This window comes from Flavobacterium difficile (assembly GCF_011392115.1).
GTDB lineage: Bacteria > Bacteroidota > Bacteroidia > Flavobacteriales > Flavobacteriaceae > Flavobacterium > Flavobacterium difficile.
Genome location: NZ_JAAJBT010000002.1, coordinates 346,029 through 403,699, shown reverse-complemented (window position 1 = coordinate 403,699; position 57,671 = coordinate 346,029). Strand labels below are relative to the sequence as shown.

At 31.9% G+C, this 57,671-nt stretch carries 49 protein-coding genes (1 of these 49 only partly in view); 25 read left to right on the top strand and 24 right to left on the bottom strand.

Annotated elements, in window-relative coordinates; all coding sequences use genetic code 11:
* Window positions 1-168 precede the first annotated feature (168 nt).
* The 3 genes from G4D72_RS04790 (at window position 169) to can (ending at window position 2,636) form a co-directional block, all read left to right on the top strand.
* A complete protein-coding gene (locus G4D72_RS04790; protein ID WP_166076480.1) occupies window positions 169-381 on the top strand; it encodes a hypothetical protein in 213 nt (70 codons plus the stop codon).
* Between the two features lie 166 nt (window positions 382-547).
* Complete coding sequence (locus tag G4D72_RS04785) at window positions 548-1,933, top strand: SulP family inorganic anion transporter (protein ID WP_166076479.1); 1,386 nt, start codon at window positions 548-550, stop codon at window positions 1,931-1,933.
* A 58-nt stretch (window positions 1,934-1,991) separates the two neighbouring features.
* The gene (can, locus tag G4D72_RS04780; protein WP_166076478.1) at window positions 1,992-2,636 is read left to right on the top strand and encodes a carbonate dehydratase; all 645 of its coding nucleotides are present in this window, start codon (window positions 1,992-1,994) and stop codon (window positions 2,634-2,636) included.
* 7 nt (window positions 2,637-2,643) lie between these two features.
* On the opposite strand, the gene G4D72_RS04775 is transcribed toward can, so the two are convergent.
* From G4D72_RS04775 to G4D72_RS04760, 4 genes are read right to left on the bottom strand one after another with little or no spacing between them, the layout of a single operon-like run.
* Window positions 2,644-3,606, bottom strand: coding sequence for a sodium-dependent bicarbonate transport family permease (locus tag G4D72_RS04775; RefSeq protein WP_166076477.1), 963 nt, complete (start codon window positions 3,604-3,606; stop codon window positions 2,644-2,646).
* Window positions 3,607-3,610: 4 nt separating this feature from the next.
* Window positions 3,611-4,588 carry an L-threonylcarbamoyladenylate synthase gene (locus G4D72_RS04770; protein WP_166076476.1) on the bottom strand — a complete coding sequence of 326 codons (978 nt, stop codon included), beginning with the start codon at window positions 4,586-4,588 and terminating at the stop codon, window positions 3,611-3,613.
* 3 nt (window positions 4,589-4,591) lie between these two features.
* A complete protein-coding gene (locus G4D72_RS04765) occupies window positions 4,592-5,428 on the bottom strand; it encodes a DUF6671 family protein (protein ID WP_166076475.1) in 837 nt (278 codons plus the stop codon).
* A 1-nt stretch (window position 5,429) separates the two neighbouring features.
* A complete protein-coding gene (locus G4D72_RS04760) occupies window positions 5,430-5,708 on the bottom strand; it encodes a hypothetical protein (RefSeq protein ID WP_166076474.1) in 279 nt (92 codons plus the stop codon).
* A 97-nt stretch (window positions 5,709-5,805) separates the two neighbouring features.
* On the opposite strand from G4D72_RS04760, the gene G4D72_RS04755 reads away from it, so the two are divergent.
* Window positions 5,806-6,729: a LysR family transcriptional regulator gene (locus tag G4D72_RS04755; protein ID WP_166076472.1), complete on the top strand. Its 924-nt coding sequence runs from the start codon at window positions 5,806-5,808 to the stop codon at window positions 6,727-6,729.
* Here G4D72_RS04755 and G4D72_RS04750 read toward each other — a convergent pair.
* Together G4D72_RS04750 and G4D72_RS04745 are read right to left on the bottom strand one after the other, a co-directional pair.
* On the bottom strand, window positions 6,726-7,916 hold the full coding sequence (locus G4D72_RS04750) for an LETM1-related biofilm-associated protein (RefSeq protein WP_166076471.1): 1,191 nt from the start codon (window positions 7,914-7,916) through the stop codon (window positions 6,726-6,728). The two genes, G4D72_RS04755 and G4D72_RS04750, sit on opposite strands and share 4 nt — an antisense overlap.
* Entirely contained in the window at window positions 7,906-8,973 is a 1,068-nt protein-coding gene (locus tag G4D72_RS04745) for a DUF3810 domain-containing protein (RefSeq protein ID WP_166076470.1), read from the bottom strand. Before G4D72_RS04745 ends, G4D72_RS04750 begins: the two co-directional genes overlap by 11 nt.
* Window positions 8,974-9,045: 72 nt before the next feature.
* Here G4D72_RS04745 and G4D72_RS04740 point away from each other — a divergent pair, with 72 nt between their 5' ends.
* The 5 genes from G4D72_RS04740 to G4D72_RS04720 all read left to right on the top strand — a co-directional run bounded on the left by G4D72_RS04740 (window position 9,046) and on the right by G4D72_RS04720 (window position 12,368).
* Window positions 9,046-9,255 carry a hypothetical protein gene (locus G4D72_RS04740; protein ID WP_166076469.1) on the top strand — a complete coding sequence of 70 codons (210 nt, stop codon included), beginning with the start codon at window positions 9,046-9,048 and terminating at the stop codon, window positions 9,253-9,255.
* A complete protein-coding gene (locus G4D72_RS04735; RefSeq protein ID WP_166076468.1) occupies window positions 9,255-9,551 on the top strand; it encodes a type II toxin-antitoxin system RelE/ParE family toxin in 297 nt (98 codons plus the stop codon). The genes G4D72_RS04740 and G4D72_RS04735 overlap by 1 nt, the downstream gene beginning before the upstream one ends.
* A gap of 92 nt (window positions 9,552-9,643) precedes the next feature.
* Window positions 9,644-11,110: an aminoacyl-histidine dipeptidase gene (locus G4D72_RS04730; protein ID WP_166076467.1), complete on the top strand. Its 1,467-nt coding sequence runs from the start codon at window positions 9,644-9,646 to the stop codon at window positions 11,108-11,110.
* 189 nt (window positions 11,111-11,299) lie between these two features.
* Window positions 11,300-11,557, top strand: coding sequence for a hypothetical protein (locus G4D72_RS04725; RefSeq protein WP_166076466.1), 258 nt, complete (start codon window positions 11,300-11,302; stop codon window positions 11,555-11,557).
* Between the two features lie 13 nt (window positions 11,558-11,570).
* Window positions 11,571-12,368, top strand: coding sequence for a DUF3667 domain-containing protein (locus G4D72_RS04720; protein WP_166076465.1), 798 nt, complete (start codon window positions 11,571-11,573; stop codon window positions 12,366-12,368).
* A gap of 70 nt (window positions 12,369-12,438) precedes the next feature.
* Here G4D72_RS04720 and G4D72_RS04715 read toward each other — a convergent pair whose 3' ends face one another.
* From G4D72_RS04715 to G4D72_RS04700, 4 genes are all read right to left on the bottom strand, one after another.
* Complete coding sequence (locus tag G4D72_RS04715) at window positions 12,439-12,984, bottom strand: PepSY-associated TM helix domain-containing protein (RefSeq protein ID WP_166076464.1); 546 nt, start codon at window positions 12,982-12,984, stop codon at window positions 12,439-12,441.
* 19 nt (window positions 12,985-13,003) lie between these two features.
* Window positions 13,004-15,232 (bottom strand): TonB-dependent siderophore receptor, encoded by a 2,229-nt coding sequence (locus G4D72_RS04710; RefSeq protein ID WP_166076463.1) that lies wholly within the window; start codon window positions 15,230-15,232, stop codon window positions 13,004-13,006.
* 156 nt (window positions 15,233-15,388) lie between these two features.
* The gene (locus G4D72_RS04705) at window positions 15,389-16,504 is read right to left on the bottom strand and encodes a PepSY-associated TM helix domain-containing protein (protein ID WP_166076462.1); all 1,116 of its coding nucleotides are present in this window, start codon (window positions 16,502-16,504) and stop codon (window positions 15,389-15,391) included.
* Between the two features lie 75 nt (window positions 16,505-16,579).
* A complete protein-coding gene (locus G4D72_RS04700; protein WP_166076461.1) occupies window positions 16,580-18,730 on the bottom strand; it encodes a TonB-dependent siderophore receptor in 2,151 nt (716 codons plus the stop codon).
* Between the two features lie 193 nt (window positions 18,731-18,923).
* Between G4D72_RS04700 and prfA the strand changes: the two genes are divergently transcribed.
* Both prfA and G4D72_RS04690 read left to right on the top strand, forming a co-directional pair.
* Window positions 18,924-19,997, top strand: coding sequence for a peptide chain release factor 1 (gene prfA / locus G4D72_RS04695; protein ID WP_166076460.1), 1,074 nt, complete (start codon window positions 18,924-18,926; stop codon window positions 19,995-19,997).
* 123 nt (window positions 19,998-20,120) lie between these two features.
* Window positions 20,121-21,053, top strand: a complete 933-nt coding sequence (locus G4D72_RS04690) for a LysR substrate-binding domain-containing protein (RefSeq protein WP_166076459.1) — start codon at window positions 20,121-20,123, stop codon at window positions 21,051-21,053.
* 183 nt (window positions 21,054-21,236) lie between these two features.
* Here G4D72_RS04690 and G4D72_RS04685 read toward each other — a convergent pair whose 3' ends face one another.
* The 4 genes from G4D72_RS04685 to G4D72_RS04670 form a co-directional block, all read right to left on the bottom strand.
* Entirely contained in the window at window positions 21,237-21,857 is a 621-nt protein-coding gene (locus G4D72_RS04685; RefSeq protein WP_166076458.1) for an L-threonylcarbamoyladenylate synthase, read from the bottom strand.
* Window positions 21,858-21,889: 32 nt separating this feature from the next.
* A complete protein-coding gene (locus G4D72_RS04680) occupies window positions 21,890-22,264 on the bottom strand; it encodes a hypothetical protein (protein ID WP_207784858.1) in 375 nt (124 codons plus the stop codon).
* 438 nt (window positions 22,265-22,702) lie between these two features.
* Window positions 22,703-25,039 carry an ATP-dependent helicase gene (locus tag G4D72_RS04675; protein ID WP_166076456.1) on the bottom strand — a complete coding sequence of 779 codons (2,337 nt, stop codon included), beginning with the start codon at window positions 25,037-25,039 and terminating at the stop codon, window positions 22,703-22,705.
* A 58-nt stretch (window positions 25,040-25,097) separates the two neighbouring features.
* Window positions 25,098-26,276: a hypothetical protein gene (locus tag G4D72_RS04670; protein WP_166076455.1), complete on the bottom strand. Its 1,179-nt coding sequence runs from the start codon at window positions 26,274-26,276 to the stop codon at window positions 25,098-25,100.
* Window positions 26,277-26,367: 91 nt separating this feature from the next.
* On the opposite strand from G4D72_RS04670, the gene G4D72_RS04665 reads away from it, so the two are divergent.
* Window positions 26,368-26,892 carry a DUF7935 family protein gene (locus tag G4D72_RS04665; RefSeq protein WP_166076454.1) on the top strand — a complete coding sequence of 175 codons (525 nt, stop codon included), beginning with the start codon at window positions 26,368-26,370 and terminating at the stop codon, window positions 26,890-26,892.
* 90 nt (window positions 26,893-26,982) lie between these two features.
* Here G4D72_RS04665 and G4D72_RS04660 read toward each other — a convergent pair whose 3' ends face one another.
* Window positions 26,983-29,052, bottom strand: a complete 2,070-nt coding sequence (locus G4D72_RS04660; protein ID WP_166076453.1) for a M1 family metallopeptidase — start codon at window positions 29,050-29,052, stop codon at window positions 26,983-26,985.
* A 254-nt stretch (window positions 29,053-29,306) separates the two neighbouring features.
* Here G4D72_RS04660 and G4D72_RS04655 point away from each other — a divergent pair, with 254 nt between their 5' ends.
* From G4D72_RS04655 to G4D72_RS04620, 8 genes are all read left to right on the top strand, one after another.
* Window positions 29,307-30,041: a Dph6-related ATP pyrophosphatase gene (locus G4D72_RS04655; protein ID WP_166076452.1), complete on the top strand. Its 735-nt coding sequence runs from the start codon at window positions 29,307-29,309 to the stop codon at window positions 30,039-30,041.
* A 186-nt stretch (window positions 30,042-30,227) separates the two neighbouring features.
* Window positions 30,228-32,762 (top strand): DUF559 domain-containing protein, encoded by a 2,535-nt coding sequence (locus G4D72_RS04650; protein ID WP_166076451.1) that lies wholly within the window; start codon window positions 30,228-30,230, stop codon window positions 32,760-32,762.
* A 401-nt stretch (window positions 32,763-33,163) separates the two neighbouring features.
* Window positions 33,164-34,237, top strand: coding sequence for an efflux RND transporter periplasmic adaptor subunit (locus G4D72_RS04645; RefSeq protein ID WP_166076450.1), 1,074 nt, complete (start codon window positions 33,164-33,166; stop codon window positions 34,235-34,237).
* A gap of 179 nt (window positions 34,238-34,416) precedes the next feature.
* Window positions 34,417-37,503 (top strand): efflux RND transporter permease subunit, encoded by a 3,087-nt coding sequence (locus G4D72_RS04640; RefSeq protein ID WP_166076449.1) that lies wholly within the window; start codon window positions 34,417-34,419, stop codon window positions 37,501-37,503.
* 83 nt (window positions 37,504-37,586) lie between these two features.
* Window positions 37,587-38,891: a TolC family protein gene (locus G4D72_RS04635; RefSeq protein ID WP_166076448.1), complete on the top strand. Its 1,305-nt coding sequence runs from the start codon at window positions 37,587-37,589 to the stop codon at window positions 38,889-38,891.
* A 127-nt stretch (window positions 38,892-39,018) separates the two neighbouring features.
* A complete protein-coding gene (locus G4D72_RS04630; protein ID WP_166076447.1) occupies window positions 39,019-39,882 on the top strand; it encodes a bestrophin family protein in 864 nt (287 codons plus the stop codon).
* Between the two features lie 25 nt (window positions 39,883-39,907).
* Window positions 39,908-40,816, top strand: a complete 909-nt coding sequence (locus G4D72_RS04625; protein WP_166076446.1) for a hypothetical protein — start codon at window positions 39,908-39,910, stop codon at window positions 40,814-40,816.
* 82 nt (window positions 40,817-40,898) lie between these two features.
* The gene (locus G4D72_RS04620) at window positions 40,899-41,822 is read left to right on the top strand and encodes an AraC family transcriptional regulator (RefSeq protein WP_166076445.1); all 924 of its coding nucleotides are present in this window, start codon (window positions 40,899-40,901) and stop codon (window positions 41,820-41,822) included.
* Window positions 41,823-41,824: 2 nt separating this feature from the next.
* On the opposite strand, the gene G4D72_RS04615 is transcribed toward G4D72_RS04620, so the two are convergent.
* From G4D72_RS04615 to G4D72_RS04595, 5 genes are all read right to left on the bottom strand, one after another.
* A complete protein-coding gene (locus tag G4D72_RS04615; RefSeq protein WP_166076444.1) occupies window positions 41,825-42,205 on the bottom strand; it encodes a DUF779 domain-containing protein in 381 nt (126 codons plus the stop codon).
* A 79-nt stretch (window positions 42,206-42,284) separates the two neighbouring features.
* A complete protein-coding gene (locus G4D72_RS04610) occupies window positions 42,285-43,790 on the bottom strand; it encodes an aldehyde dehydrogenase family protein (protein WP_166076443.1) in 1,506 nt (501 codons plus the stop codon).
* Between the two features lie 154 nt (window positions 43,791-43,944).
* A complete protein-coding gene (locus tag G4D72_RS04605; protein WP_166076442.1) occupies window positions 43,945-44,898 on the bottom strand; it encodes a transketolase family protein in 954 nt (317 codons plus the stop codon).
* 72 nt (window positions 44,899-44,970) lie between these two features.
* The gene (locus tag G4D72_RS04600; protein ID WP_166076441.1) at window positions 44,971-45,819 is read right to left on the bottom strand and encodes a transketolase; all 849 of its coding nucleotides are present in this window, start codon (window positions 45,817-45,819) and stop codon (window positions 44,971-44,973) included.
* 55 nt (window positions 45,820-45,874) lie between these two features.
* Complete coding sequence (locus G4D72_RS04595; protein ID WP_166076440.1) at window positions 45,875-46,738, bottom strand: alpha/beta fold hydrolase; 864 nt, start codon at window positions 46,736-46,738, stop codon at window positions 45,875-45,877.
* Window positions 46,739-46,836: 98 nt separating this feature from the next.
* Here G4D72_RS04595 and G4D72_RS04590 point away from each other — a divergent pair, with 98 nt between their 5' ends.
* The 5 genes from G4D72_RS04590 (at window position 46,837) to G4D72_RS04570 (ending at window position 53,533) form a co-directional block, all read left to right on the top strand.
* Entirely contained in the window at window positions 46,837-47,652 is an 816-nt protein-coding gene (locus G4D72_RS04590; protein WP_166076439.1) for a M48 family metallopeptidase, read from the top strand.
* Between the two features lie 65 nt (window positions 47,653-47,717).
* Window positions 47,718-49,013, top strand: coding sequence for an MFS transporter (locus G4D72_RS04585; RefSeq protein ID WP_166076438.1), 1,296 nt, complete (start codon window positions 47,718-47,720; stop codon window positions 49,011-49,013).
* A gap of 32 nt (window positions 49,014-49,045) precedes the next feature.
* Entirely contained in the window at window positions 49,046-49,648 is a 603-nt protein-coding gene (locus G4D72_RS04580; RefSeq protein WP_166076437.1) for a hypothetical protein, read from the top strand.
* A 192-nt stretch (window positions 49,649-49,840) separates the two neighbouring features.
* Window positions 49,841-52,303, top strand: coding sequence for an endopeptidase La (lon, locus tag G4D72_RS04575; protein WP_166076436.1), 2,463 nt, complete (start codon window positions 49,841-49,843; stop codon window positions 52,301-52,303).
* A gap of 84 nt (window positions 52,304-52,387) precedes the next feature.
* Complete coding sequence (locus G4D72_RS04570; RefSeq protein WP_166076435.1) at window positions 52,388-53,533, top strand: glycosyltransferase; 1,146 nt, start codon at window positions 52,388-52,390, stop codon at window positions 53,531-53,533.
* Here the strand turns inward: G4D72_RS04570 and G4D72_RS04565 are convergent.
* The 4 genes in view from G4D72_RS04565 to G4D72_RS04550 are tightly spaced (each overlapping or abutting the next) and all read right to left on the bottom strand, a layout consistent with a single transcriptional unit that may run on beyond the window.
* Window positions 53,499-54,815 (bottom strand): hypothetical protein, encoded by a 1,317-nt coding sequence (locus G4D72_RS04565; protein WP_166076434.1) that lies wholly within the window; start codon window positions 54,813-54,815, stop codon window positions 53,499-53,501. The two genes, G4D72_RS04570 and G4D72_RS04565, sit on opposite strands and share 35 nt — an antisense overlap.
* Window positions 54,793-56,073, bottom strand: coding sequence for a hypothetical protein (locus G4D72_RS04560; protein WP_166076432.1), 1,281 nt, complete (start codon window positions 56,071-56,073; stop codon window positions 54,793-54,795). Before G4D72_RS04560 ends, G4D72_RS04565 begins: the two co-directional genes overlap by 23 nt.
* Window positions 56,066-56,779: a glycosyltransferase gene (locus G4D72_RS04555; RefSeq protein ID WP_166076429.1), complete on the bottom strand. Its 714-nt coding sequence runs from the start codon at window positions 56,777-56,779 to the stop codon at window positions 56,066-56,068. Before G4D72_RS04555 ends, G4D72_RS04560 begins: the two co-directional genes overlap by 8 nt.
* Window positions 56,776-57,671 carry the 3' portion of an O-antigen translocase gene (locus tag G4D72_RS04550; protein ID WP_166076428.1) on the bottom strand. The gene runs 370 nt beyond the window's last position, so only the last 896 of its 1,266 coding nucleotides appear in the window; the start codon falls outside the window, past its right edge; its stop codon occupies window positions 56,776-56,778. Before G4D72_RS04550 ends, G4D72_RS04555 begins: the two co-directional genes overlap by 4 nt.

The window sequence follows — 57,671 nt, the reverse complement described above, 5'->3', positions numbered from 1 at the left end:
TTTTAACATTTTCTTTGTTAGCTAACTTAATCCGTTTACATTTGTTTCAATAAATTATATTTTTTGAAAAAACTTTTAATCGCTATTGTATTTTTATTTCTGACCTCATTAATTCATGAGCACTTGGAAATTTTTGTTTACACTAAAAGTAAGTGTAAGCATACAATTATGGATAAAAGTGATGTAGATGTAGATGTTTCAGAAGATGCTGACACAGACGGCTTAGAGGAAAATGACGATGTAAAATACCCAGATATCTTAGGGCCAAACTATTTGTTCTTTTACAAAGAAAGTACCAAAAAAATAATAATATATTCAATATCCGCAGCACAAATTACGCCATTTAAAGCTATAATTTCTCCACCTCCAGAAGTAATTTAATTTCTATATCATTGTAATAATCTGATTACAAATGATATATTTTTTATTTCCTAGTATTAAATTACTAAACAAACTGATTGGCTTTTATCGAATAGCATTCTATTTACTTAGAAAATAAAATATTCAATAATAACTATCAAATTATCAAACAATTTAAAAAAAACAAATGATAAAAACTAAATTTCCAACAAATCCTATCGATCGTTTAAAATTATTTTTCACTTTTTTTGATTCAAGATGGGAAGATTTGACAAAAGAAAACTGGATAAAAACTGTTTATCAAGATTTCAGTGCTGGGTTAATTGTCGCGATGACCGCTATACCAATGGCAATGGGTTTTGCTATGGCAATGGGCATGCGCCCTGAACATGGAATTATAGCCGGTGCCTTAGCTTGTGTAATTGGAAGAACATTTGGAGGATCTAAATATCAAGTATATGGTCCCACAGCTGCATTTATTCCAGTTATTGCTGCTTTAATTTCTAAATATAGTAACCCTGAAATCGGAGGAAACTTTGAACAAGCACATGGTTTTTTGGTCTTTGTTTCAATCCTTTCAGGTTTAATATTAATCATAATGGGTATTTTTGGTGTTGGAAAGTATGCCAAATTGGTTCCTAATTCAATTATTGTAGGTTTCACTGTAGGAATTGCTATCTCCATAGCTTTAACTAATTTTGAAGATATTCTTGGTATAGAAAATTTTAAGGAGTTTATAGGGCAAGATGAGGATATCAACGGTGGACTTGTTCATAACATCAAAATGGCTATATCAAACATAGACCATATTAATATTTATTCAATTATCATTGGTATTGTAACTTTTGTTTTAGCTAAATATCTATTAAAAATTTCAATTTATATTCCCGGACCTGTAATAGCAATGGCAACTGCAACCATTTTAGCTGCAACTTTATTTGCTGACAAAAATTTAATTTTAGTTAGAGATTTATATGGTTCAATACCAAATAGTTTTTTTAAAATACAACTGCCTTATTTACCTGAAATGAACTCTTCAGTGTATTTAGACATTGTTTACTTTGTGGTTAGTATTGTTTTTGTATCTGGCATTGAAAGTGTTTTATGCTCTTCAATGGCCGATAGATTAGCTAATAACGAAAAAACACCCTTTAATGCAGACAAAGAATTTTTTGGTCAAGGATTGGTGCAAATTTTCACACCTTTAGTCCAAGGTTTTCCTTGTACTGGTGCCCTTGCCAGAACTGCAACGAGCATAAAAGCTGGAGCAAAAACTCCATTGGCAGGTTACTTTAAAGCCATTCTAAAACTTTCAATGGCATTTTATTTAGCCCAATATCTTGAACTTATACCTATGGCCTGCATTGGTGGAATTTTAGTTTGGGTGGCAAGCAACATGATTAAACCTTCAGAAATAAAAGAAATAAAAAAATTAGGCAAATTTGAATTTGCTACAATGGTATACACTGCTGTTATGGTTCCTTTAACAGACTTTTTAACTGGCGTGTTAACAGCATTAATTATTTATTTTTTTGTAAAATATTTTTTCAAAAAAAAACAAATTTTAAACTGAATAATTAAATAAGTTTAATTAAATAAATTTCATAAAAAACAATTAAAATTTAATATTTATGAGCAGCGATTTTTATAAAAAAATTTTAGACAACAACAAAAAATGGGTAGAAAGTCAATTAGCTATTGACAACGAGTACTTTAAAGATTTAGCAAAAGGACAACAACCCCCATTATTATGGATTGGATGCTCGGATAGTAGAGTACCTGCTAACGAAATTATTGGAGCAAAACCTGGTGAAGTTTTCGTACACAGAAACATTGCCAACATGGTTATTCATAGCGATATGAACATGTTAAGTGTTTTAGATTATGCCGTAAATGTTTTAAAAGTAAAACATGTAATTGTTTGCGGACATTATGGTTGTGGTGGTGTGAAAGCTGCTATGGGCAATCAATCGATTGGATTAATTGATAACTGGATTCGACACATTAAAGATGTATATCGTTTACATGAAAACTATTTAAACTCAATTGAAGATGAAGAAGAACGTTTTAACAAATTTGTGGAAGTCAATGCACAAGAACAAGTATTTGATTTAGCGAAAACTTCAATTGTACAAAATGCTTGGAGAAATGGCCAAGATTTAACACTTCATGGTTGGACTTATGGTTTAAACTCTGGGTATGTGACAGATTTAGGTGTAAATATGAGTTCAAACGAAGAGCTAGATGAAGTGTACCAATTGAAGTTCTCTAACTAAAACAAAATTAAAAGCATTGAATAAGCATTAAGTAAATAGGCATTCCAATCGTAATATTTAATGGAAAGGTTACCGCCAATGCCATGGGTAAAAACAATCCAGGGTTTGCTTTTGGAACGGCTATTTTCATGGCAGCAGGCACCGCAATGTAAGAGGCGCTTGCTGCTAATACTGCTAAAATAAATCGGTTACCTATATCGGTGGTAACGATTTGACTACAAAACGCTACTAAACATCCATTAACCAATGGAATGACTAAAGCGAAAAGTACGGCAAACCAGCCACTTTTTACAAAATCACCTAATTTTTTACCACTAACAATTCCCATATCTAGTAGAAAAATTGCCAAAAAGCCTTTAAATAAATCGTTGGTAAAAGGTTTAATTCCCATAGCTTGTTCTTCACTTGCTAATAAACCTATCACTAAACTACCTAAAATTAGTAACACACTTCCATTGGTAAACGAATGTTTGACTAAAGAAACTATGGAAGTATTGGTTTCTTTTTTCTTATCGAACATTCTAATTAAAATAACACCAACAATAATGGCTGGCGCTTCCATTAATGCCATAACTGCTACCATGTGGCCGCTAAAAGTTAGGTTCTGGATTTCTAAAAAAGAAGCAGCTGTTACAAATGTTACAGCACTTACCGATCCATAAGCTGCGGCTATAGCACCAGCATCATATACACTAAATTTTCTTCGTAAAATAAAATAGCAATAAATAGGAATCAGTAAGGCAATTACAACACCAAATAAAACCGACCATACAATTTCTAAAGTAAAGTGACTGTGCGCTAATTCTTGTCCGCCTTTAAATCCGATAGAAAACAAAAGATATAAGGAGATAAATTTAGAAGAATTCGGCGGAATTTCTAAATCACTTTTTACTTTAACGGCAATTATTCCTAAAATAAAAAATAATAAGGCTGGATTGGTAAGGTTTTCAAATAGTAAATCTAAATTCATTTTTTTAGTTTTTTGTTGCTCGTTCTAAACGATCATTAATTGATTTTCCTAAATCTATGTCAGGAAATTTTTGTGCAATTATTATATCCAAATGAAGTTGGTCTAAACGATGCATTGCGGCATATAAATTGGAAGCTGCTTCTTTGTAACTTCCTATGTTGGATAAAATTTCCTTTGTACTTGAACTATTAGTAACTTCTATGTCTTGAAATAATAAAAATCCAACTTGTTGTAATTCGTATTTTTTTGAAGTCGCTATGACATCGTCTGTCAGAATTAATTTTGTTTTGGGTGCATAATGTTTCGTTAACATTCCTGGAGCTTCTGGAGCTTCTGTTGTCGATGAAGTAATTTTTGAATGGTTTTTGATGGAAATCGGACCAATAACTTGTTCTATTTCTTCCTTTGAAATCGCGCCTAATCGGTACAAAACAGGTACATCATTTTCAAATCCAATTATAGTAGATTCAATCCCATTTGTACAGTCGCCACCGTCTAAAACCATAGGAAGGCATTCTGGAAAATAATCGGCTACATGTTGAGCTGTAGTCGGACTAATAGAACCAAACGGATTCGCACTAGGAGCCGCTAATGGAAAATCTAATTTAGCCAATAGCTCTAAAGTTAAAGGATGATTTGGAATTCTGATCGCAACGGTATCTTTTCCTCCAGTAATTAAATTTGAAACGGAATCCTTTTTTTTCAATACTAAAGTTAAGGAACCAGGCCAAAAGGCAGCAGCAAGTTGTGCCGCTTTTTCTGGAAGTTCCTCCACCAAATCGGTTAATTGATTTGCGCTATGAATATGAACAATTAATGGATTATAAAACGGACGTTTTTTAGTTTCAAAAATGGCATTTATGGCCTTTTCACTATAAATATTACCTGCTAATCCGTATACCGTTTCTGTAGGAATAGCTATTACTTGCTCGGCATCTAACCATTTCTTGGCTAAATCTATATCTTTTGAAAGTTTTATCATAAATTAAGGATTACAAGTATCACAATACATCGGATCTTCTGATTGGACACCACGAGGAAACATTTTATTGGATTGGTAGGCACACTTTTTACATTCGTAAACATGATATAAGGTGGAACGCGTTGGACTTTTACATAGTTGACAAGGTAAACCTGAAACAACTTGAACTACATCAAAACCTGGAGTCTGACAAGAGGGACATAAAGATTTTAGCTTTTCAATTAATTGCTTAGTTACCTTTTCAATTACTTGCATGCGAGTAGGATTATACAGGGCTCGCATGTCGGTTTCAACATACACATAATCTTTATATTGTTTCAAATAACGAAATTTCTCTAGTAAAATCGCTTCGGTTTGAATGCCTTTAAAAAGTACCGAAAAATTGGCTTCTTCATTTTTTAAAATTACACCATGAGACGGAAACTTTACTTTTTTGGCAAACTCCAGTAAATCGGCTTCAGTTGAAATTTTCTGTCCATTAAAATTCGTATCTAAACTAATTTCTTTTGCTACAATTTCAAGATCATTTTTAAAATCTTTTAGCATGATTAGTTCCGTATTCGCATGAGCAATAAAAAGAGACGGATGAGCACCAAAAGAGCCCTCGGTAGCGACAACTAAGTCGGATTGAGTAGCAGTTGCACTCAGAATACATTTGTTTCTTAAAGTTGTTAACGCATCCTCTTTCCTTTCAATTTCACCTGAAAAAGTTCCTAAACTATCGGTATCGAAAACATCAGACACAAAAGAAGTAACTCCAAATTCTGCTGCGAAAATGGGAGCAATAACACGTTCTTTTTGGTGTTTAGTGGCAATTAAAAGATGGCGTTTGTGAAACATCTTATGCTTCGATACGAATGGAAATGGTTCCGTTGATATACAATTTCTTTTGTTGCAGTTTAGTCTCTGAAAGAAGTTTTTTTATTTCCTCTTTAGTGGCTGTTAATTCTTGAATACGGACTTTTGAATGTTCGATTTCATGATTAAAACGGATGTGATTGCTAAAATCTTCTCTGTTGTGATAATCGATTTTATAATTCAATAAAGCCGTTAATACTTGATCAGCATCTTCGGAAGTAAAAACGCCATCAATTAACTTGTAGTTTTGTTCTTTTTCCATGAGTTAGTTTTAGTTTTAATTTTTAACGAGACAAAATTGAAACATTTAATTCATAAATTTTTATTTATATTTGTAATGATATATATAAAATTATTTTATGAATTACACCTTACACCAACTTCAAGTTTTTTATAAAATTACCGAAACACTTAGTATTACTAAAGCAGCCGAGGAACTTCATCTTACGCAACCAGCCGTATCAATTCAATTGAAAAACTTTCAAAATCAGTTTGATATTCCACTCACTGAAATTGTTGGTCGACAAATTTTTATCACCGATTTTGGTAAAGAAATTGCAGCAGCAGCTGAAACTATTCTAAATGAAGTGTATGCCATAAATTACAAAACACAAGCTTTCAAAGGTCAACTTTCAGGTCGCTTAAAAATTTCAGTTGTTTCAACAGGGAAATATGTAATTCCGTATTATTTAACTGATTTTATAAAAAATAATAAAGAAGTGGAATTAGAAATGGATGTTACCAACAAAACTAAAGTTTTAAAAGCGTTAAAAAACAATGAAATCGATTTTGCTTTAGTATCAATTCTCCCCAAAGATATTGAAGTAGAATCTAAAATAATTTTAGAAAACAAACTGTATTTAATTGGAAATAAATCTGTTGACATTAATCCCACAAATGATTTAGTAGCTTACACACCTAACTACCCTTTAATTTATAGAGAATTGGGTTCAGCTACAAGAATTTCAATGGAAAACTACATCGATCAGAACGGTATTAAGTCGAATATGAAACTACAATTAACCTCAAATGAAGCGGTGAAACAATCGGTTATAGCGGGTTTAGGACTTTCAATTATGCCTTTAATCGGACTAAAAAATGAACTAGAAAAAGGAGATCTCAAAATTATACCTGTAAAAAAGTTACCAATAATAACAAATTGGCGTTTAATTTGGTTAAAAGGGAAAAAATTAAGTCCGGTAGCAAGTGCTTATTTGAAATACATTACAGATTCACATGAAAAGATAAATGAAGCGTATTTTTCATGGATTACTAATTACTAATCGTTTAAATTTTCATTGAAAGCAGAAGGCAATAATTGTGGAATAAATTTTATTAAAACAGGCAACAACAAACCGCCACCTGGTAGTAAAAAAATAGTTAAGGAAGGAATGCTTTTACAGATATCTAACAACTGTTTTTTCACCTTCTTTTTTTCCTCATAACTTAAATCTTGTTGGGTAGATTTACGCAATAATTTGACCAACTCTTTACTTTCAGAAAGCTCTTTAATTAGTCGGGTTTTATTTCGACTAACCAATTTTCCAATGTTCTCTTGTGTATTCGTATAAAACTGTTTAACGGGATGATTCAGGTTAAAAAAAGGCAATTCTTTTTTATGTTTTTCTATAAAGTTAACTAATTCTAAACCAGTATTTTGTTTGTTTTTATTTAAATTTAAATTGAAAGCGATTTTGTTTAAGAAATTTTGTTCGTTTTCATACATAATTCCATCACTTAAAAGCGTCATATGAGCTACTTCATACAAATATAAATTTTCTAATGTTGAGCGATTTCCTTGATAAATTAGTGCAATTATTTCCTCTTGATTGATCTTAGAAACTTTCGAATAGCGCAACGAATTTTCAAACATTTTTAACAGCATCGAATCGTATTCCGATTTGTTATTTTTTTTATTCAAAGAAAGCATGATTAATGCCAAACATTTTCGTTCTAAATCTTTAAAAAAATCTAAACTAATGGTGTTGTTTTTTAGATAAAACTCAAAAGCTAAAATATCAATAAAAAGCATGGCGTTCGTAACCATGTGTGTGAAATTTTTGGTTAAGATATTGTCGTTCGTTTGCAATCGTTCGTTTATGATACCTTCTAACTTTTGATACGCACTTCCGTCTGGCCAAACCATTTTAACAAAACTAAATTTCCCTTTAGAAATCAGATTGTAAAACGCAAGAATTGTTTCAATAAATTCTTCCACAGAAGTGGTGTTGTGCTTTCTATATAAAGCCATTAAAGTAGAAAGAAAACCAACTTTAATACGTTCCTCTGTATCCCATTTTGCATCTTCAACAGTTCCGTTTAAATGGTATTTCACTACATAACCATATATTAACCCTGATTGCTGACAAGCCACAAAAAAATCTTCATCAGTGGCATAAGAAGTAACTTCATTAGCATACTGATGTACATATTTTTCAATCCAGCCGTTTATTGATGGGTTAATTTGCATGAATTACATCGTGTTTTAAATCGTAATTAATTAATAAACCCACAAACTTACTGTAACTTTCCATGCCATCTTTTTGTTGGTTGAACTTTAAAAACTTGTCGTAAAAGTATTCAAAAAATGTATCAATAAACGAATGGTAGTGTTTCCAAAAGGTTTTATTTTCATTAAAATTCTCCAAAACACCTTTGTTTATGAATTTACGATACGATTTACTACTTCCTTCTTCCATAACTTCTAAATTATACAAGCAATAATTTAGTGCAAATGCATACGCAGAATATTGAAAATACACATCTTTATTACTCGAAGCCGCCATGAATCCGATGAAATTACAATCGCTTTCCGAACCAATTCCAGTTTGATGTGCCATTTCATGACAAATGGTTAAAGGTGAAGTGTATTTTGGCTTTAGATAATTAACTTGTGCTTCATTGGTAAACGGATTCAAATAGCCACCAAATCCCATATAACTCAATGGTAAACTATATAAAGATGATTTTATACTTTTATTTTCATATTTAATTTCCGCCAACTGATTTTTTAATAAAGCATAACCACTTGGCGCTTTTTCATACATCTCTTGTTCTGAATAGTTGAAAACTACTTTTTTTGTGGAATCTTTTTCAATTTGAAATTGCAACTGATTTGTTTTTAAGATTAACTTTTCGGTTAAAGCTTGCAATTGTTCTTTGGTATATTCTTTTTCAATTCCGATTTTTTCATGCAGTGGCATTCGGTAATAATTGATGCCCCATAAAAAATGAAATAAAAAATATAACACAGAAACAAAACTCAAAATGGTTAACCCGTTCGTTTTCCAATTGGTGAAAAATCCTTTTCTATTTTTATACATCCATCTTAAAACAATAAAAATCAGAATCGTATAACACAAATCGCCCACAGAAAAAGGAATCCAACCCAGAATTATACGGCTAAACTTAGAAAGATACAAATACAATCCATTACTGTAATAACGCTCCACAAAATCTGGAAAAAGCGCCATAACTTTAATGAGAATAATTTGAAGGAATAAAAATATACTTAGCTTTTTTTTCATCCGCTAAAATTATTACAAATCAACAAATAAATGGTATTATTTTTATAATTTTGTTACTTATAATTAAATCTTATGACACAAGTAACTTTAAATATTCCAGATCAAGATTTAAACTTTTTCATGCAGTTAATTGAGAAGTTTAATTACGATACTACAATTTCTGATTATGAAATGACTTCTGAGATAAAAAACCTACTTGATAACAGAAGAAATCAGGCAAATGAAGAAAACAACATTCCATGGAGTGAAGTAAAATCTAAATTAATTTTTAATAAAAGATAATGCGTTATTCCGTTTTCTTTGAACCTAATGCTATTACAGATATTCAAGAAGCAGTAACATATTATGACTTAAAAAAGGAAGGTTTAGGTGAAGTTTTTTATGAATCAATTGAAAATGCAGTTGAAACCATAATTATAAATCCAAACTTTCAAATTAGATATAAAGATTATATAGGTTTACCTTTGAAGAAATTTCCTTTTATAGTTTTTTATTATATTTTAGAAGAAACCAAAAAAATACATATTATATCAGTATTTAATACTTCTAAAAATCCAAATACATATTACGATAAATAAAAATGCCTAAATATTCAAATAAGAACGAATTTTGAATGTTGAAAAACGAATTTTGAACCATAAAAAATAACAACAAACAGAACAAAAATAAAATGAGTCAAGAAGTAAGAAATTTAGAACCAAAAGCACTTTGGAACAAATTTGCCGATTTAAATGCTGTACCTCGTCCGTCTAAAAAAGAAGAACGTGTGATTGCTTTTATGATGGAATTTGGTCAGAAATTAGGATTAGAAACCATTAAAGATGAAGTCGGAAACGTAATTATCAAAAAACCGGCTACAGCTGGAATGGAAAATCGTAAAACCATCGTTATGCAATCGCATTTAGATATGGTACACCAAAAAAATAACGATACTGAGTTCGATTTTGATACACAAGGTATTGAAATGTATGTAGATGGTGACTGGGTTCGTGCTAAAGGGACTACTTTAGGGGCTGACAACGGTTTAGGTGTGGCTACAATTATGGCCGTTTTAGAAAGCACCACGATTCCGCATCCTGCTATTGAAGCGTTATTTACTATTGACGAAGAAACAGGAATGACTGGAGCCATGGGCTTAAAAGGTGGTTTATTACAAGGTGAAATTTTATTAAATTTAGATACAGAAGAAGACGACGAAATTGATATTGGATGTGCTGGTGGTGTAGACGTAACAGCTGTTGCAGAATACGATGAAGAAGATACTCCGGCTGATTCTGTAGGTTATACCATTACAGTAAAAGGTTTAAATGGTGGCCATTCAGGAATGGATATTGATAAAGGTTTAGGAAATGCCAACAAAATTATGAACCGATTATTATTTAATGGTTTTGAAGATTTTGGTTTACAAATTTCAACCATTAATGGTGGAAGTTTGCGAAATGCGATTCCTAGAGAAAGTGTGGCACAAGTAGCCATTGCTCCTATTTATGACGAAGCGTTTACTTTCGACATGCAAGAAATTATAAACGAAATCAAAACTGAATTTAAAACCACAGAACCGAATTTAGAAATTATCATTGAAAAATCGGCTACTACTCCAACTAAAGTGATGCCTCCAATGGCGCAATTTTATATGGTTCGTTCCATTTATGCCGCTCATAATGGCGTATACCGAATGAGTGCAGATTTTGATAATTTAGTAGAAACATCCAACAATATTGCTAAAGTTACTGTTGCAGAAGGAAAATTAACGGTACAATGTTTAACGCGTTCCTCTGTAGAAACTTCTAAATTTGATTTAGCAAATGCGCTACGTGCTGCTTTTGAATTAATGGGTTGTGAAGTGACTTTTGGAGGTTCTTACCCAGGTTGGACACCAAACGCTAACTCGGAAATCTTAGATGTTTTGACATCCATTTACGAAAAACAAAACGGAAGTAAACCTCATGTTGTAGCTTGTCATGCTGGATTAGAATGTGGCATCTTAGGAACTAATTACCCAGATATGGATATGATTTCTTTCGGACCAACTATTAAAGGTGCACACAGTCCGGATGAAAGAGCTAGTATTTCTTCTGCCCAAAAATACTGGAAATTTGTATTAGAGATTTTAGAAAACATTCCGGTTCGTAATTAAAATTTACGAATTTCGATTAACGAAGTAATTCATTGTAAAAAACCTCGAGTAAGTATTTCTCGAGGTTTTTTTATGCGATTTTGCAAGTATATAAAAATTACTATATTTGAGGTAAACTATTTATACTAGAATCGGACTAAATTCAAGTATACCAAAAAAAAAAAAAAAACTAAACTTCACATTAAACTAATGAAAAAAAACATTTACAGTGATTTAACTGACGAACAATTATTAAAAAAAAGGAATTTCTTTAAAGGAATTTCAATCGCATTTGCCCTAATTTTCATTGTTGCAATTTCAATTTTACTTTATCTTTTCGTAACAAAAGGATTTAAAAACAGTAGTATTGTCACTTTACTTCCCATTTTTATGCTGCCAATTACTTTAATGCCTTTATTTATCAACTTTAGTTTGATTCATAAAGAAATCAAATCAAGAAAAATTTAATTTTTTAGAAAAGATGGAAAATAATTGTAAAAACTGTAACATCATTTTCACAGGTAATTTTTGTGAAAATTGCGGACAAAAAAAGTACAAAAGAATTGACAAGAAATACATTTGGGATGAAATTCAATATACCTTTCTACATACCAATAAAGGTTTTTTATATTCTGTAAAAAGTTTATTGAAAAATCCAGGGAAAACAGCAAAAGAATTTATTGAAGGTAACCGAGTAAATCATTACAAACCCATATTATTAACCTTTGTATTGAGTGGTATTTCTGCTTTTATTTCGTTTAAAATAATCGGATTAAATGAAATAATGGGCGATTTTTATGCCAACCAGAAATTAAACTCCGAATTCATGAATGATTATTTAACATTCATTTCGAGTTACAACTCATTTATCATGCTTCTTTCCATTCCTTTCTTTGCTTTTTTTACAAAAATTGCGTTTTATAATTGGGGACATAATTATTACGAACACATAGTAATGAATTCCTATATCCTAAGTTTTTACACTCTATTTAGTATCATTTTTACTTATCCATTCATGTATTATTTTAAGCATGATGATAGTGTGTTTATGTCGATTTCCAGCATACAAATGTTGTTGACACCCTTGCTTTTAATTTGGTTTTTTAAAGAAATATATCCCGATAAGAAATTATTACACATAATTTTAAGAGTAGCATTATCTATTCTTGTTATGGTTGTTACTTTCTTTTTACTGCTGTTAGTTGTTATGATTGGAGGTTTTATTTATGCTATGTCAAATGGACCAGAAGGACTAAAATACTTAAGTCCCAAAAAATAAAACTTATTGCAAATAAAAAAGTCCGCCTCGATATATCGGGTCGGACTTTTTACATAACTAACTCTAAAAATTATCCAATCAGAAACAAAACTAATAACGGAATAACTACACCGGCAACTGCTAATTTCCAACCTCTTCTAGCAAAAGTATTTTTACCATGAGTAATCATTATTGCGCCAGTTATTGCAATAGTAATTAAAGAGATTCCGAATATATCTGAATAATAAATCCACCAATTTGAAGTGCTTTTATGTAATTTCATGGTCTGACTGATGATAGGTGTCTTCTTAAAAGCAACGATTTCGCCTTTTCCTGTTTTCATATCAATTTCTACGTCGTGTTTTTCAAATGAAATTTTGAATGTTCCTTTCTTTACACCATGACGACGAATTTTATCATCTATGCCTAATTCTTTACCCAAATTTTCTGCATATTGTTCAGAAATCTGGCTTTCTTCAGGCAATTTAACTTGAATGCTTTTGGTTTCAACTGTGTATTTTTCTGGATGCCAATGTTCCCTGTGATTCATTAAAATACCAGAAAAAGCGAAAGAAATGATAAGTCCGATATAAAAATATCCTAAATCGCGGTGAATGTTTCTTCTATTTAATTTCATAAGTGATATAATTATTTTACTAAAATTTATAAGATAAAGTGGTGGAAATCATTCTAGGTGCAATTGGCGTAACCGTGTTATCATCATATACATAATAACTGGTAACGTTAGCAATATTTGACAATCTTGCACGAATAGAAAACGCATTAATTGCATAACCAATTGAAGCATCCACCTGTAAAAATCCATCAACTGGAATTGGCTTTCTGGCTAATTCAGCTGGAGTACTTGCGTTGTTTGGACGTAATCTTCCGCCTAAAATTTTCCCTACATAAGAAGATAACACACCTACTTCTAACCCTTTAAGTTTTGTATTTTCAAATGTGTAAAACATACTGGCATTAGCGGTATTTTTTGGAGTAAAACGAAGTTGCACGCCTTTATCGTAAATATTACTTTTCGTGTATTTGGTTTCATTAAAACTGTAACCCGCCATTACTCTGATATTTTTGAAATTTCCAGCCAAATCAATTTCAACCCCTTTACTGGTGTAAGAACCTGCCAATTCTTTAATATTGGTGTTAACATTATTATTAGAAAAATCGGTTTGAGCCAAATTACTAAAATCAATAACATAACCTGTAACATTTGCGGTTACTTTACCTTTAAAAAGCTCATTTTTTATACCCACTTCATATTGGTTGATGGTAGAAGCTGGTAAAGCATTAAAAAATTTATCAGTTCCTGTATTTAACACAAATGAATCCGAGTAACTAGCAAAAATAGAATTTGTTTTTGTAGGTTGAAATACTAATCCTAATTTAGAAGAAACTATATTATCATTCGTATGAATTTCTACATTTTTAGCAGTGGCATAAGTCAATGTATTTGTGGTGTTTTCTAAATAACTATAACGTAAACCTGCTAAAACTTTCAATTTTTTTGATAATTCTACAAAGTCTTGAACATAAAGTCCGGCACGTTTAACTTCTGCATCAGCATGAGTATTTTTAGTTAAAGTTGGAATCTCTGCGGAAGCAAACGCCGCATTTTTTCCAATAACTACACTTGGATTATAAATATTTATTTTGTCAAAATAATTAATAGTAGCAAAGTTTAAGGTTCCCGTGTTAGAACGATCGGCATCGGCACCCACTAAAAACGTATGTTTCACATTACCTGTTGAAAAATTTCCTGTTAAATCTAATTCTGCGAAGGCATAATCTTGTTTGTTATCTGCTTTTTGCACCCCACGAACCCAGTCACCATTGGCCTGAACTAAATTATTATTAGCAGAAGTTGGAGTAGTATTTCCAGAATTCGGACGAGTACTTGATAATAAATTAGTAGAATATCCTTGGTAGGAAACTAAACTTTTAAACTGCCAAGCTGAATTAATTTGATGTGTTAAAGTCGCTGAAATACTTTCTTGCTTGCTGTCAAATTTAGCCCAATTAAAATTTAAGAAAGCGTTTCTTGGTAATTCAACCACTTTATAATCGATTGTTGCTAAACCGAAATCTGGCGTTCTACTATCTTTTAAATAATCAGCTTCCACTATCAAAGTTGTTTTTTTCGACAAATTGAATAAAAAAGAAGGATTAATATAAAATCTTTCACTGCCAACAACATTTCTAAAACTATTGCCAGTTTCATAACTAGTTACCACTCTATATGCTGAAGTTTGACTAGCATCTAAACTTCCATACATGTCGATTGTAGGTTTATAGAAATCATATTCTGAAGCTCTAAAACTTATTTCTCCACCTTGTTGAAATTTTGGCTTTTTTGTTTCTAAATTTAAAATACCACCTGGAGCTACATTTCCGTATAATAAGGCCGAACTTCCTTTTAGTATTTCGATACTTTCTAAAGAAGAAGTTTCTGGAATTAGAGAACCATTGAAACGAATTCCGTTTTTAAAAGTATTAGAACCACTAAAAGAAAAGCCTCTAGAACCATATTCTTCCTGATTGTTACCAGAGGCGTTACTGGCTCCAGAAACATACACCCCATTTGTATTTCTTAAAGCGTCGGAAATTCTTAAAATTTGTTGTTGTTCAATGGTTGTTCTATCGATAATTGCAGTGGCTTGAGGTAAATCTAAAGCTTTTATTGGAGATTTACCACCATTTACAACTCCTTTTTGAATTTTCTTTGTGATAACTACTTCATCTATAGTTTTTGATTTTTTCTTTATTGAGTCATTTTCCATTTCATAAGAAACATCGTTTAAAGACTCTTTTTGTTGAGAATACGAAATGCTAAACTGTGCTATAAAGGCAAAAAGATATATATATGTTTTCATTGTTTATTTAGAATAAATTAAAATAAAGCGCAAAAGTAGCATCTAAAAACGATAAAAACAAGTTTATTTAGAATAAATAAAAATAATAAAGTTAACGTGTTGGTATCCAAAATCAAAAGATTTAATACTACATTGCATGCGAAATTGAAAAAACTATTAGTTTTTATTCTTTCTTCCCCACCAAATTAAAAATCCAGTAATAGGCATACTTGCGATGAGTAAACTTATTAAAAAAGCAAAAATTTTTCCAGGCAAACCTAAAATGCCACCGGTATGAATGTCGTAATTCATTCTTAGTACTTTATCTGCAATATCGGCTTTATCGAACCTTCCATAGATATGATTCACTTGTAATTCTTTCATAGAATATTGGTCAAAATACCTGTAATCAATTTTCCAATAGGTATCTTCATCAACATTTGCATTAGCTGCTATTGGTGAAAGATCTGATTCAGGAGGATGCACTTCTATTGAAGATACATTTGGATAGGCTTTTCTCATATATAGATAAGTAGAATCTAAGGCATTAATGGGTTGTTGAAGTCCTACTTGAACCTCCGATTTAGGTTCTTCATAAACCAAAGAACTTTCGCCTCCAAAAGCTTTATGATACGAAAAAGCAAACCATTGAAAGCCCCAAACCAAACCTGTTAATGCAAATATTAATGCAATTGATAAAACATAAAAGCCTGTAATATTATGCAAATCATAATTTTTACGTTTCCATTTTGTGGTTTCCTTCCATTTGAACCAAAAACGTTGTTTGGCTACTCTTTTATTTTTAGGATACCAAAGAATGAATCCGGATAGAATTAAAAAAACAAAAAGTAAAGTAGAAGTGGCAACTACGGTCTGACCGATTTCATGAGGCAACCATAAATAAAAATGACCGTTCAATACCCAATGAAAAAAACCTTCATATTGATTTACAGTTGCAATAACTTTTCCAGAATACGGATTCACATAGCATATAAAATAATATTCTGTAGGCTCATTTTGAAAAAAAATGGCTTCAACAGCTTTTTCTGCTCCATGATAATGAATGGCATGTAAATGCTCATTGGGAAATTTTTCGGTTACCATCTCTTCTATTTCAGAAGGTAATAACTGTGGTTTGTTTTCCTTCTGGACATATCTATATGCTTCTGTACTACTTTTTATTTCTTCTTGAAAAGCGTATAAACAACCAGTGATAGCTACTATAAAAACTATAATTCCTGTAGATAAGCCCAACCAAAGATGCACCAATCTGATACTTTTTTTTACATTCATTTTTAAAAAATTAAAAAAGGTAAAACTCCTCATCTGATTAACAAATGAGAAGTTTACCCAAAACAAACAAATTGACTAAAACTTAAACGTTAATCCGGCAGTAATACTTCTTAATCTTTGAGGTGTTACTGTAGACCAGCCGGTAAAATATTTTTCATTTAATAAATTATTGACTTTTAAAGTCAAATTAAACTTATCATTATTATAAGAAACTGCGGTATTTAACACCGTATAATCAGGTAATACAAAAGTTCCAATTACGGCTCTGTTTAGTGTTTTGTGTTCTGAGGCATAATTTCCTCCAAATCCGAAACCTAAACCTTTCCATTTACCATGAGAAAGTGTATAATTGGCCCAAAAATTCACTAAAGTTTCTGGTCCGGCTTCCTCTGGACGTAATCCTAAATATCCTGCAGCTGGTGCATCTTTAGTTACTTCACTTTTATTGGTACTGAATCCTGTAATAATATTTAAACCTTTAGTTGGATTAACGGTAACGCTCAACTCTACACCTTTACTTTCCACTTCTCCGCCCTGAATGGAAGCATTCGGATTATTTGGATCTGCCATTAATCGGTTTTTAACAGTTATATCATAATAACTTAATGAAGCAGACACCATTTCTTTATATAAATTGGTTTTTAATCCGAACTCATATTGATTCGCGTGTTCAGGATCAAAAGTTGCTACTCTTGTGTTGGTTCCATCTACGTTTACTAAACCAGGTTCAATATTTTTAAAACCGTTCATGTAATTTCCAAAAACAGACACTTTATTTTCGATAATTTGATATACCAATCCAAATTTTGGCGATAAGGCAACTTGACTTTTTACTTCATCTGTAGCATAATAAGAAGTTTTTCCTTTGAATTCATCTACACGCAAACTGGCCATCACAGACAGTTGATCTGTAAAATTAATCACATTAGAAACATACGCACTTACTACTTGAGTTTCGGCATTTGTATTGGGTTCATTAGTACCAGCAAGTAAATTATCGACACCTGCTTGCGTTAAATTAGCTTGTCCCGAATCGGATTGATTTAGTAAAGAAACCGTTCCTCCATTCACCCAGCCAGAACTTCCGTTTAAAATGTTAGATTGATAAAAATCAAGCCCCACAACCATTCTGTTTCTGAAATTTCCGATTTTAAAATCGCCTATAAAGTTTTGCTGTAAATCGGTGGCTAAGGTTTCTCCATTTCTTTTCGATATATATCTGGTAAATGTATCACCGTTTGAATCATCAAATAAATAAGAATAATAACCATCTGTTTTAGATTGACTTCTTGATAAAACGGTTTGTGAAGTCCAATTATTCGATAATTTATATAACATCTGAGTTTGTAAATTAAACGAAGGATTGCTAATGGTTAATTCATTAGATGTGTATGATTTTTTATAATTTTGTTCGAATAATGTAATCGAATTAAACGTTAAAGGCGAAAATCTACTTAAGAAAAGCATTGGAGCATTTGCTGCATTTCTGTTTGAAAATTCAGAATTAATTAAAAAAGTCAATTTATCTGATACTTTATAACTTAAAGAAGGTGCAAAAAAGAAAGACTTTGTAAATCCTGCATCTTGAAAAGAATTTTCTTTTTGATACGCAGAATTCATACGAATTGAAACATCATTATTCAAAGGAATGTTAACATCTGCTGTTACACGATCCATTCCATAAGTCCCAGAATTGTAACTTACTTCACCACCAAAATTAGAAAACGGTTTTTTGGTAACTATATTAATCAATCCACCGTATGAAATTAAACTGCTTCCAAACAAAGTTCCAGATGGACCTTTAATTACTTCAATATTATCGACATTAATTGGGTCTATGCTACCATTATTAATTCCTGGTAAACCATTAATCATTGTAGGTTGAACAGAAAATCCTCTCATGGTATAAAACTCGGCCCCATCTCCGCCTCTACCAGTAGATTCCCATAAACGAGTAACTCCAGTTGCGTTTTTTAAAGCATCATTAAAATTAGTAACCACTTGTTCTTTTAATAATTCATTTGTAATGGTAGTGTATACCTGCGGATTTTCTATATCTCTTAATGGCATTTTAGAAACAGTAGCACTTTTTTCTCTTTTATATTTTTGCCAATTCAGGTTAATTTTCACTTCTTCAATGGTATTAACAGAATCCTTCTTCACTTCTTGAGCAATTAACATTGAAGGCAAACTCAACAATAACAGATAGTTTAGATGTTTTTTCATTATTATTTTTATTTAGAATGAATAAATTTAAAGCACAAAACTACTACAGAAAATTGAATAATAAAAGTTTATTTAGAATAAATAAAAATAATATTTATAAAATATTGAAATAGAATTAATTAAAACAGTGCATTAAATTCGTAAAAAGAATTACTTTTTTTTAGTAACTTTGCACTGAAAAATACAGATTAATATGTTAGACAGATTGCAATATGTAAAACAACGTTTCGATGAAATATCAGATTTAATTATACAGCCTGATGTGATTGCCGATCAGAAACGTTATGTTCAATTAAACCAAGAATACAAAAGTTTAAACGCTTTAGTACAAAAGCGTGAAGAATATATAAACCTTGATGCAAATATTAAAGAAGCACAAGAAATAATTGCTGATGGTTCGGATGCCGAAATGGTAGAAATGGCTAAAATGCAGTTGGAAGAAGCCAAAGAACGTTTACCTGAATTGGAAGAAGAAATCAAATTTATGTTGATTCCTAAAGATCCAGAAGATGCTAAAAATGTAATGGTAGAAATTCGTGCTGGAACTGGTGGTGATGAAGCTTCTATTTTTGCAGGTGATTTATATAGAATGTATACCAAATATTGCGAAAGTCGTGGTTGGAAATGTTCTGTAGTAGACATGAGTGATGGAACTTCTGGTGGCTTCAAAGAGGTAATTTTTGAAGTAACTGGTGAAGATGTATACGGAGCCTTGAAGTACGAAGCTGGAGTACACCGTGTACAACGAGTTCCTCAAACGGAAACGCAAGGGCGTGTACACACTTCTGCAGCAACCGTTATGGTTTTACCAGAAGCAGAAGAGTTTGATGTTCAAATTGACATGAATGATGTTCGTGTAGATTTTTTCTGTTCGTCTGGACCAGGTGGTCAATCGGTAAATACCACAAAATCTGCCGTTCGTTTAACACACATTCCTTCTGGATTAGTAGCACAATGTCAGGATCAAAAATCGCAACATAAAAATAAAGATAAAGCCTTAACTGTTTTGCGATCTCGTTTATATGAACAAGAATTAGCAAAAAAACAAGAAGAAGATGCTAAAACGCGTACTTCTCAAGTAAGTTCTGGTGACCGATCTGCAAAAATTAGAACCTACAATTATCCACAAGGTCGTGTCACAGATCATAGAATTGGAGTTGACGTTTTTGATATGGACGGTGTAATGTCTGGTAAAATTCATAAATTTATTGACGAATTACAATTGGTAGCAAATACTGAAAAATTAAAAGAATCTGAAGTATATTAATACATGTACGAAGTTTAAATAAACAAAAAACTCTGAATAACTTTCAGAGTTTTTTTATAAACACCTACAAATCAATAGTTTTTTACAATCAAAATAGTTACTTTTATCATAAAAATTGATACCATGACAATTACTCAATTATATTACGTTTTAGCCGTTGCCGAAAATAAAAATTTTACTTTAGCTGCAGAAAAATGTTTCGTAACACAACCGACTTTAAGTATGCAAATTCAAAAATTAGAAGAAGAATTAGGCATTCAAATTTTTGACAGAACTAAAAAACCAATTGGTTTGACAGACGTGGGAAGCAAAATTGTAACACAAGCGAAAAATATTGTAAACGAAGCCAATAGAATTAAAGATATTGTAGACCAACAAAAAGGGTTTATTGGTGGCGATTTCCGAATTGGAATTATTCCGACAATTATGCCCACTTTATTACCAATGTTTTTAAATACGTTTATTAAAAAATATCCTAAAATCAACTTAATTGTAGAAGAATTAAATACGGTTGACATCATTTCAAAATTAAAAAATGGGCATTTAGATTGTGCAATTGCTGCCACGCCTTTAGATGAAGAAAAACTAAAAGAAATTGTATTGTACTACGAACCATTTGTAGCATATATTCCTGATAATAGTCAAAATAACAGCAAAAAAGAACTCGAAGTTTCCGATTTAGATGTAGAAAAAATCTTGCTTTTACAAGATGGACATTGTTTCAGAAATAGTGTTTTGAATTTATGTAAAACCAATAATTTTATGGGAGAACATCACTTTCAACTAGAAAGCGGAAGTTTTGAAACCTTAATCAAATTATCTGATGAAGGTTTAGGAACAACGCTTCTTCCCTATTTACATACGTTAGATTTAAACGAAAAAAACAAAGCTAAACTAAGACAATTCGCCAATCCAAAACCATCTAGAGAAGTAAGTTTAATTTTCTCCAAAAACGAATTAAAAATTCATATTATTGATGCGTTAAAAAACACGATTCAAGGCGTTGTTCGTGGTGCGATAGCATTTAGTGATGTAGAAATTGTGAGTCCGAAATAGATTAGTATTCAGTCGCAGTTTACAGTCGCAGTTTGCAGTTACAGTTTACAGTAAGCGGTATACAGTAAGCTGTTTTGAGCACAAATTCTAAAAAAAAGAACTAAAACTGTGACTGTACATAGAAACTGTATACTGAGACTGAATAATGAAACTGAATACTGAGACTGCGACTGTAAACTGTGACTAAATCACATTCACATCACCTTTTCCTTCTCTCACCACAATTGGTTCATGACCGGTTAAATCGATAATGGTTGAGGCTACGTTTTCACCATACCCACCATCAATCACTAAATCGACTTGATTTTGCCATTTTTCGAAAATTAATTCAGGATCTGTAGAATATTCAATAACCTCATCTTCATCGTGAATAGATGTTGAAACAATTGGATTGCCTAACATTTCCACAATTTGAATGGCAATTCTATTATCTGGTACTCTAATTCCGACAGTTTTTTTCTTACGGAAGTCTTTTGGTAAATCGTTATTTCCTGGTAAAATAAACGTATACGCACCTGGTAAAGCACGTTTTAAAATTTTGAAAGTTGGTGTATCAATTTGTTTCACGTAATCGGAAATGTTACTCAAACTACTACAAACAAAAGAAAAATTGGCTTTTTCTAACTTAATTCCTTTCAATTTGGCTAATCGTTCCAATGCACGAGAATTGGTAATATCACAACCTAAACCGTATACTGTATCTGTTGGATAAATGACCAATCCACCATTTTTTAAAACCTCAACCACTTTTTTAATGGCGGCTTCACTAGGTTTGTCTTCGTAAATTTTTAAAAATTCTGCCATTGTTTTAGAAATTAGATGTTAGAAATTAGATGTTAGAAATCTTTTAAAAATTTTAAATCATCAATTTTATAAGCCAAATCACTTTCAAAATCTTTAATTATATTTCCATTGACTTTCAAATGATAAATATCTATTTGAATTATATTTTTTGATTTAATATTAATATAAAAATCCGTTTTAAATTTTATGAAACCAATCGGTTTAGCTTTTTTTAACGCCTGAATCAATTGTATTATTTCAGTTTTATTAAGTTCTTTTATTTGGGCAAATTTACCGCCCGATTTAAAATCAGGCCTTTCTAATTCAACTTTGGTAATCTCATTTAAAAATACAGGAAAATCTAGTTTATCATTCTTTTCACAAGAAGAGAAAATGAATAAACTAAAAACCAAAAAAATCTTTATCATAAAATCTTTAAACCTATCCCTTTTCCCTTGGTTCCTTTAACTTGATTCTTTTTACTTAGCTCTTTTTACTTAGCTCTTTTTACTTGACTCTTTTTACTTGGCTCTTTTTACTTGGCTCATTTTACTTGGCTCTTTTTACGTGGCTCTTTTTACGTGGCTCTTTTTACTTGACTCTTTTTACTTAGCTCTTTTTACTTAGCTCTTTTTACTTGGCTCTTTTTACTTAGCTCTTTTTACTTGGCTCTTTTTACGTGGCTCTTTTTACTTGACTCTTTTTACTTAGCTCTTTTTACTTAGCTCTTTTTACTTGACTCTTTTTACTTGACTCTTTTTACTTGACTCTTTTTACTTAGCTCTTTTTACTTGGCTCTTTTTACTTGGCTCTTTTTACTTGGCTCTTTTTACTTAACTCTTTTTACTTGGCTCTTTCCTCTTAACCTACCCAATCACATTCAACTTCGCAAATCGCAACAACAACTTTTTTAAGCCGCCTACATCAAAACGAATTTCTGCTTTTTTGTCGGCACCAGCGCCTTCTAAACCTACTATTTCTCCTTTTCCAAAGCGTTCGTGCATAACGATGTTTCCAACGGCTAAATTGCCATCAAATAAATTGGTTTTATCCGCAGAGCTTGTGCCACTACTTACCGGTTTTAATCTTCTGATATTAACAGACGAAATTGGTTCGTTTTTGGTAATATATTCTGGTGGTGTTCCTGCTTTGGGTTTCGCTAATCGCAATTTTGATTTATCCACATCACCAAAAATATCGATATCCATTGATGGTTTGTATCGGTAACCTGTATCAATCGGATTCATATAATCTAAATACTCGTCATTAATTTCTTCAATAAATCGAGACGGTTCGCTATCTACTAATTTTCCCCAACGGTAACGCGATTGTGCATAGGTCAGATACGCTTGATGTTCGGCACGAGTTAAAGCAACATAAAACAAACGGCGTTCTTCTTCCAATTCGCTTCTTGTGTTCATACTCATCGCACTTGGAAACAAATCTTCTTCCATTCCGACCACGAAAACATGAGGAAATTCTAGTCCTTTTGCCAAGTGAATCGTCATTAACGCCACACGATCATCATCACCAGTATCTTTATCTAAATCAGTTGCCAAAGCCACATCTTCTAAAAATTCTGCCAAAGCACCACGAGCACCATCAATTTCTTTCTGACCTTCGGTGAAATCTTTAATACCGTTTAGTAATTCTTCAATATTTTCAATACGAGCAATTCCTTCTGGTGTACCGTCTTTTTTCAATTCTTGCACCAAACCGGTTTTCTTAGTTACGTGATCTGTTAACGTAAAGGCATCTTGTTGTTCATTGATCACTTGGAAACTTTTAATCATCGTTACAAAAACTTGCAACTTGGTTTTGGTTCCCGAATTTAATTTTAAATCGATTTTATCAATGTGCTCCATCACTTCAAAAATGGAACGTTTGTAATGATTGGCTGCAACCGTTAGTTTTTCTACAGTTGTATCACCAATTCCACGAGCTGGATAATTGATAACTCGCACTAAAGCTTCTTCATCTTTCGGATTGATAACCAATCGTAAATATGCTAAAACATCTTTAATTTCTTTGCGTTGATAAAACGATAAACCACCATAAATTCGATACGGAATATCTCTTTTTCGCAACGCATCTTCCATAGCACGAGATTGGGCATTGGTTCGATACAAAATTGCAAAATGAGAATTTGGTAATTGGTTTTGCATCTTTTGTTCGAAAATAGTTCCGGCTACAAAACGTCCTTCTTCTCCATCTGTAATACTTCTGTGGACTTTTATTTTCGGACCATCATCATTGGCTGTCCAAACAATTTTATCTAGTTTGGTTTTATTTTTATCGATAACATTATTCGCTGCTTCCACGATATTTTTTGAAGAACGATAATTTTGTTCTAATCGGTACATTTTTACACCTTCGTAATCTTTTTGAAAGTTTAAAATGTTGTTGATATTCGCACCACGGAATGCATAAATACTTTGTGCATCATCACCTACCACACAAATGTTTTGAAATCTGTCTGAAAGAGCTTTTACAATTAAATATTGCGAGTGATTCGTATCTTGGTACTCATCCACTAAAATGTATCTAAATCTATCTTGGTATTTGGCTAAAACATCGGGAAAACGATTTAATAACTCGTTGGTTTTTAACAATAAATCATCAAAATCCATTGCGCCCGATTTGAAACAACGCTCTACATAATTGTTGTAAATTTCTCCCATTCGAGGCTTTTTGCTCATGGCATCGGCTTCTTGTAATTCGGGATTATTAAAATACGCTCGAACGGTAATTAAAGAGTTTTTATATTGCGAAATTCGACCTAAAATTTGTTTCGGTTTGTATACATCTTTATCCAATTGCATTTCCTTAATAATTCCGCCCAAACAACGTAAAGAATCTTGAGAATCATAAATCGTAAAGTTAGACGGATAGCCTAGCTTATCAGCTTCGCTTCGTAAAATCTTAGCAAAAACGGAGTGAAAAGTTCCCATCCAAAGGTTTTTGGCTTCACTAGCACCTACAATTTCACCAATACGTTTTTTCATTTCACGTGCGGCTTTGTTGGTAAACGTTAAGGATAAAATATTAAAAGCATCAACGCCTTGATACATCAAATTGGCAATACGAACTGTAAGAACTCGAGTTTTACCAGAACCTGCACCTGCAATAACAATCATCGCACCGTCTTTTTGGAGAACTGGCGCACGTTGTGCTTCATTTAGTTGATCTATGTATTGTTGCATTTTAAAAAGAGCTAATTTGATAGCAAAAATACAGATTATGAAGTGATTTCAACTATATTTAGTTGGCATTTAGTTGCAAATTATCAACAATTTTTTTCTCTTCTTTAGTCAATAATAATCCGGAATTAGTTTCCCAATATTCTGTAATTATTGAGTTTTTCTTGTTAATCAATGATTTTTCTTTAAAAACATCATCTTTTTGGTACGGCACAAATTTTCTACTATGTTGAGTCGTCATTAAATAATTAATAACTTCCACTTTATTTTCAACGTCTTTCTTATCCTTTACCATTATACCAATTTCTTCTTTAGTACTGGCTAAAAAATAATCGTCACCATCAACAAGATATAAAGCTTTAAAAGTGGAATTGAAAACTTTTCCCTTTACCACTTTTAAATTGGAAACATCTGAAAACTCAAAACGATTAGGTTCAACGAAATATTCTAATTCTAAAATAATATTCTTTTTAAAATCGTAAACAATAGTAACTGTGGGCAAAAATTCTTCAATTTCTGGTTTGGGTGTGATTACCATTTGATAAAAATTTGCCTTTCCTCTAACGGTTTTAATCTCAAATTCGAATTTCTTTTTGGCTTTCGATTCTGCTAAATTATTGATGTATTTAAAATCGTAATAATTCTGAATGATATCGTACATGTTGTAGCTCAACGTTTTCTTTTCAATCTTTTCATTATTGATCAAATTGTAAGTTCTGTTTTGTTCTACCAAAATATCAGCAGCAAACTTATCTGGTTTTTCTTTCAAACAAAAATTGACTAAACCATCTGAATAAGAAGTATATTCATTATTGTATTTAAAAAATTCTCTCGAATAAATTTTCAGATTTATTGGTGCTGTTAATTGCTTCATCGACTTGTTAATCAGCGTTTTTAAAATACTAAATGATTGTCGGTTTGTAATTACAACGTCTTCAATGTCTTGAGAGATACTTTCTAGTTCTATTATCAGTTCTGGTTCTTTAAAAGTGACCGAGTTCAGCGTTACTTGCTTATATTCTGTTTGAGATACTATTATTCTTGAAGGTTTATCTAACTTAAATTTGACTAATCCTTCTTTATTACTTAAAAAATTCTCATTGGTTCTTAAAATATTAACTAAAACATTTTCTATTAAATTTCCAGTTTTTACATCTTTAAAAATAAGGGTAAATTCCTTCGTCTGTGAAAAAGACAAAAAAGAAAGAAGAAAAAGGAAGAAAAAAAATGCTTTTTTCATTTTTAAATTATTGAGATACAAACAAATATAAGAAAATAAAGATAATTTCAAAATTTAGAAAAAATATTTTAGATTTGTAAAAAAACCGAAAATGAATTTTGAACAGAAATTACTGGAAATTGCAACTTACACTATACCATCAATTATTACTGGTGGTGTGGCATTTGGATTACTACATAAATTTTTTAAAAATGAAGAATACAAACGTAAATTTGAGTTGTTGCGTGAAAACCAACATCAAAGTTTACCAATAAAACTTCAAGCTTACGAGCGAATTGTGTTGTTTTTAGAAAGAATTAATCCAATTAACTTAATGATGCGTGTAGAACCAAACGATTTAGACGCAACAAATTATGCTACTTTTTTAATACACAACATTCAAACCGAATACGAACACAATATTGCGCAGCAAATTTATATCACACAAGATTCCTGGGAAATTGTGATGAAAGCGAAAAACAGTATCATTACACAAATTCGTCAAACTTCTATTAATGGTGAAGTAAAAACTGGAAACGAACTAAGAACTTTTTTACTTACCGAATTAACTCAAACAGAAAGCGCAAGTGCTGTGGCCATTAGTTTTATAAAAGAAGAATTAAAACGTGTTTTTTAAATTCTCCCTATTGTCATGCTGAACTCGTTTCAGCATCTGAACTTGTTTGTAGATAGATGCTGAAACAAGTTCAGAATGACAAAATTATTTTTACTCCTTCAAAAACTTCAAATACAAAGCAGCCGTTTTTTCATCAGCTGTTTCAACCAAAGCTTCTACTCGACTTCTAAACTCTTTGTTTTTCAACAATTCACGAATTTTTTCTCTAGAAAATTTAGTAAACTGCCATTTATGATGTGTTGTAGCTTGAAATAAAGACTGAATTACTTTAGGATTATTTCTGTTTACTGTTAACAAAACATCTAAAGCGTTTTCACGAATTGACGATTCATAATCCTCAGAAGCATATTTTAATAATTCTTCAATACACTCTTTTTGTTCAAATTCTGAAATTTCTCCTTTTGTGATGGTTGTTTTTAACCAAGTAATTCGCAGATTTTTGTCGTTATTTCCTACTTGATTGTTTAACTTGTTTAAAAATCTATTGACTTCATTAGGAAAATTAGTACTCAAATTGACCAATGCAATTTCTCTGGTTTGATATGACGCATCATCAAGGAAAGTTTCATATTGTTTTTGAAACTCGCTAGGAATAATTGTTAGTGTTTCTGCAATGGCTTGTCGGACATACAAGTTTTGTTTCATTCCGATTTCAATCAACTCTTTTTTCTCTTCAAAAGATGTAGTAGCCAATTTATAGAAAATATATTGTTTAATTGGAAAATAAGTATCCGATTGCAATATTGCTTTGTAATTCTCCAAATCCTTTTTCTCTTTGGTGAGTTGAATATAAGCGGCAACCGATTTATTCTTCATCAAATAACTTTCTGCTAAAAGCATATCGAAGCCGGAAGCTTCTAGCCATTTCTTTTTGAAATTTTCAGTATCGAAATGCTTTGCCACTTTTTTGACTTCCGCTAAAAATTCATCTGTAACAACGTTTTTGTATTGGTATTTTTTCAAATATTTTTTTACAGCTTTCTGAAATTTTTTAGCGCCAATATCTTCACGTAACGTATGCAAAGCCCAAGCACCTTTTTTGTAAAACGATAAGGAACTTGCTTTTTCATTCATAACTGGAATCGTATCCGTTTTGGCGGCACTTCTCAATTGCAACGCATAATCGTACAATTCGTTATAGAAATAATCGTCGCCAAAAACTTCTTTCTCAGCTAATAAAGCATAATACGTGGCGAAACCTTCTTGCAACCAATGGTGTTTTCCAGATTGCGCCGTAATTAAATCGCCAAACCATTGATGCGCCAATTCATGTGCATTCACATTGATGTAATTTTTATCATTAAATCCAATCGAATCCACCACAAAATCTTGTGCAAAAATAGTGGATGTGGTATTCTCCATTCCAGCATATAAAAAATCTCTAACTGGAACTTGACGGTAAATTTTCCAAGGATATTTCACGCCGATTTCTTGTTCTAAATAATCGAAAATTTGTTTGGAATAGCGGTAAGTCGGTTCAAATTTAGCCACATCCTTCTTATCAATATAAAACTCTAATGGTGTACCCGATTTGCTTTTGGTTTCTTGCTTTTGAAAATTTCCAATCGCCAACATGACTAAGTAAGACGACATGGGGTTTTGCATATGAAAAGGATATATGCTTGATTTATTATAGCTAGTAAAAGTAAACATATCTCCTTTTCTACTTTGATTTAAACCATTTGCTATAACAGTGAAATTTCTTTTGAAAATCACATTCATATTAAAAATTACCTTCTCATTCACATCATCAAAACTCGGCAACCAATGACTAGTATAGCGACCTTGACCTTGTGTCCAGATTTGCAAATTTTCTTCAGATCCTGTAAAGTATAATGTTTGTTTTGGGATGGCTTTATAATCAAAAGTAACTACATTAAGACCAATATTATAACCTTCATAAAGTAATAATTCTTTTGTATTGTTTTTAAATTTTACTTTATTTCCATTTAAAAGTACTTCTTCAAATTTCATATCCTTTGCATCAATTCTAATGGTATCAATTGCTTTTTGGACATCAAATTGATAAAATACACTTCCTGAAATAGATTTATCAAAAAAGTGAGGTTCTATAACTGCATTACAAATTAAAAAATCAACGGATTTGGTTTGTTGTGAAAAAGTAAGAATAGAAAAAAGCAGAAAAAATAATGTTCTCATAAATAAATTTAAAATCTGATACGAATATAAACATTTTCAAATTCACGGCTTTCTTAATTCACAAATTATAACTTATCTTCGCTTTCAAATTACGATTTACGAATTTGGATTTACGAAGTTTCATTTGAGATTTATTAAAGAAAATAGAACTTCTTCACGTATCATTTTTTTGACATAGATTGGAGAAATTATATAAATTTTTAAAATTTCTTTAATCTGTGTTCCAAACTTCACATTTATTTTAAATATTATCATTGAAAAAGAAAGCCTTATTTAATTGGAGCAGCGGAAAAGATTCTGCCTTTGCTTTATACAAAACCTTACAAAACCAAGAATTCGAAATTGTTTCTTTACTCACAAGTGTAAGCGAACAATACCAGCGTATTTCTATGCACGGCGTTCGTGTAGAACTGTTAGATTTACAAGCTAAAAGTTTGCAATTACCACTAACCAAAATGATGATTCCAGAAATGCCAACGATGGAAGTTTATGAAGAGGTAATGAAAAACACCTTATCAAAATTTAAAGAAAATGGTGTGACACATGCTATTTTTGGTGATATCTTTTTAGAAGATTTGCGAAAATACCGTGAAGACAAACTAAAAGAAGGCGGTTTGGTTGGGGAATTCCCATTATGGAAAATGGATACTAAAGCACTTATTCACGATTTTACAAATTTAGGTTTCAAAACCATCGTAACTTGTGTCAACGAAAAGTATTTAGACCAAAGTTTTGTTGGAAGAATTATCAATGAAGATTTCATTAACGATTTACCAGAAAATGTAGACGTTTGTGGCGAAAACGGCGAATTTCATACGTTCACTTTTGACGGACCGATTTTCAACAATCCAATTGCATTTGAAATCGGAGAAATCGTTCATAAAAAATACGAAAAACCAAAAAACACAACGCCATCTAACACCGCTTGCGATGTAGATTCAGATGAACCTATTTACGGTTTTTGGTATATCGATTTAATTCCGAAATAGGAAACAGATTGTACAGATTAAAATGATTTACATAGTTTTTTTTACACAGATTGGAGAAATTTCCAAAATTTATATAATTTCTTAAATCTGTGTTACAAATTTGATTCCTAATTAAAATAACTTAAATTCGTTCTTAAAATAATCAAACTGAGACTGAACACTAAATACTGAGCACTGAACACTTCAATGAACCTACTCGAAACTCCCATAGAATATTTGAAAGGCGTTGGTCCGCAACGTGGCGATTTACTGCGCAAGGAAATGAACATTCATAAATATGGTGATTTAATCAATTTATATCCGAACAGATACATCGACAGAACCCGTTATTTTAAAATCAATCAGTTGGTAAATAGTAATTCGGAAGTGCAGATTGTGGGAAAAGTCGTTCATATCAAAACCATCGATCAAGGCAAAGGAAAATCGAGATTAGTCGCGACATTTTTAGACGATACGGGTCAAATGGAATTAGTTTGGTTCCAAGGTCAAAAATGGGTAAAAGAAAGTTTAAAACTCAATACCGTTTATGTTATTTTTGGAAAAGTGACGCAATTTGGTTCGGTTTTCAATATGGCACATCCAGAAATGGAATTGTTAGAAGAACACAAAACCGCTTTACGAAGTGCGATGCAACCGGTTTATCCAAGCACAGAAAAACTCAACAATAAAGGCGTTACGAATAAAGTCATCAATAAAATGATGATGCAATTGTTTTCGGAAACCCATCAATTATTTTCGGAAACCTTGCCTGCTTCTATTATGGAAGAATTAAAATTAATTCCGAAAAAAGACGCTTTAATCAACATACATTTTCCGAAAAATCAAGATTTATTAGCCAAAGCGCAATTCCGATTAAAATTTGAAGAATTGTTTTTCATCCAACTGCAATTAATTACGAAAAACTTAATTCGAAAACATAAAATTAAAGGTTTTCCCTTTGAAAAAATCGGCGAAAACTTTAATAACTTTTACAACAATCATTTACCTTTTGAATTGACCAATGCGCAAAAACGCGTATTAAAAGAAATTCGGAACGACTTAGGAAGTCACGCTCAAATGAATCGTTTATTACAAGGCGATGTAGGTTCAGGAAAAACCATTGTTGCGTTAATGTGTATGCTTATCGCGAAAGACAATGGCTTTCAAAGTTGTCTGATGGCTCCAACGGAAATTTTAGCCAATCAACATTATAATGGAATTACCGAATTAGCCAAAGATTTAAACATCAACATCCGAATTTTAACTGGCTCTACGAAAATTGCACAACGAAGAATCATTCATGAAGAATTAGAAAACGGAACGTTAGATATCATCATCGGAACACACGCTTTATTGGAAGATAAAGTCCAATTTAAAAATTTAGGTTTAGCCGTAATTGATGAACAACATCGTTTTGGTGTCGAACAAAGAAGTAAGCTTTGGGGTAAAGCCTCCCCTAGCCCCTCCAAAGGAGGGGAAATCGAACGTGTTAAACAAAAATACGAAACAGCTCGACCATCCACATATAAACTTTTAAAAGAACTTCAAAAAGAAAACAAGAAAAACAGCACACAAGCTGAAGCCATTTTGTGGGAATATTTAAGAAATAAAAATCTTAAGTATAAATTCAGAAGACAACACATTATTGATATTTTCATTGCTGACTTTGTTTGCTTAGAGAAAAAACTAATAATTGAAGTTGATGGCGGCTATCATAACACATTAGAACAAAAAGAAGCTGACGAATTAAGAACACAAATCTTAAATGAAATTGGTTTCAAAGTAATCCGATTTACAAATGAACAAGTTGTTGGCGACATCGATAACGTCATTAATAGGATCAACACAATCATGGCAAGCCTCCCTTCTGGGGAGGTTGGAGGGGCTACTCCCCCTCACGTTCTAGTCATGACGGCGACCCCAATTCCGCGAACTTTAGCAATGAGTTTGTATGGCGACTTAGATATTTCTGTGATTGACGAGTTGCCGCCAGGCAGAAAACCAATTCGAACCGAACACCGATATGATAGTAAGCGTTTAGTGGTTTGGAAATTCTTGAAAGATGAAATCGCTAAAGGCCGACAAGTATATATTGTATATCCGTTAATTCAGGAATCGGAAAAAATGGATTATAAAGATTTGATGGACGGCTATGAAAGTATTTCTCGCGATTTTCCATTGCCACACTACTCCATTTCTATTTTACATGGGAAAATGAAACCCGCCGACAAAGACGAAGAAATGAAACGCTTTGCCGAAGGAAAAACCAATATTATGGTGGCTACAACTGTTATTGAGGTTGGTGTAAATGTACCCAACGCTTCCGTAATGGTGATTGAAAGTGCCGAACGTTTTGGTTTGTCGCAATTGCATCAGTTGCGCGGACGTGTGGGGCGTGGTGCCGAACAAAGTTATTGTATTTTAATGACCGATTACAAACTTTCTGAAGACAGTAAAACCCGAATGGAAACCATGGTGCGCACCAATGACGGATTTGAAATTGCAGAAGTAGATTTAAAATTACGTGGCCCAGGAGATATTATGGGAAAACAACAAAGCGGTGTGTTAAACCTACAAATTGCCGATTTAGTAAAAGACCAAGACATTTTACAAGTCGCACGACATTTAGCCGTAAAACTCCTAAAAGAAGACCCAAGCATGAACTTACCCGAACACGCCAAACTTAAAGAAGTGTTTTTGGAAATTAGTAAGAAGAAAAGTATTTGGAATTATATTAGTTAATGGGTCAATTTTCAATTTGACGATGTGTCAATAGCGCGGATTATCTATCCATGTACCGCTACTGCATGAATCCTTTCGCGAAATAAATAAAAACCCCAAAACTCCAAACCCAATTAGGAGTTTTTTTATGTCAACTAAAAAAATCGTGGCAATATTTTTAAAATATTAAAATTGCCACGAAACCTGTGGCAAATAAATTGTAAATAAAAAATTGCCACTAATTCGCAAATAAAAATTTCATAAAATTCATGCATTAGTGTCTAAAAAAACATTTTATCACAAACTTTCTTTTAATCCAAAAAATTCAAACACTTGTACCTACAAGTATGTTAAAAAAATTGTAAGGTTTTGGCAGTATTAATTAGTAGAAGTAGATTTGTATCGAATATAAGCTAATTACTATGAAGATTAAAACTATCAGTATCACGTTAATTTCCCTAACTCTTTTAGGACTTATTGGTTACCGAATTTCAAAAAATTCAGGAGAATCTGAAAAAAATGATAAAAAAGGAGATAAAAAACCACCATTATCTGTTACTGCTATAGTTGTTTCGTCAAAAGATTTTTCTAATGCAATTTCACTTTCTGGTTCTATTGAAGCCAATGAAAACGTCGAAATTAGAAGTGAAGTATCTGGAATTGTAGAAAAAATTTCTTTCTCAGAAGGTTCAAATGTTAGTAAAGGTCAGGTTTTATTAAAAGTCAACGATATCGAATTGAGAGCGCAATTGTCTCAAGCCCTTACCAAACAAAAATTAGCTGGAGAAAACGAAAGAAGAGCGAAGTTATTACTACAAAAAGAAGCCATCAGTCAGGAAGAATATGATATTGCTAGCGCTGAATTTAGAAGTTTAAAAGCACAAACCCAATTGATTCAAGCTCAAATTGCTAAAACAACTATTAGAGCACCCTTTTCAGGGAAAATTGGTTTGCGAAATATTTCACCTGGAACATACGTAACGCCTACTACAATCATCACCAAATTAGTAAGTTCGAATCAAGTGAAAATTAGTTTTTCTATTCCTGAAAAATATGCTTCAGAAATTGAAAGTAAGGCTTCTATCCTATTTACCATTCCAAATAATCCACAAAAGTTCTCTGCAAAAATTTACGCCATCGAGCCAGAAATTGAAACTGCAACAAGAACCCTAAAAATTCGTGCCATCGCTAATAATTCAAATGGAAAATTATTACCTGGAACGTTCGCCACTATCGAACTTTCTTTAAAAAATATTAAAGATGCGATTGTAATTCCTACCGAAGCGGTTGTACCCATTCAGGATGGAAAAGTAGTTTTTATAGCCAATAACGGAAAAGCTAAAGAAGTAAAAATCGAAACCTTAGCCAGAACAGCCAAAGATGTAGTAGTAACCAGCGGCATCAAATCTGGCGACACCTTATTAACTTCAGGAGTCATGGCATTAAAAGATGAAGCTGAAATAAAAGTACAACTGAAAGAGCCAAGTGAAAAGTAAAAAGAGCCAAGTAAAAAGAGCCAAGTAAAAAGTTAAAAGAGCCAAGTGAAATTTACGATATGAGATATACGATTTACGGGTTTTACTTCATGTAACAATCATTTTTAAAATCCAAAATCATCATTCGTAATTCGTAAATCATCATTCGTAAATCCAAAATCGTAAATCGTAAATCAAAGATGACTTTATCTACATTAAGTATAAAAAGACCTGTTTTTACCATAGTAATTAACCTTTTAATTATTCTGTTTGGTATTTTGGGGTACACCTATTTGGGAGTTCGTGAATTCCCATCTATTGATCCGGCTCAGATTTCTGTTCGTACGAATTATACGGGTGCGAATTCAGACATTATCGAATCACAAATTACGGAACCACTTGAAAAAGCGATTAATTCTATTGATGGAATTCGAAACATTACGTCTTCAAGTAATCAAGGTTCTAGTAACATTACTATCGAATTTAAACTGGAGAAAAACTTAGAAGAAGCGGCTAATGATGTGCGAGATAAAGTATCGCAAGCCGTTAGAAGTTTACCACAAGATATCGACGCGCCACCAGTCGTTTCAAAAGCGGATGCCGATTCGGATGCCATTATTTCGATGACGGTGCAAAGTAACTCCAGAGATGCTTTAGAATTAAGCGATTATGCCGAAAATGTGATAGCGGAAAGAATTCAGACTATTCCTGGTGTGAGTGGTGTTCAAATTTGGGGACAAAAAAGATATTCGATGCGAATTTGGATTGATCCTATCAAACTAAACGCATACGGTGTAACGGTTTCTGATGTAAGAACCGCTTTAGACAAACAAAACGTAGAATTACCTTCCGGAAAATTAACGGGTGCGAATACCGAATTAATGGTTAAAACGCTTGGGAATTTATCAACAGAAAAGGAATTTAATGATATAATTATTGTTTCTAACGAAAATAAAACAGTTCGTTTAAGTGATGTGGGTCGCGCTTCTTTAGAATCAGAAAATTTAGAAACTAAGTTTACCGAATCAGGAAATCCAATGGTTGCCGTAGCAATTGTGCCACAACCAGGAAGTAATTATTTAGAAATTGCCGATCAGTTTTACGAACAATTCGACAAATTAAAAAAAGAATTACCTAAAGATATTAAAATTGATATTGCTTTAGACAATACGCTTTTCATTAAAAAATCAGTAGTTGAAGTTGCGGAAACTTTATTGATTTCAATTATTTTGGTGGTTTTGATCATCTTCTTATTTTTTAGAGATTGGTCTATTGCATTCCGACCATTAATAGATATTCCAGTGTCATTGATTGCAACGTTTTTCATCATGTATTTGTGTGGCTTTTCTATCAATGTATTGACTCTTTTAGCCATCGTATTAGCTACAGGATTAGTAGTAGATGATGGAATTGTGGTGACCGAAAACATCTTCAAAAAAGTAGAAGAAGGCATGTCGCCTATCGAAGCAGCCATTAAAGGTTCGAACGAGATTTTCTTTGCTGTAATTTCAATTTCTATTACACTAGCAGCCGTTTTCTTACCAATTGTGTTTTTAGAAGGTTTCGTAGGGCGTTTGTTCCGAGAGTTTGGTGTGGTAATTGGTGCTGCGGTTTTAATTTCCGCTTTCGTATCTTTAACTTTAACACCAATGTTAAACGCCTATTTAATGAAAGGCGGCGAACAAAAGAAAACGAGATTTTACCATTTTACAGAACCTTATTTTGTAGGATTAAATCAGGGTTACGCGAATGCTCTAAAGAATTTCATGAAAAGAAAATGGTTGAGTTTTCCTATCATTATTATTTGTATTGGCTTAATCGTTTTATTTTTCAAAATTTTACCAAAAGAAACAGCACCTTATGACGACAGAAGTTTAGGTGTAGTAAGTGTTTCAACGCCAGAAGGTTCAACATACGAATATACCGACCGATTCATGACCGAATTGTCTGATTTGATCAACGATTCTATTCCAGAGAAAAAAGTAGCTTTGGTTATTACTTCACCTGGGTTTTTATCTTCTTCTGTAAATACAGGTCGTGTTCGTTTGGCACTTGTAGAACCTAGTGAAAGAACCAAAACACAAAAAGAAATTGTAGATAATTTAAACAAATGGACCAAAAAATATCCGCAAGCTAAAGTCAACGTTTCAGAACAACCTACTATTGCGGTGAATCGTAGAGGTGGTTTACCTATTCAGTACATCATTCAAGCTCCGAATTTTGAGAAATTAAGAGAAAAAATTCCTCAATTCATGGAAGAAGCGAGTAAAAATGAAACTTTCTCAAATGTGGATGTGAATTTAAAATTCAACAAACCAGAAATTAACGTTACCATCAATCGTGAAAAAGCGGAAAGTTTAGGTATTTCTGTTTTAGATGTGGCACAAACTTTACAACTTTCCTTAAGTGGACAACGTTTTGGGTATTTCATGCAGAATGGAAAACAATATCAAGTTATCGGACAATTCGATCAAAAAGATAGAGATGCGCCTTTGGATTTGACTTCTATGTTTGTTAAAAATAAAGCCGGAGAATTGATTCAATTGGATAACGTTGTAGAAGTTGACGAGCAAAGTAATCCACCGCAATTGTTTCATAACAATCGTTACATGTCGGCTACCGTTTCTGCTGGTTTAGCGCCAGGAAAAAGTATGGTGGATGGAATTGATGCCATGGATGAAATCAAAGCTAAAGTTTTAGATGAAACCTTTACCACCGATTTAGGTGGAGAATCAAGAGATTTTGTGGAAAGTAGTTCGAATACTTCATTCGCATTTGGCTTGGCTTTATTATTAATTTATTTGATTTTAGCAGCTCAATTTGAAAGTTTTATCGATCCGTTTATCATCATATTAACGGTTCCGATGGCGGTGGCTGGAGCATTGTTCTCGCTATGGTTATTCGGACAAACTTGGAACATTTTCAGTCAAATTGGAACTGTAATGCTTATCGGATTGGTAACCAAAAACGGAATCTTAATTGTAGAATTTGCGAATCAACTTAGAGAACAAGGCAAACCAAAATACGAAGCCATTATCGAAGCTTCTGAAGCGCGTTTACGACCAATTTTAATGACGAGTTTAGCTATTGCCCTTGGAGCTTTACCAATTGCAATGTCACTTGGAGCAGCTTCAACGAGTAGAATCGGAATGGGTGTTGTTATCGTTGGTGGAACATTGTTTTCATTGGTCTTAACTTTATTTGTAATTCCGGCCATTTATTTAATGTGGTCGAAAGCCAAAAAACACCGACCAGAATTTGATAATTTAGATGCTTTAGAAAGATAAAATAAACCGCAGATTCGCCAATTAAAATCGATTCAAATACAATTTAAAAAATCTGTGAATCTGCGGGTAAACATAAAAACATTATGCAAAATTTATATAAAATAGCTTTTCTTTTCTTAATTGGATTCTCAGCACAAGCACAGGAAATCCTTTCGCTTGAAGACGCTGTAAAAATATCCCTAGAAAATAATTACGATATTAAAATTGCGGAAAACAATTTAAAAATCGACGAAACCAATAACAATTTGGCTAATGCTGGAATTCTTCCATTAGTAAGTTTAAATTTAACGAATAACAACAGTCAAATTGATACCAAACAAACTCAAGCTGGCGGTACTACAAGAGAATTAGACAATGCCAAAAACATGAACTTAAATTATGGAATTGGTTTAGATTGGACCATTTTTGATGGGATGCGAATGTTTGCCAGAAAAGAACAGCTAAAAGTTTTAGAAGAACAAGGGAAATCGGAACTACAAGCGGCTATTTTAACCAAAGTAAGCGATGTGTATGTAACGTATTTCGACTTGGCACAACAACAACAAATGATGGCTTCAATTGATACGGCGATTGTAATTTCAAATCAACGTTTAGAAACGGCTAAAAACAGATTTAGTATTGGTAAAGCTTCTAAATTAGAAGTGTTAAATGCTCAAGTAGATTTAAATACCGATTTGAGTTTATTATTAAAACAAAAAGAACTTTACCGAATCACTAAAATCAGAATGAACGAATTATTAGTTAGAGAGTTGTTAACTGATTTTAAAGTTAACTCTGAAATAACTGTAGCACAAAACTTAGATTTCAACGAACTCAAAGCTACTGCTGAAAAACAAAATCCGCAGTTGCAAGCTCAAATTCTAACCAAAAAAGTAGCCGATTTAAATTTAAAACAAGTGAAAGCCAATCGTTATCCAACTGTTAGATTGACATCTGGATATAATTTCACCCGTTCAGAAGCCTCTTTAGGATTCGTAACACAATCATCTGGACAAGGTTTTGTTTACGGAGTTTCTGCTTCATTACCTATTTTTAATGGTTTTCTTCAAAATAAAAATGAAAAAGTGGCCCGATATCAAGTTGAAAACGCGAATTATGTTTTAGAACAACAAAAATTGTCGTTAACCTCGCAATTAGGTAGCTTATTTGCCAGTTATCAAACGAATTTAGAGTTAGTAAAAGTGGAAGAAAAAAACTTAGAAATTGCTAAACAAAATCTAGATATTACACTTGCAAAATTCAAAATCGGTACCATAACAACTCTTGAATTTAGAACCGCACAACAAAACTTTATAGAAGCTTCAGTTCGTTATTCTAATGCGCAATATGTTACCAAACTTTCAGAAATCAACTTAAAAGAATTGGCAGGAACTTTAAAATTAAATTAGTAAAAACACTTGTTTCTTTTTACTTTTACCTTTAAAATAACACTTTTAACTTGGCTCTTTTAACTTGGCTCTTTTAACTTGGCTCATTTTAATTGGCTCTTTTAACTTTTTACTTTTACCTTAAACCATGGTACAATACAACCCAAAAGATTGGTTAACCTTTATTTTCAAGTTTCATAAATCGGATACTTTTCGACAACTTTTTACATTGATGTTGTTAATTGGAGCGTATTCAGCAGCAATATGTTACTTTGAAATTCATTATTTTAAATTGAAAGATGATAGTCATGTAAAAAACATTTCTATCATGCATACCACAGTTGGTTTTGTTTTATCATTACTTTTAGCTTATCGCACCAATACCGCTTATGATAGATGGTGGGAAGGAAGAAAATTATGGGGAAGTTTGGTAAACAATTCTAGAAATTTAGCCATAAAATTATCTGTTATTTTAGAAAATGAAAATGATAAGTATTTTTTTAGACGTGTCATTCCTGGATATGCTTCCATTTTAGCCAAACATTTAAGCAATGAAGAAGTGGGCAAAATGTTATTTGAAGGACTCGATTTAGAAATAGATCACAACAAACACAAACCCAATCAAGTGGCCAAAATGTTGTTCAGTAAAATTAACGATTTGTATAAATCTAATAAAATTTCGGGTGATCAATTGATTATTTTAAATGCAGAAATTCAATCGTTTACCGATGTTTGTGGTGCTTGTGAAAGAATAAAAAACACACCTATTCCCTATTCTTATAGTGCGTTCATCAAAAAATTTATTTTCTTTTATGTGATGACCTTACCTTTTGGTTTTGTTTTTAGTTTAGGCTATTACATTGTACCTGTTGTAATTTTCATCTTTTACGTTTTAGCCAGTTTAGAGTTAATAGCAGAAGAAATAGAAGATCCTTTTGGAAACGATGAAAACGATTTGCCTACATCAAAAATTGCTAGTAATATTAAAAAACATGTAGAAGAAATATTATAATTTTATATATTCGCAAAAAAAACTAATGAAAAAACAGCTTTTACAACTTACTTTAACCTCTTGCCTTACCTTACTTTTTTTAAGTTCTTGTAAAGAGAAAGTAAAATCAGAAATTAGTGTTAAAAATGATACACTTGTTACTAAAGTTCTAAACATTGATGATAAAAAAGATCTTGAGAAAAATGGCTTTTATGCTGAAGAATTCTTTGTAATTGCTAATAAAAGTTATTTGAGAAAATCGCCAGATAAAACATCAAACAACATTATTGACACGCTAGATTTTGGTAATAAAGTTTATGTAAAAAGTGTGTATTTAGATGAAGAAGGCGGAGAAATTGCTGGAGATGCTTCTTTGTTAGAAAATGAAAAAGTAAACGGATTTGTAGCAGTTTATTTTAAGAAACCTAAAACACTTGATGAAAAACCTAGTGGTTATGTTACTGAAAAAGTTTTAGAATACGAATATGAGTTTAAGCAATACCAAAAATATTTTTCTTTACCAGAATTTCAAAAGCTAGACTCACAAATTAAAAGAAGTATTTTAGATAACGATTATTTAAATAACAAAAGTTTTTATTTAACAGAAAGTAGTCAGAAAGCGCCAAATGCTATTTGCTCTGGTGATTTTGATGGCGATGGACAAAAAGACTATGCGGTTGTTTTAGATAATGTAGAAAATGAAAGAAGTATGATTTTGGTTTTCTTAATTAACAGTGCTACAAAAGAACCTTATGTTGCTTACAAAAAGGAATTCTATGATTATTTAAAAGTCAAAAAAATCGCTAAAAATAACGCATTCACGATAACTAATGAAGAAGATGAAAATGAAGGAACAAGTGTAACGCCTTCTTTTGACTATGTTGAAATTTACGGTAACGGTGTAGTTTCACATATCGTTTATGACAAAGACTCGAACAAAATGGTTCTGCAATAAAAGCAACAATAATTTAAAAAATCCCGTTCCGAAATGTTTCAGAACGGGATTTTTTTGTATTTTTAAATTATAAATCATTAAGATGTCTTCAAAAGTATTACTTCAAACACCAGCGCTTACTCACGAAAAGTCCTTAAAAACTTTAGTTGAAAACAGAACTATTTTTTCTCTCAACCATTGTGAACTGAATATTTTCGAAACCTATCAAAAATCGGATTTAGTACCTTTGAAGTTTAATGATTTAGTAGTAACGAGTATGTTGCGTGGCAAGAAAATAATGCATCTCTTTGATACGCCTCAATTTGAATATTTACCTGGAGAAACCGTAATTGTGCCTTCCAATGTAGAAATGAAAATTGATTTTCCAGAAGCTTCTCAAGAAAATCCAACCCAATGCATCGCTTTAGCCATTGACCATAAAATCATAACCGACACGTTAGGTTTTTTAAATGAAAAATATCCCAAAGAAGGCAAAAACAATTTGTGGAAGTTAGACCAAGACAATTACTTTTTTTATAATAATATCGAATTAGCAGGAACTATAAATAAACTTATTAAAGAATGCATGGGCACCTCCATCACAAAAGATGCTATTGCCGATATTACTTTACAAGAATTGATTATACGAATTATTCAAACCCAAAGTTTAAAGAAAATTGAAAATGAAATGATTGATGTTACCAGTCCGATTACCGCGTCAATTAACTTCATTAGAGAAAACATTCGAGAATCCATCAATTTGAAACAATTAAGCGGAAAGGCTTGTATGAGCACCACATCCTTCTATAGAAGTTTCAAGCGAGAATTAGGGATGAGTCCGATTGAATTTATTTTAAACGAAAAAATAAAATACGCCAAAAAACTTTTAAGTAATCCGAAAATAAATATAGCCGAAGTATCTTATGCCACAGGTTTTGAAGATTGTAATTACTTCATTCGATTGTTTAAAAAATACGAAGGCGTGACCCCAAAACAATACCAATTGATGCATTTCACTTCGCATTAAACTTAGAGATTCCGTTTAACTTCTTCTATATTTAGGCTTTCTTCTTCAGTAAATAAGCGGTATTTCACCACAAACGTTTTTCCATAAGGCGTTTCTAAAGAAAATCCACCTGCTCCTATTGCATCAGTAACATCTAAAGTAAAATGGGCATGTTTCCAATATTCGAACAAATCTTTATCTACCCAAAATTCGAATCCATTAACTGTTCCAATACAAACATCTTCGTATCGTAAATAAAATCCACCTTTTTCAAAACATTGTGGTTGCGTACCTTCACAACAACCTCCAGCTTGATAAAACATTAAATCACCAAATTTTTCTTCTAGCATTTGAATGAGTTCTATCGCCTTTTCAGTTGCTTCTAGTCTTTTAATCTTGCTCATATCGTTAAAATAAAAACCGCAACATCATCAATTCTAGTATTTTTGACATTGCGGTTGTTGAAAATTCATTTACTAACCATTAAAAGAACCCTAATTTATTTTTGTTGTAAGAAATCAACATGTTTTTAGTTTGACGATAATTGTCTAACATCATTTTGTGATTTTCTCTTCCAATTCCAGATTGTTTGTATCCTCCAAATGGTGCACCAGCAGGATACGAATGGTATTGATTGACCCAAACTCTACCCGCATGAATCGCTCTTGGAACCTGATATAATTCATGTGCATCTCGAGTCCAAACTCCAGCACCTAAACCATACAAAGTGTCGTTAGCAATTTCTAAAGCCTCTTCCGTAGTTTTGAAAGTCGTAACTGCTAATACAGGTCCGAAAATTTCTTCTTGGAAAATTCTCATTTTGTTATGTCCTTTAAATAAAGTAGGTTGAATGTAATAACCACCACCTAATTCTTCACCTAAATGATTGACATCGCCACCACATAATAATTCAGCACCTTCTTCTTTACCTAAATTGATGTACGAGAGGATTTTATCTTTCTGAATTTGAGAAGCTTGAGCACCCATCATAACTGTTGGATCTAAAGGATGTCCGACTTTAATCGCTTTCACTCTATCTACTACTTTAGCGATAAATGCATCGTAAATGGATTCATGAATTAATAATCTTGACGGACACGTACAAACTTCACCTTGATTTAAAGCGAAAAGTACAGCACCTTCAACCGCTTTATCTAAAAATTCATCATCAGCATCCATAACCGATGGGAAGAAAATATTTGGCGATTTTCCTCCTAATTCTAGAGTAACTGGAATAATATTTTCAGTAGCATATTGCATGACCATTCTACCCGTAGCAGTAGAACCTGTAAAAGCCGCTTTGTTTACTTTCGGATTAGTAACTAAAGTTCGACCCAATTCGGCGCCAAAACCATTTACGATATTGATGACACCTGCTGGAAGTAAATCTTCAATTAACTCCATTAACACCATGATAGAAATTGGTGTACTTTCAGCTGGTTTTAGCACTACGCAATTTCCGGCTGCTAAAGCTGGCGCTAATTTCCAAGTAGCCATTAAAATTGGAAAATTCCAAGGAATAATTTGTGCGATAACGCCTAAAGGTTCATGGACTATAATGGAAACCGTATCTTTATCTAATTCGGTAATCGAACCTTCTTCGGCACGAATTACACTTGCAAAATATCTGAAATGATCAATCGCTAATGGAATATCTGCGGCTAAAGTTTCTCTCACCGCTTTACCATTATCAAGTGTTTCTACCGCTGCAATACATTCTAAATTTGCTTCCATTCTATCGGCAATTTTATTTAGAATTATACTTCGTTCTGTTGCAGAAGTTTCGCTCCAAGATTTAAAAGCAGCGCTTGCAGCATCTACAGCCATTTCTACATCTAATTTTACCGAATGAGCGGCTTTAGCTAATAATTTCCCATCAACTGGAGAAACAACTTCAAAATATTGCCCAGTAGAAGGCGCTGTCCATTTTCCGTTGATGTAATTATCGTACTTTTCCTTTAGTTGTGGTCTTTGAATTAAATTACTCATAATTTGTTTGTTTTGGTTTATCCAAATTTAGCTTCAAAAACCAACCTAAAATAGCACAAATTATTCAAAATATAGCACAAAAATTACAGATGCTGTACAAACAAAAAAATCTCGCTATTTGCATAACGAGATTTTAAATTGCTTTTTAATTAGATTATTTTCTAGCGATTACTTTTAATGATTTGGCAATAATTGCCGCGCTATTTAATCCGTATTTTTCCATTAATTGTTCTGGAGTTCCACTTTCACCAAAAGTATCGTTAGTTGCTACAAATTCTTGAGGAGTTGGATGGTTTAACGATAATGTTCTTGCCACACTTTCTCCTAAACCACCTAAGAAATTATGCTCTTCTGCCGTTACCACACAACCAGTTTTAGCCACAGATTTCAAGATCGCTTCTTCATCTAATGGTTTGATGGTATGAATGTTAATTACCTCAGCAGAAACGCCTTGTTTTTCTAATTCTTCAGCAGCAATTAATGCTTCCCAAACTAAATGCCCGGTTGCGATAATTGTAACATCTGTTCCTTCGTTTAATAAAATGGCTTTTCCAATTACGAAAGGTTCATCAGCTGGCGTGAAATTTGGCACTACTGGACGACCGAAACGTAAATAAGCTGGCCCATGATGATCTGCTAAAGCTAAAGTAGCCGCTTTGGTTTGGTTGTAATCACACGTGTTGATTACTGTCATACCTGGTAGCATTTTCATTAAACCAATATCTTCTAAAATTTGGTGAGTCGCACCATCTTCTCCTAAAGTTAAACCGGCGTGAGAAGCACAAATTTTCACATTTTTATCAGAATAAGCTACAGATTGACGAATTTGGTCGTATACTCTTCCTGTAGAAAAGTTGGCGAAAGTTCCTGTAAAAGGAATTTTTCCACCGATAGTTAAACCTGCTGCTATTCCGATCATGTTAGCTTCTGCAATTCCGATTTGGAAAAAACGCTCTGGATGATTTTTCTTGAAATCGTCGAACTTTAACGAACCAATTAAATCCGCACAAAGTGCCACTACATTTTCATTTTTTTGTCCTAATTCGGTCATTCCTGCTCCAAATCCTGAACGTGTATCTTTACTTCCTGTATTTTCGTATTTTTTCATTATGTTGTGTCTTTATTAGTTTTACATAAGCATTCAATTACTGAATACTAAAAACTGTAAACTGAATACTGATTAATAATCTCCTAAAGTGGCTGGATTTTGGTTTAAGGCATTTTCTAATTGCTCATTACTTGGTGCTTTACCGTGCCAAGCGTGTGTATGCATCATAAAATCTACTCCGTTACCCATTTCTGTATGCAACAACACACAAACTGGTTTTCCTTTTCCTGAACGAGATTTAGCATCAGCCATTCCTGTAATAATAGCTTCAATATTATTTCCTTCTTTTATTTCTAAAACATCCCAATCAAAAGCTTCAAATTTAGCTGCCACATTACCCATGTTTAAAACATCGGTTGTAGATCCATCAATTTGTTGACCATTTAAATCTACTACTGCAATTAAATTATCTACATTCTTAGCAGAAGCATACATGATAGCTTCCCAATTTTGACCTTCTTGTAATTCACCATCACCTGTTAATACGTACACTAAATTTGAATCATTATTTAGTTTTTTAGCTTGAGCTGCACCAATGGCAACAGATAAACCTTGACCTAGAGAACCAGAAGCCATTCTGATACCTTCTAAACCTTCATGTGTAGTTGGGTGACCTTGTAAACGCGTGTTTAATTTACGAAACGTAGCTAATTCTGAAACAGGAAAATAACCGCTTCTTGCTAAAACGCTGTAAAATACTGGAGAAATGTGTCCGTTTGATAAAAAGAATACATCTTCATTGATTCCGTTCATATCAAAACCTTCGTTTCTTTTCATTACGTGTTGATACAGAGTTACTAAGAACTCCGCGCAACCTAAAGAACCACCTGGGTGACCTGAATTAACTGCGTGAACCATTCTTAAGATGTCTCTTCGAACTTGTTGTGTAAATTGTTCTAAATTAGAAGTTTGTTGTGTCATTATAAAAAGTTTTTTGCAAAAATAAATTTAATAATCTGTTTAAACTAATCTGACTTTATTTTTTTATCAATAAGAATTCAACAATTCGATTTATCACCGATGCATCGCCTAATATTTTACGATGCCCTAAGTTGTTGGTTATTATCACTTCTTTATTAGATAAATTTTCTGCCAAATGATGTGCCTCTGAAACTGGAATGTCTTCATCATCAGTATCATGAAATACTAAAACCGGAATCGTTACATCTTTTGCAGCTACATAAGCCGAGAAACTTTCCATATCAAACTGGTATTTTTTCTCAAAACTGTTTCGCATTAAAACGGCTACTTTATGAGGTAAACCAATTTTCTCAACAAATGTATTTACTATATTCACAACGCTATTTCCACTTCCAATAACAACAGCTTTTTTAACTTGTAAGCCTTTTTTAATCGCATTTAAAATTGACATACCACCTAAAGAATGTCCAATAGCAAATTCGAAAGGTCCGTATTGTTTTTCTACAGCCAAAATCGACTCGATAAATTCTAACATTAAAGTAGTTTTTGTACCAGACTTTCCATGAGCTGGAGCATCAAAACTAATTGTGGAATACCCATTTTTTAATACTGCATCGGCAATTTTCACCAGTTGGGTACCTCTACCCGACCATCCATGAACTAAAAGTATTTTTTTAGTAGAATTTCCATAAGCATACACTACAATTTCTTTGTTAATTGACGGAACGAACAATTTTGTTTGAATAGATTCGGCCTCCATTTGAAATTCACGCTTTGGAATTTTATGTTTGATCGGTGTAATAAATAATTTTCGTGCAAATTTTTCTGCTAAAAAAGGAGAAATTCTATATAAAAATTGTCCCATAAAAACTATAAATTTTGGAACTCTAGTGTCAATCTTAGTGGTTTTTTTCGGCATAATAAAAATTTTCACAAAAGTAAGGAATTATATTTGTGGAATGATTTTTGGGTGAAACAAAAAAAATACAATAACTTTGTTTGATAAAAATCAATAAAATGAAAACAGTCATTAAATCCGTTTTAGTCATTGGAATCTTAGTGGTTTCATGTGCGAAAAATCCTTTTACAGGAAAAAGTACAATGGCATTTGTACCAAATAGTCAAATTTTTCCTTCCGCTTTTCAACAATATGGTCAGTTTTTAGCTGAAAATAAAGTTTTAAAAGGTACTGCTGATGCAAAAAGGATTGAATCTATAGGTTTAAAAATTAAAGTTGCTTCTGAAAGATATTTGAACGCTGTAGGTCATGCCGATTATTTGAAAGATTATGCTTGGGAATACAATTTAGTAGATAGTAAAGAGGTAAATGCTTGGTGTATGCCAGGTGGAAAAATTGTCTTCTATACTGGAATTTTACCTATTTGTAAAGATGATGCTGGAATTGCAGCAGTTATGGGTCATGAAGTAGCACATGCTTTAGCGAACCATGGACAACAACGTATGAGCGCTGGTTTATTGCAACAATTAGGAGCTGTTGGAACTCAAATCGCTGTTGGAAATAAAAACGAACAAACACAAGCTTTAGCGATGCAAGCCTATGGGGCTAGTTCACAAGTTTTAGGTATGTTACCATTTAGTAGAGCACACGAAAGTGAAGCAGATATGATTGGATTAACACTTATGGCAATTGCTGGTTACGATCCAATTAATGCTGTAAAAGTTTGGGAAAGAATGTCGGCTCAATCAGGAGGACAAGCACCACCAGAATTTTTAAGTACGCACCCAAGTAATGAAACTAGGATAAAAGAATTAACAGCACTTTTACCTCAAGCGAAAGCAGAAGCTGCTAAATTTGGAGTGACCTTCAAATAATAGAAATATTATCTTATATTTAATCCCGATATAAATCGGGATTTTTTTTGTAAAAAACATACTTTATGAAACAATTAGAAAAAGGAAATAGTAAATTATTAAATGCTTGGGCATCATACGATTGGGCAAATTCTGTTTATTCGCTTGTAATTTCATCCTCTATATTTCCACTTTTTTTTGGCGTGTTATTTAGACTTGAAAATTTAAAAACAATTGATTTTTTCGGAAGTCAGAAAACAAGTGAAACCGTTATAAGTTATGTAACTGCATTTAGCTTTTTAATAATTGCATTTATTTCTCCTTTACTTTCAGGAATTGCGGATTACCTAGGTAATAAAAAGTTTTTCATGAAATTATTTTGTTACACTGGAGCAATATCCTGTATGCTACTTTATTTTTTCGAATTGAATAATTTATATACTGGTTTGTTTTTTTATGCTTTGGCTTTAATTGGTTTTTGGGGAAGTTTAGTTTTCTATAATTCTTACTTACCTGATATTGCATATGAAAATCAACAAGACAGTATAAGTGCTAAAGGTTTCAGTTTAGGCTATATTGGAAGTGTTGTTTTATTACTAATTAATTTAGCCATGATTATGTTAGTAGATCAATCACACAGTTTACAAATGATGCGATTCTCTTTTGTTTTAGTTGGACTTTGGTGGATTGGTTTTAGTCAATATGCCTATTATTATTTACCCAATAATTTAACGGGTAAAAAAATGCATAAAAATGTTTTTTTTAAAGGTTTCAGAGAATTAAATAAAGTTTGGCAAATCATTAAAACACTGCCGACTTTAAAACGCTTTTTAACTGCTTTTTTCGTGTACAGTATGGCTGTTCAAACCGTAATGATCATTGCTGCCTATTTTGGGGAAAAAGAAGTAAAATGGGCAGACGAAGAAGACAGAAAAATGGGGTTAATTATCAGTATTCTATTGATCCAATTAATTGCTGTTTTAGGCGCCTACTTAACCAGTAAAGCATCCGAAAAATGGGGAAACATTAAAGTGTTAATGGTCATAAATTTTTTGTGGATTTTTATATGTTTAGATGCTTATTTTGTGATTACACCTTCTGATTTTTACGTCGCAGCAGCTTTAGTAGGAATGGTTATGGGAGGCATTCAATCTTTATCGCGTTCTACTTATTCTAAATTAATCCCAACTGATGTTAAAGATACTACTTCCTTTTTTAGTTTTTACGACGTGTCTGAAAAAATTGGAATTGTAATCGGAATTTCTACTTATGGTTTTATAGCTGATGTAACCGGAAAAATGCAAAATGCCATACTTTTTTTAATTCTGTTTTTTGCTGCTGGTGTTTTATTACTATACAGAACCCTAAAAGTTCAAAAATAATTTTATATTTGAAAAAAATTAAAACTAACACAATGAAAAAAATCAAAAATTTACTATCCATTTTTGTAATCCTTGCATCATTAACTTTTGTTTCTTGCGAAAATGAACCTTTAGACCAAACTTTATTAAACAATACTAATACTGGTGGAGGAATCATCGATGGAGGAGTTCCGAACAATGGTAATTTCAAAGTAAAAATTGATGGTGAATGGTTTACACCAGCTAATATTGCAGGCCTAAAAGTAATGCCAAATAGTGTTAACCTACAACCCTTTCCTTCTTATACAATTTTGGGGGCATCAGATTCTGGTAAATTTGTTTCAATTCAATTTTATTATACTACTACATTTAATTTAATAACTGGATTTTCAACAACTTCAAATAACATTGCAACAATTGCATATTCTCCGAACGGAAATTTACCTGATGACCAAATACAATTATATGTTTCTGTAAATGCTGCTGATCCATTTTCAACTACTGGCTCTGTCAATTTAAATAACAATGCAACGCAACAATTATTAAACGGCACATTCCAAACAACTGTATATTTATTAGACGATAATGGGAATGTGATTGGTTCAAAATCTTTGACTGAAGGAACACTTACAAATTTTCCATATACAATAGAATAACAATCAAAAAAAATCACAAAATCCCGTTTAGTTCCAAAAAACTAAACGGGATTTTTTTATGGCATAAATCTTGACTACTATACTTGTAAATTACACTTCAATCCTAGTATTTATTGATAATTACATCAATTCACAATTATTATTTGTAAATTTACAATCCTTTTTTAATGACAAAATGACTTATAAATAGCTATGCCAAACCATAAAATACTTGCGATTGACAATTTGTCGCTTCAAGAAATAGACTCAGAAGCAGAATTAATTCCATTAATGACTCCAGAAGATGAGGAAGAAATGAACAATGAAGAATTACCTACAGATTTACCTATTTTACCATTAAGAAATACGGTATTGTTTCCAGGTGTTGTAATTCCAATTACAGCTGGAAGAGATAAATCGATAAAATTAATTAATGATGCCAATGCCGCTGGTAAAATTATTGGAGTTGTTGCGCAGAAAAATGAAGAAGATGAAGATCCAACTTCAGAACAAATTCATCATGTAGGAACAGTAGCCCGAATTATGCGTGTGCTAAAAATGCCTGATGGAAATACAACCATAATCTTACAGGGAAAAAAACGTTTCGAAATAGAAGAATTCACACAAACTGAACCTTACTTTAAAGCAAAAATTAAAGAAGTAAATGAAATTCGTCCAAAGAAAAATGATGAAGAATTTGCTACAATAATTGAGTCGATTAAAGAAATGTCGATTGAAATTATAAAGGAAAGTCCGAATATTCCTTCTGAAGCTACTTTCGCCATAAAAAACATTGAAAGCAATCCGTTTTTAATCAATTTTGTGTCGTCTAACATGAATTTAAATGTGAACGACAAACAAAACTTGCTTTCTATAGTCGATTTAAAACAACGCGCTTTAGAAACGTTACGCTTCATGAATTTAGAACTTCAGAAATTGGAGTTGAAAAACGATATTCAATCTAAAGTTCGTTTCGATTTAGACCAACAACAACGTGAATATTTCTTGCAACAACAAATGAAAACCATCCAAGAAGAATTGGGTGGCGTTTCACACGATGCAGAAATAGAAGAAATGCGCAACAAAGGAAAGGCAAAAAAATGGAATGCTAAAACAGCAGAACATTTCGAAAAAGAAATTTATAAACTACAAAGAACGAATCCGAATTCTCCAGATTTTGGAATTCAACGTAACTATTTAGATTTGTTTTTAGAATTGCCTTGGAATGAATTTTCTGAAGATAAATTCGATCTTAAAAAAGCACAACAGATTTTAGATCGTGACCATTTTGGCTTAGATGATGTGAAAAAACGCATCATTGAACATTTGGCCGTTTTGAAATTAAGAAATGATATGAAATCGCCTATTTTATGTTTATACGGGCCTCCAGGTGTAGGTAAAACTTCCATTGGAAAATCGGTTGCAGAAGCTTTAGGAAGAGAATACGTGCGTATTTCATTAGGTGGTTTACGTGATGAAGCCGAAATTCGCGGACACCGTAAAACCTATATTGGTGCAATGCCTGGTAGAATAATTCAATCGATTAAAAAAGCAAAAACATCCAATCCAGTTTTTGTTTTAGACGAAATTGATAAATTATCTTCAAGTCATAATGGCGACCCGTCTTCTGCCCTATTAGAAGTATTAGATCCAGAACAAAATAGCGATTTTCATGATAATTTCTTAGAACTTGGTTACGACCTTTCAAAAGTAATGTTTATCGCCACGTCTAACAGTTTATCAACCATTCAACCCGCTTTACGAGATAGAATGGAAATTATAAACATGTCGGGTTATACCATTGAAGAAAAAATTGAAATTGCCAAAAACTTTTTATTACCAAAGCAATTAAAAGAACACGGATTAACGACAAAAGATTTACAAATTGGTAAAAAACAATTAGAAAAAATTGTAACCGGTTATACTCGTGAATCTGGAGTTCGTGGTTTAGACAAAAAAATTGCTCAAATGGTACGTCATGCTGCAAAATCTGTGGCAATGGAAGAAGAATACAATAAAAAAGTTACTGATGCAGATATTCTTGAAGTGCTAAAATCACCAAGAATGGAACGTGACAAATATGAAAATAACGATACCGCTGGTGTAGTTACCGGATTGGCTTGGACCTCAGTGGGGGGTGATATTTTGTTTATTGAATCTTTAGTTTCAAAAGGAAAAGGCGCGATGACTATGACCGGTAATTTAGGAACGGTTATGAAAGAATCAGTAACCATCGCTCTAGAATACATCAAAGCCAATTCCAAACAATTGAATATTGAACCAGAAATTTTAAATCAATATAACATTCATATTCACGTGCCAGAAGGTGCTACTCCAAAAGATGGTCCGAGTGCAGGAATTGCGATGTTAACTTCAATGGTTTCAAGTTTTACGCAAAGTAGAATTAAGAAAAACATTGCCATGACTGGAGAAATTACTTTACGTGGAAAAGTACTACCTGTTGGCGGAATTAAAGAAAAAATATTAGCAGCTAAACGTGCCAACATAAAAGAAATTATTTTGTGTAAAGAAAACAAACGCGATATTGAAGAAATTAATGCCGATTATTTAACTGGCTTAACGTTTCATTATGTAGATACAATGAAAGAAGTAATTGATATTGCCATTTTAAAAGAAAAAGTGAAAAATGCTATTACCTTTGATATTAAAAAGTAATAGCAATCACTTAACATTTCAAAAACCTATAAGCAACGAAACTTATAGGTTTTTTTCTTTATATTTGAAATATAAAAACTAACAATGAGAATACTACTTGTAGGAGAATTTAGTCGGTTACACAATTCGTTAAAAGAAGGACTTTTGGCTTTAGGACATGAAGTTGTAACGGTGAATAATGGCGATGGATTTAAAAATTTCCCTGCAGATATTAGTATTCGTGCCCGCTTCTTCAAATCGAAATTGGGAAATATTCCAAGACAAATTTGGTTTCGAATTTTCAAATATGATTTGGCTTTGTTAGAACATGGCATACGCTTTTGGATGGTTTCAAAAAAACTAAAGAATTTTGACGTTGTGCAATTGATAAATGAAAGTCCAATTCAAACCGTTTCAAAATTAGAGTTGTTCTTACTTAAACGTATTTTTAAACAAAACCAAAAAGTCTTCTTATTGTGTTGTGGCATAGATTTTATGACAGTTACACACTTGCTTCAAAAAAAAGAAAGATATTCTGTAATGAATGCTTATTTTGAAAACATTCCAGAAGCCCAAAAGCAATTTGATTATTTTTTCGATTTTATAGCTCCACCTCACCAAAAAATTCATACCTATTTGTATGAAAATATTCGAGGAGTTATTGCGTCTGATATAGATTATGTGGCGCCATTAATTGAAAACAAAAAGTATTTGGGTATCCTTGCAAATCCTATTAATACAGATAAAATCGTACCAATAGAAAATATAATTTCTAACCGAATAATTATATTTCTTGGCATAAATACTGGTAATTCTTACAAAAAAGGAATTTCATACTTTGAAAAAGCTTTAGAAATAATTCAAGAAAAATATTCTGAGAAAATTGAAATTATAATCACAAAAGACATTCCTTATTCCGATTATCAAAAACATTTTGAAAAAGCACATATTTTGCTAGATCAGGTGTACGGTTATGATCAAGGATTTAACGCGCTAGAAGCAATGGCGAAAGGAAAAGTTGTATTTACTGGTGCTGAAACAGAATTTTTAAATCACTATCATTTACATGAAGATGAAGTAGCGATAAATGCATTAGCTGATGTAAATTACTTAGTAGAAAAACTATCTTATTTAATAGAAAATCCGAAAGAAATGGAACGAATAGGGAAAAATGCCATTCAATTTGTTAGAAAAGAACATCATTATATTGAACAAGCTAAGAAATATGTTGCTGTTTGGGAAACCAATTGAATTTCTCTTTCAAAAATAATAAAATCACAACTAGCATAAAAAATTCATAAGGATAAGCATATTTTGCATTCGTACCATAAGTTACAGCAGCTTGCAAAATAGCAGCAGCATGAATAAAAGCTAAAAGTACCATCACCGAATTAATTTTTCTAGACTTAAACAAATCATACAAATAGTAAAAGCTCAACAGTAAAAAGGAAAATTTTAAAAGTAAAACAAGCAACATTTGAATAGTGTTAACACCCGAAACCAATCTATCAAAAAAAGTATCTTGAAATTTCATTAAGGGTTTCATATCATAAACTTTCCAAAAATCAAACCAAGAATTTGTTAACGTAAAATAACAATAATCGGAAACATTTGAAGAAATTGTAGCTTTGGCAAATTTACCAAATTGGTTCGTAACATCTGAAAACCTAGTATATTGCGGCGCCAAGTGTTGATTGCCCCAAACTTTCCAAATAGCCATAGAAGCATCTTCCCCATTTTGCAACATTTCCTCCCTATATTTTACATAGGGTTGTATGATATAATCAAACTCTTTTGGACCTTTTTCTGCAAAAAACAAGCAGTTTTGAGCTAAATTTAATCCGAAATAAGCTGTCGGCTGAAAATATCCTATTTTTTCTTCTACAAAACTACACCAGCTAAAATAAGCATACATAGGTAAAACAAAAAGGATGAGCTTTACAGAGAGTAACTTCTTAAATGAGAAATTTTTAATTAGGTATAAGGCAAATATTAAAAAAGGATAAAAAATAAAAAATGGTTTAACTAAAATTAAAATCGCAATCAAAATACTCAAAATGATTTCAATCAGAATCTGCTTTTTTTCAAAATAATTATTTAGTAAAAAATAAAACACCATTGAATTTAATAAAAGCATAAATGTTTCAGCTAAAATAAATGTTTCATAGAAAAAATTTTGTAAATATAACGAGGAAAACAACGAGACATAAAAGGCCATTTTTTCTGAAAAATGAAGTTTCAGCAAGGTTTTAAACCAAAATACAGCGGTTACAATTCCCATTAACATTTGCACTAAAACTACTAAAATTTTATCATGATGTAACAAATATATTATGTAAGGATAGCCTGGAGTTCTTTCACCCACATAAGAATCAAAATTGTGTGCTGTTAACTGGTCTACAAATTGATTAAAAGCCCAACTGTCTGGTGCTTCAGAAAAATTATTATACCCTAGAAAGAAAGTTAATTTCGCTATAAAAAGCCCTAAAATTAATCCGTATAGGTATTTGTTATTTAATAAATGTTGTTTCATCTTTTGTGGGAAAAAAATTGTTTTTTATAACTAGTAAAACGATGGTAATCATAATAAATTCAAAAGGAAAACTGTATCTTCCATTTGAACCGTAAACGACTAAAGCCTGTAAAATTGCAGTGGCAAGCACAAGCAAGACAAGTAACAATTCTATGCTAAAAAGTCTGTTTTTTATAAACCTGAAAATATAGATTGGAATGATTAACAAAAATAAGGTTTTAAAAATTCGTAAAAAAACACTTTGAAATTTCCATATATTTTTAAGAAAATAGGAACTTTCTACTGAATTTACACTTACCATTTCTACATTCCAAAACTCTTTAAAAGAAAGGAAAATTACTTGTTTAAAATACAATCCAATATTATTTTTTATGGTGGCGTCTGCACATTTTCCGAACTCATAAGAAAGTTGTGGAAAGGTCATTTTTTTATATTCAAAATCACCATTATCAACAGCAAACCAAATACACATAGGATTTCCCAATCCATTTTCGGAATGTAAAGCTCTTTGTTGTAAATAAGGTGTTTTTATCCAATCGAATTCGGGCGGAGCTTTTTCAATAAAATTGACACAATTCTGAATTTTGTTTAATCCGAAATAAGTAGAAGAAACGAAGAAACCTGTGTTTAAAAAGTTGACATAAGACCAAGAAATAAAGACAAATAACGGTAAAATTAAAACTACAAGTTGCTGTTTAAAAATAGCTTTCCAATTGAAATTATTATAAATAAAATAAGTAAAAATTACAAATGGCAGAAAGATATAAAATGGTTTCAACAGCACTAATATAGTTAAACAAAATGCCGTTTCTAAAATTTTATTTTTGATTATGTAATAGATTAACAACGTTACAACAAACAAATTAATACTTTCAATTAAAATTGCATGTTCATAGGATAAAACATGAAGATAAGAACTGAAAACCAAAGAAACTAAACAAGAAACTGATGCATTACATTTAAAAAAAATAAGAATTCTATACCAAATAACACTTGAAAGAATTCCGATTATCATTTGAAATACAACCACCAATTTAGTAGAATTCCCTAATAAAAAAATAAGAAATGGATAACCTGGAGTTCGACCGCCAAAATAACCACTGATTGTACCGGATGAAATGATTTTAGCTAAATCTAAATAAGTCTGACTATCATTTGTCAAAAGAACCGTTTGATTGAAAAACAAAAAAAGAATTCTGCATATCAAACCGAAAACAACTAATATTAGAAGAGCATATTTTTGAAAAAGTTTATTCATATTTACTGTAAATTTGTAACAATTGAAAAGGAATTCGTAAAAAATCACCAAATTTAATTTTTGAATTTCCAATTTCTTCCCAATTTTCTAATGGAATTTCTTTGACTACCTCTTTCAAATCATAAAACTGCTGTAACCGTTTTAATACTTCTACATCGAATAACCATTTTGAAATGAAAGGCGCATCAAAAATTTGTTTTGCGATTTGATATTGAATCACTTTAGCTCCACATTGCGTGTCGTAAATAGGCACTTTTAAAATAAATTGACTAACAATTGTGGCGAAAATTCTACCAAAATAATGTCTTTTTAAAGATCTTTTTACGCCATTTCCAATTAATTTTATTCTTGCACCCATAACGAATTTGTAGGTTGAATTAGTAATTGAAAACTGTATTAATTTTTCTAATTCAGTCATTGGTGTGGCTAAATCGGCATCATAATAACAAATAAAATCTGCTTCAGAAATTGATAAAACCCCATTTCGAATGGCTGCTGCTTTTCCTACATTAACTGTAAAATTCAAAACATTCACATTAGAAAATTTCTCTTTAAATCTTTCTAAAAATTGTAACGTGGTATCTGAACTTCCATCGTTAACTAATAAAAAATGATACGTTGAAAATTTAGCAAAAATCTTATGATAACTTTCAACATCAATTCTATTAACTTCATTATAAAACGGAATTACAATTACTATTTTCATATTAATTCTTTTCTAAAATAACTTCCTAAAACCAACAAATACAAAAAATAAGTAATCGTATGAGCGATGACAATTCCGTTAATTCCATAAATAAGTAACAGCCAATTTGAAGAAAAATACAGAATAGATAAAGATACTATTTCTGTTACTATGAAAACTTTCGTTTGTTTTTTTGCTATTAAAATTGTTCCAAAAATTAATGCGGTTGCTTTTAATAAATCGCCAACAAGTTGCCATAAAAACAAGGTTTCCATGGTTTCAAATTCTGCTGTAAATAATACTTTAATGATGAAAACTCTTAAAAAATATATTACAACTAATCCAAACGCAAAAATTGGAAGTATGGATTTGAAATACTTCCAAATAATTTCTTTAGTATTCGAGTTAGATTCGGCAAATTTTGGGTAAAAATAAATTGTAATTATAGAGGATACAAACAATAAATAATAAGAGGAAATACGTTGTAAACCTTCATAAATTCCAGCATTTTTTAAACCTGTAATGTCAATAATATCGGTACGAATTTGCAGCAGTATAAACGAGCCAATTATACCTGAAACACAAGCCATCAAGACATATTCAGATAAGTTTTTAAGAACTGAAAAATCGAAAAATGAAATTGAAAAAACATCAGATAATGAGAGCCAATTTCTCAGATAAAAAAGACTTACAAAAAAAACAAAAACAGGTGATAAAAGTAAAGAAAGTAAAGCTCCAAATGTTTGATAGTGATAGATTAAAAAAACAGAAAATAATAAAACTATAGAACTTGAGATGATTTGAATATAGATTACTTTTTTATATTCTTGAAATCCGTTAACCACTGAAATACAAAATGTTGAAAACACATATAAAGGAAAAACAAATGCTAAAACATAAAAAACAATTTGAA

Excerpts from the sequence above, each read along its gene's own strand:
- G4D72_RS04750 (WP_166076471.1), bottom strand. The coding sequence starts at position 7,916 with ATGCAAATTAACCCATCAATAAACGGCTGGATTGAAAAATATGTACAT.
- G4D72_RS04720 (WP_166076465.1), top strand. The coding sequence starts at position 11,571 with ATGGAAAATAATTGTAAAAACTGTAACATCATTTTCACAGGTAATTTT.
- G4D72_RS04615 (WP_166076444.1), bottom strand. The coding sequence starts at position 42,205 with ATGAGCAAGATTAAAAGACTAGAAGCAACTGAAAAGGCGATAGAACTC.
- G4D72_RS04705 (WP_166076462.1), bottom strand. The coding sequence starts at position 16,504 with ATGAATGTAAAAAAAAGTATCAGATTGGTGCATCTTTGGTTGGGCTTA.
- G4D72_RS04580 (WP_166076437.1), top strand. The coding sequence starts at position 49,046 with ATGAAAAAAATCAAAAATTTACTATCCATTTTTGTAATCCTTGCATCA.
- G4D72_RS04555 (WP_166076429.1), bottom strand. The coding sequence starts at position 56,779 with ATGAAAATAGTAATTGTAATTCCGTTTTATAATGAAGTTAATAGAATT.
- G4D72_RS04765 (WP_166076475.1), bottom strand. The coding sequence starts at position 5,428 with ATGTTTCACAAACGCCATCTTTTAATTGCCACTAAACACCAAAAAGAA.
- G4D72_RS04595 (WP_166076440.1), bottom strand. The coding sequence starts at position 46,738 with ATGCCGAAAAAAACCACTAAGATTGACACTAGAGTTCCAAAATTTATA.
- G4D72_RS04675 (WP_166076456.1), bottom strand. The coding sequence starts at position 25,039 with ATGCAACAATACATAGATCAACTAAATGAAGCACAACGTGCGCCAGTT.
- G4D72_RS04590 (WP_166076439.1), top strand. The coding sequence starts at position 46,837 with ATGAAAACAGTCATTAAATCCGTTTTAGTCATTGGAATCTTAGTGGTT.
- G4D72_RS04725 (WP_166076466.1), top strand. The coding sequence starts at position 11,300 with ATGAAAAAAAACATTTACAGTGATTTAACTGACGAACAATTATTAAAA.
- G4D72_RS04790 (WP_166076480.1), top strand. The coding sequence starts at position 169 with ATGGATAAAAGTGATGTAGATGTAGATGTTTCAGAAGATGCTGACACA.
- G4D72_RS04680 (WP_207784858.1), bottom strand. The coding sequence starts at position 22,264 with ATGATAAAGATTTTTTTGGTTTTTAGTTTATTCATTTTCTCTTCTTGT.
- G4D72_RS04770 (WP_166076476.1), bottom strand. The coding sequence starts at position 4,588 with ATGATAAAACTTTCAAAAGATATAGATTTAGCCAAGAAATGGTTAGAT.
- G4D72_RS04700 (WP_166076461.1), bottom strand. The coding sequence starts at position 18,730 with ATGAAAAAACATCTAAACTATCTGTTATTGTTGAGTTTGCCTTCAATG.
- G4D72_RS04760 (WP_166076474.1), bottom strand. The coding sequence starts at position 5,708 with ATGGAAAAAGAACAAAACTACAAGTTAATTGATGGCGTTTTTACTTCC.
- G4D72_RS04745 (WP_166076470.1), bottom strand. The coding sequence starts at position 8,973 with ATGAAAAAAAAGCTAAGTATATTTTTATTCCTTCAAATTATTCTCATT.
- G4D72_RS04755 (WP_166076472.1), top strand. The coding sequence starts at position 5,806 with ATGAATTACACCTTACACCAACTTCAAGTTTTTTATAAAATTACCGAA.
- G4D72_RS04630 (WP_166076447.1), top strand. The coding sequence starts at position 39,019 with ATGGTACAATACAACCCAAAAGATTGGTTAACCTTTATTTTCAAGTTT.
- can (WP_166076478.1), top strand. The coding sequence starts at position 1,992 with ATGAGCAGCGATTTTTATAAAAAAATTTTAGACAACAACAAAAAATGG.
- G4D72_RS04660 (WP_166076453.1), bottom strand. The coding sequence starts at position 29,052 with ATGAGAACATTATTTTTTCTGCTTTTTTCTATTCTTACTTTTTCACAA.
- G4D72_RS04710 (WP_166076463.1), bottom strand. The coding sequence starts at position 15,232 with ATGAAAACATATATATATCTTTTTGCCTTTATAGCACAGTTTAGCATT.
- G4D72_RS04665 (WP_166076454.1), top strand. The coding sequence starts at position 26,368 with ATGAATTTTGAACAGAAATTACTGGAAATTGCAACTTACACTATACCA.
- G4D72_RS04740 (WP_166076469.1), top strand. The coding sequence starts at position 9,046 with ATGACACAAGTAACTTTAAATATTCCAGATCAAGATTTAAACTTTTTC.
- G4D72_RS04620 (WP_166076445.1), top strand. The coding sequence starts at position 40,899 with ATGTCTTCAAAAGTATTACTTCAAACACCAGCGCTTACTCACGAAAAG.
- G4D72_RS04735 (WP_166076468.1), top strand. The coding sequence starts at position 9,255 with ATGCGTTATTCCGTTTTCTTTGAACCTAATGCTATTACAGATATTCAA.
- G4D72_RS04645 (WP_166076450.1), top strand. The coding sequence starts at position 33,164 with ATGAAGATTAAAACTATCAGTATCACGTTAATTTCCCTAACTCTTTTA.
- G4D72_RS04565 (WP_166076434.1), bottom strand. The coding sequence starts at position 54,815 with ATGAAACAACATTTATTAAATAACAAATACCTATACGGATTAATTTTA.
- G4D72_RS04605 (WP_166076442.1), bottom strand. The coding sequence starts at position 44,898 with ATGAAAAAATACGAAAATACAGGAAGTAAAGATACACGTTCAGGATTT.
- G4D72_RS04640 (WP_166076449.1), top strand. The coding sequence starts at position 34,417 with ATGACTTTATCTACATTAAGTATAAAAAGACCTGTTTTTACCATAGTA.
- G4D72_RS04690 (WP_166076459.1), top strand. The coding sequence starts at position 20,121 with ATGACAATTACTCAATTATATTACGTTTTAGCCGTTGCCGAAAATAAA.
- G4D72_RS04670 (WP_166076455.1), bottom strand. The coding sequence starts at position 26,276 with ATGAAAAAAGCATTTTTTTTCTTCCTTTTTCTTCTTTCTTTTTTGTCT.
- G4D72_RS04635 (WP_166076448.1), top strand. The coding sequence starts at position 37,587 with ATGCAAAATTTATATAAAATAGCTTTTCTTTTCTTAATTGGATTCTCA.
- G4D72_RS04560 (WP_166076432.1), bottom strand. The coding sequence starts at position 56,073 with ATGAATAAACTTTTTCAAAAATATGCTCTTCTAATATTAGTTGTTTTC.
- G4D72_RS04685 (WP_166076458.1), bottom strand. The coding sequence starts at position 21,857 with ATGGCAGAATTTTTAAAAATTTACGAAGACAAACCTAGTGAAGCCGCC.
- G4D72_RS04610 (WP_166076443.1), bottom strand. The coding sequence starts at position 43,790 with ATGAGTAATTTAATTCAAAGACCACAACTAAAGGAAAAGTACGATAAT.
- G4D72_RS04625 (WP_166076446.1), top strand. The coding sequence starts at position 39,908 with ATGAAAAAACAGCTTTTACAACTTACTTTAACCTCTTGCCTTACCTTA.
- prfA (WP_166076460.1), top strand. The coding sequence starts at position 18,924 with ATGTTAGACAGATTGCAATATGTAAAACAACGTTTCGATGAAATATCA.
- G4D72_RS04775 (WP_166076477.1), bottom strand. The coding sequence starts at position 3,606 with ATGAATTTAGATTTACTATTTGAAAACCTTACCAATCCAGCCTTATTA.
- G4D72_RS04585 (WP_166076438.1), top strand. The coding sequence starts at position 47,718 with ATGAAACAATTAGAAAAAGGAAATAGTAAATTATTAAATGCTTGGGCA.
- G4D72_RS04715 (WP_166076464.1), bottom strand. The coding sequence starts at position 12,984 with ATGAAATTAAATAGAAGAAACATTCACCGCGATTTAGGATATTTTTAT.
- G4D72_RS04785 (WP_166076479.1), top strand. The coding sequence starts at position 548 with ATGATAAAAACTAAATTTCCAACAAATCCTATCGATCGTTTAAAATTA.
- G4D72_RS04730 (WP_166076467.1), top strand. The coding sequence starts at position 9,644 with ATGAGTCAAGAAGTAAGAAATTTAGAACCAAAAGCACTTTGGAACAAA.
- G4D72_RS04570 (WP_166076435.1), top strand. The coding sequence starts at position 52,388 with ATGAGAATACTACTTGTAGGAGAATTTAGTCGGTTACACAATTCGTTA.
- G4D72_RS04650 (WP_166076451.1), top strand. The coding sequence starts at position 30,228 with ATGAACCTACTCGAAACTCCCATAGAATATTTGAAAGGCGTTGGTCCG.
- lon (WP_166076436.1), top strand. The coding sequence starts at position 49,841 with ATGCCAAACCATAAAATACTTGCGATTGACAATTTGTCGCTTCAAGAA.
- G4D72_RS04600 (WP_166076441.1), bottom strand. The coding sequence starts at position 45,819 with ATGACACAACAAACTTCTAATTTAGAACAATTTACACAACAAGTTCGA.